This is a genomic window from Micromonospora sp. RTBAU3-60 (assembly GCF_054963695.1).
The window spans coordinates 1-57671 of sequence record NZ_JBUEGB010000032.1 but is presented as its reverse complement, the minus strand read 5'-3'; the positions used below and the strand labels follow the sequence as shown (position 1 = coordinate 57671).

At 72.1% G+C, this 57671-nt stretch carries 47 protein-coding genes (1 of these 47 running past the window's edge); 22 read left to right on the top strand and 25 right to left on the bottom strand.

Annotation, left to right across the window (positions count from 1 at the left end; all coding sequences use genetic code 11):
* The 4 genes from ACY34I_RS26045 to ACY34I_RS26030 form a co-directional block, all read left to right on the top strand.
* On the top strand, positions 1–1046 hold the end of the coding sequence (locus tag ACY34I_RS26045) for a S8 family peptidase (protein ID WP_462757648.1). 2251 nt of this gene lie to the left of the window's left edge; the window shows 1046 of its 3297 coding nt (coding positions 2252–3297); the start codon falls outside the window, past its left edge; it ends in the stop codon at positions 1044–1046.
* A 226-nt stretch (positions 1047–1272) separates the two neighbouring features.
* The gene (locus ACY34I_RS26040) at positions 1273–2307 is read left to right on the top strand and encodes a TrmB family transcriptional regulator (protein WP_462757647.1); all 1035 of its coding nucleotides are present in this window, start codon (positions 1273–1275) and stop codon (positions 2305–2307) included.
* 231 nt (positions 2308–2538) lie between these two features.
* Positions 2539–6258: a S8 family peptidase gene (locus tag ACY34I_RS26035; RefSeq protein ID WP_462757646.1), complete on the top strand. Its 3720-nt coding sequence runs from the start codon at positions 2539–2541 to the stop codon at positions 6256–6258.
* A gap of 90 nt (positions 6259–6348) precedes the next feature.
* Positions 6349–6480 (top strand): hypothetical protein, encoded by a 132-nt coding sequence (locus ACY34I_RS26030; RefSeq protein WP_462757645.1) that lies wholly within the window; start codon positions 6349–6351, stop codon positions 6478–6480.
* Positions 6481–6673: 193 nt separating this feature from the next.
* Here ACY34I_RS26030 and ACY34I_RS26025 read toward each other — a convergent pair whose 3' ends face one another.
* The gene (locus tag ACY34I_RS26025) at positions 6674–7492 is read right to left on the bottom strand and encodes an NAD(P)H-binding protein (protein WP_462757644.1); all 819 of its coding nucleotides are present in this window, start codon (positions 7490–7492) and stop codon (positions 6674–6676) included.
* A 91-nt stretch (positions 7493–7583) separates the two neighbouring features.
* Between ACY34I_RS26025 and ACY34I_RS26020 the strand changes: the two genes are divergently transcribed.
* The 3 genes from ACY34I_RS26020 to ACY34I_RS26010 all read left to right on the top strand — a co-directional run bounded on the left by ACY34I_RS26020 (position 7584) and on the right by ACY34I_RS26010 (position 11481).
* Entirely contained in the window at positions 7584–8168 is a 585-nt protein-coding gene (locus tag ACY34I_RS26020; RefSeq protein WP_462757643.1) for a TetR/AcrR family transcriptional regulator, read from the top strand.
* Positions 8169–8608: 440 nt separating this feature from the next.
* Positions 8609–10804 carry a BTAD domain-containing putative transcriptional regulator gene (locus tag ACY34I_RS26015; RefSeq protein WP_462757642.1) on the top strand — a complete coding sequence of 732 codons (2196 nt, stop codon included), beginning with the start codon at positions 8609–8611 and terminating at the stop codon, positions 10802–10804.
* 350 nt (positions 10805–11154) lie between these two features.
* Positions 11155–11481, top strand: a complete 327-nt coding sequence (locus ACY34I_RS26010) for a hypothetical protein (protein ID WP_462757641.1) — start codon at positions 11155–11157, stop codon at positions 11479–11481.
* A 34-nt stretch (positions 11482–11515) separates the two neighbouring features.
* Here the strand turns inward: ACY34I_RS26010 and ACY34I_RS26005 are convergent, their stop codons facing one another.
* From ACY34I_RS26005 to ACY34I_RS25990, 4 genes are read right to left on the bottom strand one after another with little or no spacing between them, the layout of a single operon-like run.
* Positions 11516–12268 (bottom strand): amino acid ABC transporter ATP-binding protein, encoded by a 753-nt coding sequence (locus tag ACY34I_RS26005; protein WP_462757652.1) that lies wholly within the window; start codon positions 12266–12268, stop codon positions 11516–11518.
* Between the two features lie 29 nt (positions 12269–12297).
* On the bottom strand, positions 12298–13206 hold the full coding sequence (locus ACY34I_RS26000; RefSeq protein ID WP_462757640.1) for an amino acid ABC transporter permease: 909 nt from the start codon (positions 13204–13206) through the stop codon (positions 12298–12300).
* A gap of 2 nt (positions 13207–13208) precedes the next feature.
* Positions 13209–14156, bottom strand: a complete 948-nt coding sequence (locus ACY34I_RS25995) for an ABC transporter substrate-binding protein (RefSeq protein WP_462757639.1) — start codon at positions 14154–14156, stop codon at positions 13209–13211.
* Between the two features lie 12 nt (positions 14157–14168).
* Complete coding sequence (locus ACY34I_RS25990) at positions 14169–15737, bottom strand: amidohydrolase (protein WP_462757638.1); 1569 nt, start codon at positions 15735–15737, stop codon at positions 14169–14171.
* Positions 15738–15847: 110 nt separating this feature from the next.
* On the opposite strand from ACY34I_RS25990, the gene ACY34I_RS25985 reads away from it, so the two are divergent.
* A complete protein-coding gene (locus ACY34I_RS25985; RefSeq protein WP_462757637.1) occupies positions 15848–16726 on the top strand; it encodes a LysR family transcriptional regulator in 879 nt (292 codons plus the stop codon).
* A gap of 160 nt (positions 16727–16886) precedes the next feature.
* Positions 16887–18068 (top strand): amidase, encoded by a 1182-nt coding sequence (locus ACY34I_RS25980; RefSeq protein ID WP_462757636.1) that lies wholly within the window; start codon positions 16887–16889, stop codon positions 18066–18068.
* Between the two features lie 28 nt (positions 18069–18096).
* Here ACY34I_RS25980 and ACY34I_RS25975 read toward each other — a convergent pair whose 3' ends face one another.
* Positions 18097–19137, bottom strand: a complete 1041-nt coding sequence (locus ACY34I_RS25975) for an Lrp/AsnC family transcriptional regulator (protein WP_462757635.1) — start codon at positions 19135–19137, stop codon at positions 18097–18099.
* A 160-nt stretch (positions 19138–19297) separates the two neighbouring features.
* Here ACY34I_RS25975 and ACY34I_RS25970 point away from each other — a divergent pair, with 160 nt between their 5' ends.
* Positions 19298–20791, top strand: coding sequence for an amidohydrolase family protein (locus tag ACY34I_RS25970; RefSeq protein ID WP_462757634.1), 1494 nt, complete (start codon positions 19298–19300; stop codon positions 20789–20791).
* The gene (gene cuyB / locus ACY34I_RS25965) at positions 20788–21477 is read left to right on the top strand and encodes a cysteate racemase (protein ID WP_462757633.1); all 690 of its coding nucleotides are present in this window, start codon (positions 20788–20790) and stop codon (positions 21475–21477) included. The genes ACY34I_RS25970 and cuyB overlap by 4 nt, the downstream gene beginning before the upstream one ends.
* Positions 21478–21493: 16 nt before the next feature.
* On the opposite strand, the gene ACY34I_RS25960 is transcribed toward cuyB, so the two are convergent.
* On the bottom strand, positions 21494–22249 hold the full coding sequence (locus ACY34I_RS25960) for a PIG-L deacetylase family protein (RefSeq protein WP_462757632.1): 756 nt from the start codon (positions 22247–22249) through the stop codon (positions 21494–21496).
* 85 nt (positions 22250–22334) lie between these two features.
* Between ACY34I_RS25960 and ACY34I_RS25955 the strand changes: the two genes are divergently transcribed.
* The gene (locus ACY34I_RS25955) at positions 22335–23234 is read left to right on the top strand and encodes an alpha/beta hydrolase (RefSeq protein WP_462757631.1); all 900 of its coding nucleotides are present in this window, start codon (positions 22335–22337) and stop codon (positions 23232–23234) included.
* A gap of 138 nt (positions 23235–23372) precedes the next feature.
* On the opposite strand, the gene ACY34I_RS25950 is transcribed toward ACY34I_RS25955, so the two are convergent.
* Positions 23373–25271 (bottom strand): exo-alpha-sialidase, encoded by a 1899-nt coding sequence (locus ACY34I_RS25950; RefSeq protein ID WP_462757630.1) that lies wholly within the window; start codon positions 25269–25271, stop codon positions 23373–23375.
* A gap of 384 nt (positions 25272–25655) precedes the next feature.
* Between ACY34I_RS25950 and ACY34I_RS25945 the strand changes: the two genes are divergently transcribed.
* Positions 25656–28013 carry an SGNH/GDSL hydrolase family protein gene (locus ACY34I_RS25945; protein ID WP_462757629.1) on the top strand — a complete coding sequence of 786 codons (2358 nt, stop codon included), beginning with the start codon at positions 25656–25658 and terminating at the stop codon, positions 28011–28013.
* A gap of 101 nt (positions 28014–28114) precedes the next feature.
* Positions 28115–29167 (top strand): FAD-dependent oxidoreductase, encoded by a 1053-nt coding sequence (locus ACY34I_RS25940; protein ID WP_462757628.1) that lies wholly within the window; start codon positions 28115–28117, stop codon positions 29165–29167.
* A 37-nt stretch (positions 29168–29204) separates the two neighbouring features.
* Here the strand turns inward: ACY34I_RS25940 and ACY34I_RS25935 are convergent, their stop codons facing one another.
* Complete coding sequence (locus tag ACY34I_RS25935) at positions 29205–30107, bottom strand: LysR family transcriptional regulator (RefSeq protein WP_462757627.1); 903 nt, start codon at positions 30105–30107, stop codon at positions 29205–29207.
* Positions 30108–30216: 109 nt separating this feature from the next.
* On the opposite strand from ACY34I_RS25935, the gene ACY34I_RS25930 reads away from it, so the two are divergent.
* The gene (locus tag ACY34I_RS25930; RefSeq protein WP_462757626.1) at positions 30217–31179 is read left to right on the top strand and encodes an FAD-dependent oxidoreductase; all 963 of its coding nucleotides are present in this window, start codon (positions 30217–30219) and stop codon (positions 31177–31179) included.
* Between the two features lie 53 nt (positions 31180–31232).
* On the opposite strand, the gene ACY34I_RS25925 is transcribed toward ACY34I_RS25930, so the two are convergent.
* Genes ACY34I_RS25925 through ACY34I_RS25915 form a run of 3 tightly spaced genes read right to left on the bottom strand, consistent with a single transcriptional unit; the run spans position 31233 to position 34420 of the window.
* Positions 31233–32972 carry a multicopper oxidase family protein gene (locus ACY34I_RS25925; protein ID WP_462757625.1) on the bottom strand — a complete coding sequence of 580 codons (1740 nt, stop codon included), beginning with the start codon at positions 32970–32972 and terminating at the stop codon, positions 31233–31235.
* Entirely contained in the window at positions 32969–33421 is a 453-nt protein-coding gene (locus ACY34I_RS25920) for a DUF6220 domain-containing protein (protein WP_462757624.1), read from the bottom strand. Before ACY34I_RS25920 ends, ACY34I_RS25925 begins: the two co-directional genes overlap by 4 nt.
* A gap of 9 nt (positions 33422–33430) precedes the next feature.
* Positions 33431–34420, bottom strand: a complete 990-nt coding sequence (locus ACY34I_RS25915; RefSeq protein WP_462757623.1) for a carboxymuconolactone decarboxylase family protein — start codon at positions 34418–34420, stop codon at positions 33431–33433.
* A gap of 142 nt (positions 34421–34562) precedes the next feature.
* Between ACY34I_RS25915 and ACY34I_RS25910 the strand changes: the two genes are divergently transcribed.
* Both ACY34I_RS25910 and ACY34I_RS25905 read left to right on the top strand, forming a co-directional pair.
* Positions 34563–35693, top strand: a complete 1131-nt coding sequence (locus tag ACY34I_RS25910; RefSeq protein WP_462757622.1) for a sensor histidine kinase — start codon at positions 34563–34565, stop codon at positions 35691–35693.
* The gene (locus tag ACY34I_RS25905) at positions 35690–36394 is read left to right on the top strand and encodes a response regulator (protein WP_462757621.1); all 705 of its coding nucleotides are present in this window, start codon (positions 35690–35692) and stop codon (positions 36392–36394) included. Before ACY34I_RS25910 ends, ACY34I_RS25905 begins: the two co-directional genes overlap by 4 nt.
* Positions 36395–36505: 111 nt before the next feature.
* Here ACY34I_RS25905 and ACY34I_RS25900 read toward each other — a convergent pair whose 3' ends face one another.
* The 13 genes from ACY34I_RS25900 to ACY34I_RS25840 all read right to left on the bottom strand — a co-directional run bounded on the left by ACY34I_RS25900 (position 36506) and on the right by ACY34I_RS25840 (position 52255).
* Positions 36506–37357, bottom strand: a complete 852-nt coding sequence (locus tag ACY34I_RS25900) for an SMP-30/gluconolactonase/LRE family protein (protein ID WP_462757620.1) — start codon at positions 37355–37357, stop codon at positions 36506–36508.
* Between the two features lie 114 nt (positions 37358–37471).
* On the bottom strand, positions 37472–38410 hold the full coding sequence (locus ACY34I_RS25895) for a GNAT family N-acetyltransferase (RefSeq protein ID WP_462757619.1): 939 nt from the start codon (positions 38408–38410) through the stop codon (positions 37472–37474).
* Positions 38407–39246 carry a fumarylacetoacetate hydrolase family protein gene (locus ACY34I_RS25890; RefSeq protein ID WP_462757618.1) on the bottom strand — a complete coding sequence of 280 codons (840 nt, stop codon included), beginning with the start codon at positions 39244–39246 and terminating at the stop codon, positions 38407–38409. The genes ACY34I_RS25895 and ACY34I_RS25890 overlap by 4 nt, the downstream gene beginning before the upstream one ends.
* 71 nt (positions 39247–39317) lie before the next feature.
* Positions 39318–40394 carry a hydroxyacid dehydrogenase gene (locus ACY34I_RS25885; protein WP_462757617.1) on the bottom strand — a complete coding sequence of 359 codons (1077 nt, stop codon included), beginning with the start codon at positions 40392–40394 and terminating at the stop codon, positions 39318–39320.
* A complete protein-coding gene (locus ACY34I_RS25880; RefSeq protein WP_462757616.1) occupies positions 40378–41385 on the bottom strand; it encodes a dihydrodipicolinate synthase family protein in 1008 nt (335 codons plus the stop codon). Before ACY34I_RS25880 ends, ACY34I_RS25885 begins: the two co-directional genes overlap by 17 nt.
* 1 nt (position 41386) lies before the next feature.
* Positions 41387–42409, bottom strand: a complete 1023-nt coding sequence (locus tag ACY34I_RS25875; protein ID WP_462757615.1) for an NAD-dependent epimerase/dehydratase family protein — start codon at positions 42407–42409, stop codon at positions 41387–41389.
* 5 nt (positions 42410–42414) lie between these two features.
* Positions 42415–43305, bottom strand: coding sequence for a carbohydrate ABC transporter permease (locus tag ACY34I_RS25870; RefSeq protein ID WP_462757614.1), 891 nt, complete (start codon positions 43303–43305; stop codon positions 42415–42417).
* Positions 43302–44204, bottom strand: coding sequence for a carbohydrate ABC transporter permease (locus ACY34I_RS25865; protein WP_462757613.1), 903 nt, complete (start codon positions 44202–44204; stop codon positions 43302–43304). The genes ACY34I_RS25870 and ACY34I_RS25865 overlap by 4 nt, the downstream gene beginning before the upstream one ends.
* Before the next feature lie 94 nt (positions 44205–44298).
* The gene (locus ACY34I_RS25860) at positions 44299–45534 is read right to left on the bottom strand and encodes an ABC transporter substrate-binding protein (RefSeq protein WP_462757612.1); all 1236 of its coding nucleotides are present in this window, start codon (positions 45532–45534) and stop codon (positions 44299–44301) included.
* Positions 45535–45558: 24 nt separating this feature from the next.
* Positions 45559–46821 (bottom strand): Gfo/Idh/MocA family protein, encoded by a 1263-nt coding sequence (locus ACY34I_RS25855; protein WP_462757611.1) that lies wholly within the window; start codon positions 46819–46821, stop codon positions 45559–45561.
* Between the two features lie 38 nt (positions 46822–46859).
* Entirely contained in the window at positions 46860–49037 is a 2178-nt protein-coding gene (locus tag ACY34I_RS25850) for a hypothetical protein (protein ID WP_462757610.1), read from the bottom strand.
* 32 nt (positions 49038–49069) lie between these two features.
* Positions 49070–51160 (bottom strand): hypothetical protein, encoded by a 2091-nt coding sequence (locus ACY34I_RS25845; protein ID WP_462757609.1) that lies wholly within the window; start codon positions 51158–51160, stop codon positions 49070–49072.
* A 279-nt stretch (positions 51161–51439) separates the two neighbouring features.
* Positions 51440–52255: an IclR family transcriptional regulator gene (locus ACY34I_RS25840; RefSeq protein ID WP_462757608.1), complete on the bottom strand. Its 816-nt coding sequence runs from the start codon at positions 52253–52255 to the stop codon at positions 51440–51442.
* A gap of 238 nt (positions 52256–52493) precedes the next feature.
* Here ACY34I_RS25840 and ACY34I_RS25835 point away from each other — a divergent pair, with 238 nt between their 5' ends.
* From ACY34I_RS25835 to ACY34I_RS25815, 5 genes are all read left to right on the top strand, one after another.
* Positions 52494–53876, top strand: a complete 1383-nt coding sequence (locus ACY34I_RS25835) for an aspartate aminotransferase family protein (protein WP_462757607.1) — start codon at positions 52494–52496, stop codon at positions 53874–53876.
* Positions 53876–55063, top strand: coding sequence for a mandelate racemase/muconate lactonizing enzyme family protein (locus ACY34I_RS25830; protein WP_462757606.1), 1188 nt, complete (start codon positions 53876–53878; stop codon positions 55061–55063). The genes ACY34I_RS25835 and ACY34I_RS25830 overlap by 1 nt, the downstream gene beginning before the upstream one ends.
* Complete coding sequence (locus ACY34I_RS25825) at positions 55060–55902, top strand: amidohydrolase family protein (protein ID WP_462757605.1); 843 nt, start codon at positions 55060–55062, stop codon at positions 55900–55902. Before ACY34I_RS25830 ends, ACY34I_RS25825 begins: the two co-directional genes overlap by 4 nt.
* Positions 55899–56723, top strand: coding sequence for an SDR family NAD(P)-dependent oxidoreductase (locus tag ACY34I_RS25820; protein WP_462757604.1), 825 nt, complete (start codon positions 55899–55901; stop codon positions 56721–56723). Before ACY34I_RS25825 ends, ACY34I_RS25820 begins: the two co-directional genes overlap by 4 nt.
* A gap of 480 nt (positions 56724–57203) precedes the next feature.
* On the top strand, positions 57204–57671 hold a 468-nt coding region (locus ACY34I_RS25815; RefSeq protein ID WP_462757603.1), incomplete at its 3' end, for a transglycosylase SLT domain-containing protein.

Sequence of the window (57671 nt, the reverse complement as noted above, 5' to 3'; positions counted from 1 at the left end):
GGCGGCTGGCGGACGCGGACAGCGACCACCTGAAGGGCGACAGCGATCTTATCTTCGACCTCACGTTCGCCGACGATGAGGTGCCCGCCGACCCCGCGCACCGGCTCCGCAGGAAGGATGTCGAGGACCTGGCCAAGGTCCGCACGACATACAAGGGCTACAACGAGGAGCATCGCTACCAGGAGGGCAGCACCGTCTACGGTCCCGGCCTGGTCGCGCTCAACGTCACCTCGCCGTCGTATCTGAGCGTGCCGAGGATCCGTACCGAGTACATCGCCGCGCGGGACACGCAGTGGATGAAGCTCACCTACCGCGCCAAGGACCGGGTCGAGCTACGCAACCCTCCGGCGGTGTACACCTACCGACCCGGCACCATCAGCAGTGACACCTGGTTTGCCGGGCCGCTGATGACCCGCGCCCAGGCCACCATGACGGGGGCTCGACTGCAACTCAGCATGAACGACGCCGTTGACACCGAGGGGCGGGTAGTCGACTATGCCGACTTCAGCCTCCCGCAGAAATGGTCGTCCACCACCCGGCTCTACCGCGACGGCGTACTCGTCGTGGACCGGGGCTCCAGGATTGACAAGACCTTCGAAAACGCCGGCCCGGCCTCCTACGTGCTGGAGCGTTCCTTCACCTCGGGTGGCGTCTTCCCGCTCGGCGGCGAGGGCCAGACCAGGTGGACCTTCCGCGCCGATGGCTCGTCGGGCACAGTCACGCCGGTACGGCTGCTCAACGCTGCTGTCACCGCCGACCTGGACCTGCGCAATCGGGCCCGCGCCGGCCGGCCGTTGAACCTCAACATCAGCGTCACCGGCGGCTCGATCGAGCTCCGTGACCTGAAGGCCTGGGTGACCGCCGACGGCGGCGCCACCTGGAGCGAGGTTGACGTGCGGAACGCGGGCAGGGACAGGTACGCCTTCACCGCACCCCGCTCGTCGCTCGTCGCGGGTAGCTTCCTCGGCTTCCGCATCACCGCCGAGGACGCCACCGGCACCTCGATCGACCAGTCACTGCCGCGGGCCATCCCGGTCACGCGCTGACAGCGGTTCGTGTTCCCTTCCGTCCCGACGGAAGGGAACACGCCCGTTTCACGGCGCCCGTGTCTGCCGCGTCCGGGAAACGCGGCGTCGACCATCGCCGCAGCCACGGGGGCCAGCGGCGGCATCGCATGTTCGATGAGGCCGGCCGATGCTTTCGGCGCACCGAACCGGAAATTCGAGGGGTTCTGGCTCTCCGGATGAGCCGCAGGAAAAGGGAAGGACTCGGATGGAGGCGACGTTCAGAGCGCTCGGCCTGACCGAGACAGAGGTCCGGTTGTACCTCCTGCTCATACGGTCCGAGGCCCGCTGGGACGGCTCGGTGCCACAGTTGCTCGACGTTTCTCCGGAAGAAGCCGCGGCGGCGGTGGACGGGCTGGCCGCCAAGGGGCTGCTCACGCGCGCCGAGGGAACTCACCTGATCGTATCTCCGCCCGACATCGCAGGGGAGGTGCTGGTGTCGCGCCGGAAGCAGGAACTACACACCGCCCACGCCGCGCTGCGGCGGCTGGCGGACGAGTACCGCACCGCGTGGCCGGATCAACTGCGGACGCTGGTGGAACCCACCCCGGACGCCGCGGTGCGGCAGCGTATCGACCAGATCCAGCGCATGGCGCGGTGCGAAGTGATGATCTTCGACGTGCCGCCCTATGCGTCGCCCGAGGCGGCGAGCGGAGCCGCCGGAAACGAGACCGAGTTCGAGCGGCTGGCTGCGGGTGTCCGTTACCGGACGGTGTACGACCGTCGGGCGGTCGAGCGGGAGGGGGCCATGTTCCGGGTCGCCCGCTACGTGGAGGCGGGTGAGGAAGCCCGGATGGCCCACCGGGTGCCGCTGAAGCTGATGATCGTCGACCGTGAGCTGGCGATCGTGCCGACGGTGGCGGGTGAGGCCGGGCAGTCGGCCGGGTCGGCCCTGATCCATCCGAGCCCCCTGCTGGACGGATTGATCGAGCTGTTCGAGCAGGTCTGGGCGCATGCCCTGCCGCTCAGCGCCGGTGGCGTGGCGCAGCCAGAGCGGCCACCACTCAGTGCAGCGGACAAGCAACTGCTCACCCTGTTGATCGGTGGCCTCACCGACACGGTGATCGCCCGCCAGTTCGGCGTTGGACAACGAACGGTGCTGCGGCGCGTACGCGGCCTGATGGACCGTGCGGGCGCGGTGACCAGGATGCAGTTGGCGTGGTACGCCGCCCAGCACGGCTGGATCGAGCCGACGACGCCCGAGGGGCCGCAGCCGACCTCCACGCCAGACGATGGCGATTAGCTGACGTTGTCACCAGTGAGCCACCGCCGACCCTTCAAACATCGGCTGATCGCGATCTAGCGTCTCCGGTACGCATCACCGCTGCTCGATGAACTGTCACGAGTTGGCGGACGCAACCCGATGGAGGAGGAGTCCGTGCCACACCCTTGGCAAGGGATGAACCGGAGACGGCTGCTGGCAACCGCCGCGGTCATCGCCGTAACGACCGCACTGCCGGTAACCCCCGGAGCGATGGCCACACCAGCCAAGCCAACCAACCCCGGACTGGTACAACCCGAGTCGTCACCGGCGGCCACGACCGCCACAGTCACACTGGTCACCGGCGACACGGTGACGGTCACCACCACCGCTGACGGCCGCCGCTCGGTTTCGGTCACCCCGGCCCCCGGCAGCGCGAAGGCCTTCCAGACCATGGAGGAACCCGATGGCGACCTGTTCGTCATCCCCGACGACGCGAAGGAGGCCATCGCCTCACAGGCGGTGGACCAGGAACTGTTCAACGTCACTCGCCTGGTGCAGGACGGGTACGTCGACGGCAGTTCCGCCGAGGTGCCGGTGATCGTCGCCTACGGCGGCAAGCCGACCGCCGCCCAGCTCAAGGCACGCGTCAAGGGCCTGCCGGCCGCCGAATCCGGCGTGCTGCTGGACCGGCTGGACATGGCCGGTGTGCGGGTCGAGAAGAAGTCGGCTGCCTCCTTCTGGAAGGCGGTCAGGCCGGTCAGCAAGGCCCCGCGCGCGGGCAGGGCCGTCACCACGCCGGGCAGCGCCGGCGTCACCCGTCTCTGGTACGACGGCAAGGCCCAGGCCACGCTCGCCGAGAGCGTTCCGCAGATCGGCGCTCCCGAGGCGTGGTCGGCCGGATACGACGGCAAGGGCGTGAAGGTGGCCGTACTGGACACCGGAGTCGACACCACCAACGCCGACGTCAAGGACCGTCTCACCGCGACCGAAAGCTTCGTACCCGGTCAGAGTGTCACCGACGGCAACGGGCACGGCACGCACGTCGCCGCCACCATCGCCGGTAGCGGCGCCAACTCCGGCGGCCGGAACAAGGGTGTTGCCCCGGCGGCCGACCTGCTCATCGGCAAGGTCCTCGACAACGGGGGCAGCGGCCAGGTCTCCTGGATCCTCGCGGGCATGGAGTGGGCCGCCGCGCAGGGTTCCGACGTCATCAGCATGAGCCTGGGCGGTCCGGCGTCCGCCGGCGGCGACGTGATGACCCAGGCCGTGGACCGGCTCTCGGCCGAGACGGGAACCCTGTTCGTCATCGCGGCAGGCAACTCAGGTCCGGGTGCGACCACCATCGGCAGTCCCGGCGTCGCCGACTCGGCGCTGACCGTCGGCGCGGTCGACAAGACCGACGTGCTGGCGGCCTTCTCCAGCCGAGGTCCACGCATCGGCGACAGTGCCATCAAGCCGGACATCACCGCGCCCGGCGTCGGAATTGTCGCTGCCCGAGCCGCCGGTACCTCGCTCGGCACCCCGGTGAACGCCTACTACACGTCCCTGAACGGCACCTCCATGGCGACCCCGCACGTCTCGGGGGCCGCTGCCATCCTCGCCCAGCGGCACCCCGACTGGTCCGGACAGCGGATCAAGGCGACGCTCACCGCACACGCCCGGCCGTCGTCCGCGTACACCGTCTACGAGCAGGGCAGCGGCCGGGTGGACATCCCTGCCGCGCTCGCCGCCAAGCTGGAGCTGTCCGGGACCGCCGACTTCGGCCTGGTCCGGTGGCGGGACGGGCCGTACGCGAAGGTCACGCGTACCGTCACCCTCACCAACTCGACCGGCAGCGACACCACGGTCACGCTGAACGCCGTGGTCAGCGGTGATCTGCCGGCGGGCGCGGTCACCACGTCCGGTCCGATCACCATCCCGGCCGGCGGCACGGCCGAGGCCACCGTCACGCTCGACCCGAACGGTGTCGCCGCGGGCCAGTTCGGCGGCACGCTCACCGCCACCGCCTCCGACGGCTCCACCGCGCGCACGGTGATCGGCTTCGTAAAGGAGCCCCAGCGGCGTGGGTTGACGCTGGACATCACCGACCGTAGGGGAGGTGTCCCGGGCAACGTCGAGTACAGCGTGCTCGGCCTCGACAACGGCTACTTCACCCGCGGTTCCCTGAGCGGCGGTCACCTGGAGCTTCGACTGCCCCTCGACCGCTACACCGTGATCGGTGCAGTTGCCACCCGGGGCTCCGGCAACGCGACGGGTGATTACGCCAGGGATCTCTTCGCCATCGGCGAGATCGACCTGACCGGGCAGGACCAGTCGGTCACCGTCGACGGGACCACGGCGACCGACTTCCAGATCGTGTCTCAGGAGAGCCGGGCGTTGGAGGACTCCGCCTTCTCCCACCAGCTCAGCCGGTTCAGCGAGGGACGCAAGCTGCGCATCAACCGCGGCATCGCCGGCCTGGCAAACTGGGATGACACCCACTACGGCGCGATCCCGTCCGGGCCGGCCGAGGTCGGCGAACTGTTCGCCAGCTTCTACCAGTCCCGCCGGGAACCGATCGTTCAGGCCCGGATGACCCGCCCGGACAGCCTCCCCCTCACCGCGAAGACGTCTAGCTATCTCAAGCGCTTCGACGGTACGCGCCAATACGACGTCGTCGACGCGGGCAGCGGCTCCGCCGAGGATCTGGCTGGGCTGAACCTGGCGGGCAAGGCGGCGCTGATCCACGTCAACCGGATCATGTCGGCGAGCCCGATGGCCAGGGCGGCGGAGGCGGCCGGCGCGGCGGCCATCGTCTTGGCACCGAACGACGACTCCCCGCAGGGCATCGTGATCACTGGGGTCAACGTTCCGTACTTCGCGACCAGCCACGCCGACGGCCGCAAGCTGGCGGCGACGGTCGCCAAGGGACGTACGACGATCGCGGTGACCGGCGTCATGGAGTCCCGGTACGCCTACTCCGGCCAGTACGACTTCGGCAACGGCATCCCTGCCGACCTGCGCACCACGGCCAGCGCGAGCGAGTTCGCCAAGGTGAAGAACACCTTCCACAGCGACCGCGAGCAGCGGATGGGTTACCACACTGTCCACGCCTGGGGGCCGTACCCGATGACCTCCGTCCGCTCCAGCCAGTTCCTACAGCAGGGTACGAACCGTGACGAATACCTGCTGGCCAAGAGCGGTGTGACGTACGCGCAGACCGTCAACGCCCGTACGGACTACCCCGCAGCCATGACCCAAGCAGCCCGAGGTTTCCGGCCCGGAGAGACGGTGGTGGAGGACTGGTACGGCCCTGCCATGCATCCGTCCAACTACACCACCTACGCCTGCAACTTCTGCCGTACCGACCTCGGCGTGGTCTTCGCGCCGCAGCTCGGCGGCGACTCCGAGCCCGGTCACTACCTGATGCAGGGCCGGGCCCGCTCCTACGAGTACTTCCGCAACGGCGAGCAGATCACCGACCCTACCCAACTGTTGGTGAAGGAGCAGGCCACCTACACCGTCGTCGACACCACCACCCGGACCAGGGACTACCCGGGTGTCGTCCTGGGTCCCACGACCCGGACCGAGTACACCTTCCAGTCGACCGAGCCGACCGCGATGCAGGTCGAGGACTGCAAGACCACAGTGCCCAAGGCAACCGCCTGCGAGGCACTGCCGGTCGTCCTGCTCGACTACGACCTGCCGGTCGACACGCTCAACCAGGTACGGGTCAACGGTTCCTACGCCTTCACCGTGAATGCCTCCCGCTCGAGGGGCTTCGTGGGCTCGACGCGGATGGCCGGTGCCAAGGTGTCGGTCAGCTACGACGACGGCGTTACCTGGACGGCGGTGGACGTCCAGCGCAAGGACGGCGACTCCTTCACCGCCCGGTTCCGGCACCCTGCCCTCTCTGCCACCAACGGGTACGTCACCGTCAAGGCCGAGGTCTGGGACAACGACGGGAACAGCACTGTGCAGACGATCAACCGGGCCTACGCCCTGAGATGATCTGCTAAGTACGGATCCGCCGGCCGCCCGTCGAACGCGGGCGGCCGGCTCCGGCTGGTGCCGTGGGTCGTGGGAAACATGCTCCCAGGCTTGGCTGCGACGATGTACTCCTGGCCCGCGATGTGGCAGTCTTCGTTCGAATCGCGGGCCGGCGCTGGCGACCAGACCGGGCTCGGCCGCCGCGAGCAGCTCCGCCCGCACCTGCTCGGGCGCGGCGGGTAACGGGCCGGAGCGCCTTGGCCAACGCCGCCTGGTCGAGCGACGCTCCGACCGGACGCTGCGGCAACGACGCCGGTGGTCGCCCGCGTGGTCAGCGGCCAAGCGGAAAGGCGAGGCGTGGAACGGCCTCTACGTTGCCCGCATGATCACCATACTGCTCGACGCCGAGGCGGTATCGCGTCGCGATGCGTTCGCCCTAGGACGGCGCGAGGAGGAACTCGTCGAAGGTACGCGGTGGCTGGCCGGTCATGTCGCGTACCGTCGACGTCACGGCGGCGAGGGATCCTCGGGCGACTTCGCTCCACAGGTCGACGACGTCGGCGGCGAACTGGCCGGGCAGCCCGAGGCTGGTCAGCCGGGTGGCCATCTCGGCGGGGGTCAGTTCGAGAAGCCCGGCGGACAGTTTCGCGGCGATCTCTGCGTGGGTGAGCGCCTCGGGTCCGGTGAGGATGTAGGTGTCATTGGCCCGGGCCGGTCCGGTTAGTAGTGCGGCGGCGCATGCGGCGATGTCGTGGCAGTCGATGTAGGAGACTCGCCAGTCGCCGGCCAGGCCGATCAGTTCGCCGTTGTCGGTGAACGCTCCGGCGCCGGTGCGGAAGTTCTGCATGAAGCCGCTGGGTTGCAGCAGGGACCAGCCGATCGGGGCTGATGTGAGGTGCTGCTCGATCTCCCAGTGCGCGCCTTCGGCGAGCTTGCCCCCGGGTTTGGCGCCCCAGACGGAGACCTTCACGATCGATTGCACTCCGGCCTCGACGGCAGCGTCGATCGCGGCGATCTGCTGGCGCACCATCGGCTGCGGGCCGTCGACCGGGATCGCGCCGCCGCCATTGAGGAAGAGCCGGTCGACGCCGTGCAGGGCGGCGGCGACCGAGTCAGGGTCGTCGTAGTCGGCCACCACGATGTCGCATTCGAGTTCGGCGGGGGCGGCGTCACGGACCATTGCGCGGAAAGGCGCTTGCTGCTGCTGCAGAAGGCGCACGAGGTGGCGGCCGATCGAGCCGGTCGCGCCGGTCACCAGGATCATGGACGCTCCCATCGGAGGAGAGTAAACTGAGGGCCCCTCGAAATATAACCCGAGGCACCCTCGACATAGCAAGGCGGATGTCATGACCAACACGCCCGAGCGCAAGCGGCGGCCCCGCGCCGACTCGCTGCGCAACTACGAACGGCTGTTGGTAGCGGCGGAGACCGCGTTCCGGGTGCGGGGCGTCCACGCATCGCTGGAGGGTGTCGCCCGGGACGCCGGAGTCGCCATCGGCACGCTCTACGGGCACTTCCCGAACCGGCGGGCGCTGCTCGGGGCGCTACTGCGGGAACGCAACGAGGCGTTGTTCGCGCTGGGCGAGGAGCTCATCGCCCAGGCTGCCCGCGACGCCGACGGCGCCCTGGAACGCTGGATCCGCGCCGTCGTCGAGCACGCCGCGGCCTACCAGGGGCTGGCCGCCGAGCTCGTCGGCGGCGCGGACGACGAGGCGTCAGAGTTGCACGCCAGCTGCGTACGCATGGTGGAGATCGGGGAGCGGCTGGTCGGGCAGGCGCGGGCGGCGGGCGGGATCAGGCCCGAGGTGCGCGGGCAGGACGTCTTCGCGCTGATGAATGCCGTCGCCTGGTTGCGGGAGAATGGCTCGGCGCAACAGGCTGACCGGCTTGTGGACTTTGCGATAGCGGGCATGCGCGGAAGAACCCTGTGACGACGGTGAACGCTGCTCGTGGCACTGATCCGGCGCTGTACGACGTCGTCCGGTTCGGCGCGCGCCGCCGTTGTTGACGCCCCATCAAGATCGTTGTTGTCCGGTGTCCGTACGGCGGGTAGCGGTTGTAGCACACCTCCCGCACGCTGGCGGGCGGTGGGGCGACACTCCAGATTCGAGGTAGCACCGATCCGCGAATAGGGCGGAGCGGCCTAGGCTGCGGAAAACCGCCATATCTCCCGGGTCCAAGGAGAAACGATGCGCTCTCGCACTGTCGTCGGGCTGGTCCTGGCCGGACTGTTCGGCCCCGCCGGCCTCGGTGTGCTTGTCGTGACGTGTCACCAGGCAGCGAGGACGCTTGACGGTGAGGAGCACGTTCGGGAGTTGAGGGTGCCCTCGCCCGGGGATCGGATGACGAGGACCAGTGGCAGGTGGCCCCGATGACAGGCGTTGGCGCCAAGACCAGCGACACCGGGCGTCCTGAGCTTGGGGTTCTCGGTCTGGTCGAGGCGGCCGTACACGACGGGCGTTACGACGAGGCCCTGCGCCATCTCGCGGCCGTGCCGGCGGACGTGCCGTTGCCGGCGGCGTTGGCCTGGCGCCTCGGCGTACTGCTGCACCAACGAGGTCGGTTCGACGCGGCCGAAGCCTGCTTCCAACGCGCGGCACTGGACGCCGCGGACCACCATCGGCCGTCCGCGCTGACGGACCGCGCCCAGGTGCTCGCCGGCTTGGCCGCGACCCGCTGGGCGAGGGGCGACCAGGCGCAGACCCGGCAACTCGCCGAGGAGGCCGTCCGCGTCGCGGAGCAGAGCGGGGACGACTCCGCGGTGGCGGCGGCGTACGTGGCGCAGGCGCTGGTCGCGTTCAGCGAAGGCGACCGGGCCGACAACGAGTACGCGTACGCCCGGGCGCTCGCGGCGGCCGAGCGGGCCGGTGACTTCGGCCAGCAACTCCGGATCCGGTGCAACGTCGGCTCACGGCTGGTGGAGGAGGGACGCTATCGGTCGGCCGTCGCGGAACTCCGGGAGGCGGTCCGGCTCGGCGAGTTGCTCGGGCACCAGACGCTGCTCGCGTTGGCGTTGCACAACCGGGCGGAGGCCTGGTTGGGGCTGGGCGAGTTGCGCCGAGCGCGAAGCGACGCGGACGAGGCCCTGGCCCTGTGGCAGCGGGCCGGGTTGCCGCTGGCGGCCTTCGGGTTGACGCTGACCGCCCGGGTGCACCGGGTCCGCGGCGCTGCCCGCCAGGCGATGGTCGCCTACCAGGCGGCGCTGGCGATGGGCGAGCCGGACGGCAACGCACAGGTGTTGGTCGAGGCCTGTGCGGGGCTCGCGCGGATCAGCTACGCGGACAATCCGGTGGCGGCCGAGCAGTACGCCGAGCGCGCCCTGTCCATGCCCAGCGCCGCCGGGCCCACCGTCGCCGAACTGGCCGCGGGCTGGGTCGCTCTCTGCTCCGGTGATCCGCAGACCGCACTCCGTCACGGGGAACAGGTCCGTGCCGAGGCCGGTCGCCGTCGTGACGCCGCCGGCCTGGCCGAGGCCATGGAGCTCGCCGCGCTCGCCGCCCACCGGGCCACCCCCGAGGTGGCGTCCGCCCGGGGGGTCCGCCGTCTTCTCGCCAGCTTGGTCGAAGCAGCGACCATCTGGGCCGAACTCGGCAACGAGTTCGCCCTGGCCACCAACGCCCTGCTGCAGGCACGCCTCGCCGGCGACCAGCTGGCGGAGGAGACGGCATACGAACGGCTGAAGCAGATCGGCGTGCAGGAAGGCGCCTGGCAGGTCGCGGGCCCGTTGGCGTCGATCGGCCCGGCGCCCGTCCCCGAGGTCGAGGTGCAAACCCTGGGCCAGTTCACCGTACGGCTGGCCGGGGTGCCCGTGCCGGTGGGTAGCTGGCAGTCCCGCAAGGCGCGGGACCTGCTCAAGATGGTGGTCGGGCAGCTCGGGAGGCCGGTCGCCCGCGAGGCCCTGGCCACCGCGCTGTGGCCGGAGGCCCGGGCGGACGTCGCGTTGCGCCGCCTGTCCGTGCTGATCTCGACCGTCCGGGGCGTCCTCGATCCGGACCGGCAACATTCGGCTGACCGCTACCTCGCCACCGACCCTGCCACCGTACGGATCAACCCGGCGCACGTCGCGGTGGACGCGCTGCGCTTCTATGAAGCGGCCCGCGCGGCCATCGCGGCGGACGGCGCCAGCACGACGAAGGCCCGGCCGAGCGGCAGCCCAGATCCGGCTGAGGCCGCGGACGCCGACGGCGATGCCCGACTGCTGAGCCGTCTCGAGGCGGTGGTGGCCAGGTACACCGGCGATCTCTGCGACGACGGCGAGGTCGTCGGAGACTGGGTGCACCGACCCCGTGCGGTGCTGGCCGACCTGCATCGCGAAGTGATCCACCGGCTGGCGAGGCGGTGCCGGCAACTGGGCCGCACCGAGGCGGCGACCGGCTGGTACCTGCGGCTCACCGTCGAGGACGGCTACGACGAGTCGGCCCACCTGGGGCTGGTCGGCGCGTTGTCGGCCGCTGGGCGGCACGGCGAGGCGAGCCGCCGCTACCAGGAGTACGTCGCGCGGATGCGTGAGATGGACGTCGAGCCGGCCGGATTTCCCCTTCCCGAGCGGGTGCGCCCGTCCGCCTGAACAATTCCTGAACGACTCCCGAAGCCGGCCGATCAGACTGATCAAGAGGGACAGGCCGGCGGGTGCCGCGGGCCGTCCAGCAGGTTGGACGTATGCGAGGCGGTCAGCTCGCTCTCGTCAGAGGGGGATCGATGACACGAATTCGGGGAAGTGTCGCCGCGCTAGCGGTCGGGCTTCTGTTGGCGGGCTGCGGGCCCGACGACGCGGCACCGGCGGGAGGCGGTGCCGGCCCGGCTGACGCCGCTGGTGCGACCGCTCAGGCCGACGGCGGGAAGACGACAGCCCAGGCCGATGGCGGAGACGCGACAGGCCAGGACAAGCCGGGTGGCGGCGGCCGCTGGTGCCAGGCGGTGAAGGCGTTCACCACCTCCATCGATCCGCTGTTCGCGCCGGGCGCGGCCGACCGGCAGGCCGATGTGGACCGGGCACACGCGCGGGTGAAGGATCTGAGGGCAGCGGCGCCGGCCGAGATCAGGACCCAGGTCGCGTCGCTCAGCGAGTTCTACGACGCGGTCATCGACACCACGGGCAAGAGCATGGCCGAGGACCCTGCGGCCTACGCACGCCTCAACCCGACCATGGCGAAGGTCAGAACAGCGCTGCCGCCGGTGTCGGAGTACACCACGAAGCACTGCCCGGGGCTCGGCAAGTCGCTGGAACAGGTGGGCATGTCGTGACCGGGCGGGCGGGTGTCGGCCGCTGGCGTCGAGTCTAGAGTTCCTGGCGTTGCTGCTGGCTGAGCACGCTGGAGAGGAACGCCCTGGTCCGTTCGTGAGCCGGGGCGGCCAGGAGTTCGCCGGGCCGGCCCCGCTCGACGACCACGCCGTCGGCGAAGAAGGTCAGCCAGTCGCCGACCTCCCTGGCGAAGGCGATCTCGTGAGTGACCACGACCATCGTCATCCCCTCGGCGGCGAGGCCCTTCATGACCTCCAGCACCTCGTCGACCAACTCCGGGTCCAGCGCGGAGGTCGGCTCGTCGAACAGCATCAGTGCCGGGTTCATCGCCAGCGCCCTGGCGATGGCCACCCGCTGCTGCTGGCCGCCGGAGAGCTGGTGGGGACGCTTGTGCGCGTGGTCGGCCAGGCCCACGCGATCCAGGTGCTCCATCGCCCTCGTCCGCGCCCGGTCCGGCGGGGTGCCCAGCACGTGGACGGGGCCGCAGGCGACGTTCTCCAGCGCGCTCTGGTGGGCGAACAGGTTGAAGCGCTGGAACACCATGCCGATGTTCCGGCGGAACGCGGCGAACTCCTTGGGCGTCCAGGGGTGGTACCTGCCGTCGCGCAGGGTGTGGCCGACCTCCTCGTCGAGCACCCGCAGGCTGCCCCCGAGCACCGGTTCGAGGCCGTTGACACAGCGCAGGAACGTGGACTTGCCGGAGCCCGAGGGGCCGATGATGCAGCTCACCTCGCCGGAGGCCACGGTGAAGTCCACACCGTTGAGCACCTGCACGTCGCCGTAGCTCATCCGGACGCCCGAGGCCCGCACGACGGGGTTCACGCGGCCACCTTCGGCAGGATCCTCGCCGCGACGCCGCCGCTGCGCACCAGCCGTACGGCCTCGGAGCCGAAGCGGCGTTCCAGCCTGCCCTGCAGGAAGGTCGCCACGGCGGTCATGAGCATGTACCACAGGCTCGCCACGATCAGCAGCTCCATGATCAGGTTGTTTGCCTTGTAGATCTGGCTGGCGTTGGTCATCAGGTCGTGCCCGGCGACCACGTAGACCAGTGAGGTGGTTTTCAGCATGGAGATGAACTCGTTGCCGGTCGGCGGGATGATGATTCGCAGCGCCTGCGGCAGCACGATGACCCGCATCCGCTTGGCCGGAGTCATGCCCAGCGCGTATGCCGCCTCGGTCTGGCCGTGGTCGACGGCCTGGATCCCGGCGCGCACCGTCTCGGCGAAGTAGGCCGCCAGGTTCAGCCCCAGCCCGAGCATGGCCGAGGTGAAGCCGGTCATCACCTGGTTGGTGTCCCACTTGAGGCCGATCATGGTGTACGGGATCTTGAGCACCAGTTCGGGGAACAGGAAGGCGAGGTTGTACCAGAAGATGAGCTGTACCAGCACCGGCGTGCCGCGGAAGAACCAGATGTAGAAGGTGGCCAGCCCGCCCAGCACCGGGTTGTGCGACAGCCGCATGATCGCGACCAGCACGCCGAGCACCAGGCCGAGGACCGTCGCCAGCACCGAGATCTCGATGGTGACCCAGACGCCGTCCAGGATCCGGTCGTTGAACAGGTACTCGGCGACCTTGCCCCAGTCGAGGCGTGGGTTGACCACGACCAGATACGCCAGCCGGCCGGCGACCGCCAACGCGACGGCCGCGGCCAGCCAGCGGCCCCAGTGCCAGGCACGTGCGACGGGGACCGGCGTGCCCGACGCGTCGGCGATCGGTTCGGTCCGCACGGTCACTTACCGCCGTTGACCACAGCGGACTGGACGGCCAGCTTGTCCAGGTTCCACGCCGCCAGCAGCTTGCCGTACTCGCCGCTCTGGATGAGTGAGTCCAGCGCGCCCTTGACGGAGTCGATCAGCTCCTTGTTGTCCGGCTTCATCCCGATGCCCCACGGGCTCTCGGTGCCCTCGAGCGCGATCGCCTCCATCGCGAGCTTCGGGTCGGCGGATTTGTAGGCGGCCACCACGTAGTCGGTGATGGTGGCCTGCGCGCGACCGTTGCTGACCTGGAGCATGGCCTCCGAGTCGCCCGGGAACTTCAGGATGTTCACCGCGGCCTTGCCGCCCTTCTTGCAGTCGGCGTCGTAGCTCTCGGCCAGTTCCATCGATGAGCCGTTGTCGACGACGGACACCGTCTTGCCGCACAGATCCCCTGGTCCGGCGATGCCGGCCGAGTTGCCCTTCTTGACCAGCATCCCGGCGCCCGCCTGCACGTAGTCGACGAAGGTGACCTGGCCCTGCCGCTCGCGGTTGTCGGTCATCGAGGAGATGACGAAGTCGTAGCGGCCGGTGAGCACGCCGGGGATCTGCGAGTTGAACTCCTCGTCGGTGATGGTCACCTTGACGCCGAGCTTCCTGGCGATCGCCCTGGCCAGCGCGGGGTCGAAGCCGATCGGTGTCTTGCCGTCGCTCGCGAACAGCTCCATCGGCGGGTAACCGATGGAGGAGACGACCTTCAGGCCGTCGGACTTCAGGCTCGCCGGCACCTTGGCCGCGAGGTCCTTGTCGGGGGTGATGGCGTTGATGACGTCGGCCGCCTTCTCCTCGGCGGGAGCCTTGTCGAGGGTGACGGCGGACCCCGCGGCGGCCGCGTCGCCTCCGTCGAGGGACTGGGCACCGCAGGCCGCGGTGGCGGCGACCAACGCGCCGGCAGCGAGCATGGTGAGGATTCGGGTGTTCAACGGGGTGCTCCTTCAGGATTGCTGCCAGCGGATTTCGCCGCCGACGACGGTCGTCATGACCTTGGTACGCAGCACCGCGTCCGGCGACTCCCGGTAGGGGTCGGTGTCCACCGCGATGAAGTCGGCGAGCTTGCCGGGCGCGAGGACGCCCTTGCGGTCCTCCTCGCCGGCGGCGTGGGCCGCGCCCAGGGTGTGGGCGGTGACGGCCTCGGCCATGCTCAGCCGCTGCTCAGGCTGCCAGCCACCGACCGGGGCGCCGTCGGGGCGGGTACGGGTCACCGCGGCGTACAGCGCGGCGAACGGGTTGGGGTGCTCGACCGGGGCGTCGGAGCCGAAGGCCAGCGCGACGCCGGCGTCCAGCATCCCGCGCCAGGCGTAGGAGGCCAGATCGTGGCCGGTCAGCAGGGAGTCGACCAGATCGATGTCGCTGGTGCAGTGCACCGGCTGCATCGAGGCGACGATGCCCAGCCTGGCCATCCTGGCCAGGTCGGCGGGCTGCAAATGCTGCGCGTGCTCGATGCGGTGCCGCAGCCCCGGCGTACGACCGACCGCCTCGTAGGCGTCGATGACCAGGTGGTTGGCCTGGTCGCCGATGGCGTGGGTGGCCACCGCGATGCCAGCTTCCGCGGCCTTGGCGAACAGCTTGACCAGGTCCTCGTACGGGGTGACCGCGATGCCCACGTTGCCCTGCTCACCGGCAAAGGACTTGCTCATGTGGCAGCTGTGGGAGCCGAGCGCGCCGTCGCTGAAGATCTTCACGGGCCCGGTGCGGAACCAGTCGTCGCCCTGCCCGGTGCGGCGGCCCTCGGCGATGGCCGCCTCGAGGTGGACCATCGGGATCGCCTTGTGGACGCGCAGCTTCAGCTCGCCGGCGTCGCGCAGAGCCAGGTAGGCGGCCCGGCAGTCCTCGCCGTCGATGTCGTGCACGCTGGTCAGGCCGAGCGCGAGCAGCTCCTCCTGTCCGGCGCGCAGCAGGTCGCGCAGGTCGGGGGAGACCATGAGGTCGCGCAGCGGGTACGAGGCCGCCTCGCGCAGGATGCCGGTCGGTTCTCCGCTCGCGTCCCTGACGATCTCCCCGCCCACCGGGTCGGGAGTGCTCGCGTCGATGCCGGCCAGCCGCAGGGCCGCGGAGTTGGCCCACACCGTGTGGCCGTCCACGCTGGGCAACGCGACCGGCAGCTCGGGACAGACCGAGTCCAGCGCGTACCGGTCCGGCTGCGCCGGCGGATCCCAGGTGTTGCTGTTCCACCGGCCGCCGAACAGCCAGGCGCCCGGCCGCAGCCGCGCCGCGTGCGCGGCGACCATGGCGAGGGCCTCGTCCAGGGAGCGCACCTCGCGCAGGTCCACGGCGCCCAGGCTCTGCGCGTACTGCGCGGTGTGGATGTGGGCGTCGTAGAGCCCGGGGAGCACCGCGGCGCCCTCCAGGTCGATCAGCTCTGCCGCTCGGCCCGCGGCCTCGCGCACCTCTGCCTCCCCGCCGACGGCCAGCAGGCGATCGCCGGCCACGGCCATGGCCTCGGCCAACGGGTTGCCGCTGTCTCCCGTGCGGATGGCGGCGTTGCGGTACACGCGGATGCTCATGTGACTCTCACGGTCTCGAGGGGCGGTGGTCCATCACTGTAGGAATGGAGGAAAGAAGAGGGAAGCGCTATAAACACGGTATTTAGCAGCCCTGAGAGCAAGGAAATCTGATGCTCAAGCCGGAACACTTGCGCACCCTCCGCGAGGTGATCCAGCTGGGATCCTTCGCCGCCGCCGCCAACCGGCTCGGCTACACGTCGTCGGCCGTCTCGCAGCAGATCGCGGCGTTGGAGCGGCAACTGGGCGTGAAGCTGTTCGACCGCTCGGCACACAGCGTGCTGCCCACCAGCGCCGCCGAGGTGCTGGCCAGGCACGCGGAGACCGTGCTCACCGACATGGCGCGCATGGTCGCCACCGTCCAGGCCGTTCACCGCAACAGCGAGCGACAGTTCCACCTGGGCATCTTTCCCAGCTTTGCCGACGTGCTGACCGGCGTGCTGGGGCGGATGGAGCCCCGGGAACGGGCCGGCATCAGGGTCACCGTCGCCGAGTCCTCCCAGCTCATCCCGCGGCTAGGTGCCGGCGGCGAGATGGACGCGGCGATCGTCTACCAGGTGGGGAACTCCGGCCTGTCGTGGCCGTCCGCGTTGGGCCGGCGCTGGATCGCCGTGGACCGCTACAAGCTCGTCCTCCCGCGTGACTGGGCCGACGAACTGGCGCCCTACCGGGCCGAGCAGCTCGTCGACCTGCCGTGGATCATGCATCACCCGGGCAGCAGCGACGCTTCCTTCTTCGACGGAGTGTTCTCCCGCTGGAGCCTGCACCCCCGGGTGGCCGGACACTCCGACGACTTCAAGATCACGATGGCGATGGTCGAGGCGGGGGCCGGCGCGGCGCTCGTCCCCGACCTCGCGCTGCGCGGGCATGGCCCCGGCGTCGTGGTCGCCGACGTGCCGTGGCTGAACACCAGTCGCAACATCTTCACCCTCGTCCGGCCCGACCGCGAAACCACCCGCCTGCTCACCTTGCTGGATGCGCTGGCGGTCTGACCTCGGGCCGGTGCGCCCTCCGCCTCGACGTCCTTCCGTCGCACTCGACGGCGGACAGCGGATCTGCCAGCATGTGCCGGATCGCGGCGCGGTCGGCGACCCGTCGGGTCACCATGGCCGGCTCGACCACCGCCCCGGCAGGCGTCAGGAGGTCCCGATCATGGAACGCGAGGCGGCGATCGCCAGGTCCGCCGAGGCGATACGCCTCCACAGCGGGCACAACATCCTCATCGAGTCCGGCGCCGAGCCGGTCATCGACCGGCTCGCCGGCCGCGACCTGCCGCCGCCCGCCGCACCTGCCGAGCTGTCGGCCTGGACGTTCGTGGTCAAGGACATGATCGATGTCGCCGGGCTCCGCACGACCCGCGGCTCCGTCCTGTACGGAAGCGAGCAGGCGCTGACCACGGCGCCGTGCGTCGAGCGGCTGGAGCGCGCCGGAGCGCTCCTGGTCGGCAAGGCGAACCAGCACGAGTTCGCCTGGGGCGTCACGAGCGAGAACCCCCACTGGGGCGACGTGCGCAACCCGCGCCATGAGCAGCTGACTCCCGGCGGGTCGAGCGGCGGCACGGCCGCGGCGCTCGCCGCCGGGATCGCTCGGTTCGGCCTCGGCACGGACACCGGCGGCTCGGTGCGGATCCCGGCGGCCTGCTGCGGCGTGATCGGACTGCGCCCGAGGGTCGGTGTCCTGCCGGTCGAGGGGGTCGCGCCCGTCGCCCCGATGTTCGATGTGGTCGGGCCGATGGCCACGTCGGTCGCCGACTGCGCGCGGGTGTGGCGGGCGCTCTCCGGGGCGGCCGTCCCGCCGCTGGACTCGCTGTCGGGGCTGGTGGTCGGCGTGGCCGAGGGGTGCGCGCAGGCCGGGGAGTTCGCCCACCTGGGCGCCGAGCTCCGTGAGATCGCCCTGCCGTACGACATCCTCCCGCCGTACTGGACGATCGTGGGCGCGCAGGCCCGGCGCACCCACGAGGCCACGTACCCGAGGAACGCCGCGAGCTACAGCGCGGGCGTGCGGCGGAAGCTGGACGACGCCGCCGGGATCGGCCATCGGGAGTACCGCCGGGCCGTCGAAGAGCTCGCCGCCGCCCGGGCCAGGTTCTCGGCGGAGATGTCCGGCATCGACATCCTGATCACGCCGACGCTCGGCGGCCCCGCGCCTCGGGTCGGGTGCGACGAGGCCGCCGTGCGCGGCGAGGTCGGCCGGATCACCGCCGTCGTTTCCGCGCTCGGCCTGCCCGCGCTGGCCATCGGCGACCTGCAGGTGGTGGGCCGCAGCGAGGCCGACGTACTGCGGGTCGGCCGGTGCTGGGAGGCCGCCGGCGGCGGGATCCCCGCGCCGCGCTGAACAGCCGGACGCCGTCGGACACATGCCGTCAGGCGCGCGACGACAAGCTCCACGGGTCCACCGGGACGACGCCCGTGCAGCGGCCGAAGGGGTCGAGGATCCGCCCGTAGAGCTTCGCCTGCCGCAGCACGATCTGCCGGTCGGCGACGCTCACGTAGGGGAACCGCTCCTCGAGGCGCACCACCAGCGGGTGCAGGTCGGAGACCCCGTGCAGGCCGACGGTGAGGAGCATGTTGCGGGCCCCCGCGAGCGCCGCGCACGTGCGCGTCTCCGGCCAGTCGAGCAGCGCCCGGCCTGTCTCCTCCAGGAGTCCGTCCGGCATCCGCAGCCACAGCACCGCAGAGGAGTGCCAGCCCGCGCGCGACCGTGCCAGGTCGCAGCGGAAGTCGATGTCGCCGGTCGCGACCAGGCGTGACAGCCTGCGCTGCACCGTGCGCTCGGACATGCCGATGACGCCCGCGAGCTCGGCGTAGCCGGCGCGGCCATCCGCGAGCAGGGCCTTGAACAGCAGCCGGTCGATCTCGTCCATGCCGCTGGTGGACGCCGGCGGCGTGGGCCGCCTGGCCAGTCCGCCCGCGGATCGAGGCGACAGGACGCGCAGCCGCCAGCGGCGGGAGGCCTCAAAGACGCGCGTGGCGACCTGGGTGCGCACCTTCGCCACGCCGGGCACCCGTGGCAGGTCCGTGAGCAGGTAGTCCGCCAGCGCCGGCATCGACGCGGCGACGGCGATCACGAACAGGTCGTGATCGGCGGCGACGTGCTGGACGGTGATGAGATGTCCCGCCGTCGCGAGCGCGCCCGCGACCTCGACCGCCGTCCCGGCCTCGCAGTCGATCTCCAGGAACGCCATGCTCATCGCGTGCATCTGGCGCTGGCCCAGGGCGACGGTGGTCCACGCCTCCCCGGTGCTGGTCAGCCGCTGCCAGCGCCGCGCCGCCGTCACCGGGTCCGCGCCGATCGCCGCCCCGACGTCCACCCAGCTCGCTCGCGGATTGACCTGAAGGGCGTCGATGAGTTCGAGGTCGGTCTCCGGCAGCAGCCGCGGCGGCGCGATGTCGGAATCCTGCAAGCTCAGCCCTCTCGGTGACGTATTGCTGCGTCTGAAGACGCGGATGACCTTATACCTCGATCCTTTTCCGGGCGGCCGCCCGCGGCTCGCCGCGGCCAGCCGCCCTTGGCTCGCCGATTGCCCGTCTCCGGCTCGCCGCAGGGGGAGAGGACGCTTCTCGATGACTCGGTTCCGCGACTGCGACCTGGTGCTGGCCGGGGGACGGGTCGTCGACCCCGAATCCGGCCTGGACAGGGTCACGGACGTCGCGGTCAGCGACGGCACGGTCGTGGCGGTCGGCGACTCGTCGGACCTCCGCCCGGCACAGACGCTCGACGTGTCCGGTCACGTCGTCACCGCCGGATTCATCGACCTGCACAGCCACGCGCAGACCATCCCCTCCCTGCGGCTCCAGGCCCTGGACGGGGTCACCACCGCCTTGGAGTTGGAGTCCGGCGCGGGCGATGTGACCCGCGCGCTCGCGAGCGCGGCGGCGGAGGGCCGCCCCGTCAACTACGGCTACTCGACCTCATGGGCACAGGCGAGGATGAGTGTCCTGGACGGCATGACCCCGGGCCACGGAGCCCTCGGCTTCGCGGCGGGCATCGGGGAGAGCACCGGCTGGCAGCGGCCCGCGAATCCCGCCGAGCTCGCGCGGATCATCGGCCGCCTGGAGGAGGAGATCGGCGCGGGCGCGCTCGGCGTCGGCGTACTGCTCGGATACGCCCCACGGACCGGACGGCGCGAATACCTGGGGGTGGCGAGCATCGCCGCACGCCTTGGCGTGCCGACCTTCACGCACGCCCGCTTCAAGAACCGAGACGACCCGGAGTCCACGCTGGAAGGCGTGGCTGAGATCGTCGCGGCGGCGGCCGGGACCGGCGCGCACATGCACCTGTGCCACCTGAACTCCACGGCACTGCGGGCCATCGACGAGGTGGCTGACCTGATCAGCGGCGCACGCGCGCGCGGACTCGCCATCACGACCGAGGCCTATCCGTACGGCGCGGGGATGACCGCCGTCGGGGCCCCTTTCCTGAGCCCGGACCACCTTCCCCGCCTCGGCCTCCACCCTTCGGACCTGGTCGTCGTGGCCACCGGCGAACGTCCCGCCGGCGAGGACCGGCTCCGGCGGATCCGGCGCGACACCCCCGGCGCGCTGGTCGTCGTCCACTATCTCGATGAGGGGTCGGCACCGGACCTGGCCCTGATCCGGCGGGCGTTGCTGCTCGACGACACCGCGGTCGCCTCAGACGCCGTCCCCTTCACCGACGTGGACGGCACGCCCATCGAGGGCGACCGTCCCATGCCGCCCGGCGCCCTCTCACATCCCCGCAGCTCCGGCACCTTCTCGCGGTTCCTGCGCACGATGGTGCGGGAGACCGCGACGTTGTCGCTGAGCGAGGCGTTGCGCCGCTGCTCACTGCTGCCCGCCACGTTCCTCCAGGCCGCCAGCCCGGCCATGGCGCGCAAGGGCCGCGTACGAGCGGGCCACGACGCCGACCTCGTGGTCTTCGACCTCGCCGAGGTCGCCGACCGGTCGACGTACCGGGTCCCGGCGGCGGCGTCGATCGGGTTCAAGCACGTGTTCGTCGGTGGGGACGCCGTGGTGCGCGACGGCGCCCTGGTGCCCTCCGCGCTGCCCGGCCGCGCCATCGTCGGCGGTGCCCGGTGAGCGCGCCCCGGATGGTCGGCGTCCTCGGCGGCATGGGCCCGGCAGCCACCGTCGACTTCTACGGCAAGCTCGTGGAGGAGACGGCCGCCACCTGCGACCAGGAGCACGTGCCCGTGGTCATCTGGGGCAACCCGCGCGTCCCGGACCGTTCCCTCAGCCTGCTCGGCGGCGAGGACCCGACCCCGTACCTGCGGCGCGGCATCGAGGCGCTGAAGCAGGCGGGGTGCGACCTGCTTGCCGTGCCCTGCAACACCGCCCACGCCTTCGTCCCGCGCCTGGCAGACGAGGCCGGGCTGGAGCTGGTGAGCATCATCGAGGTCACGGCCGACGCCCTCGCCGCTGACGGCGTACGCGCGGCCGGTGTGCTTGCCACCACCGGCACCCTGCGGGCGGGCCTGTACACGGACGCCCTGCTGAAGCGGGACGTGACGGTGATCGAGCCGGACGAGCCCGGTCAGCGGCAGGTCATGGCGGCCATTCGCGCCGTCAAGAGTGGTGTCGTCCGACCAGCGCACCGGCGTGCGCTGGCGGAGGTCGCCCGTTCCCTGGCCGAGCGCGGCGCGGAGCGGGTCGTCACCGCGTGTACCGAGATCGTCCTCGCCCTGGACGGCTCCCGCGTCCCCGTCCCGCTGCTCGACCCCGCCCGCCTGCTGGCCCGCCGGGTCGCCGCCGTGGCGCTTGGCTGAGGGGGACGACGAGGGCTCAGAGCCAGGGTGGTGGGCCCTCGAAGGTGAGGGCGTGCACGTCGAACAGGACCGCCGCGTCCACGCCGAGCGCCGGCCCGCCCTGGCGGGCCGCCCAGGTGAGGAACGGTCCGGGTTCGGGTCCGGCCACGCCCAGGCCCTGGGTGTACTCGGCGTGCGCGGCCAGCGAGGCGATGCCGCGCTGCAACGGCTCACCGGTGACATCCACGCCGTGCGTGGGGCGCTCGGCGCCGGCGAAGCAGACGTAGCGCACGCCGCCCCAGGCCGGTAGTCCCTCGCCCACCAGTTCGGGGAAGATCCACCGGTTGCCCGCGTCGCGAGCGGCGTCCAGCGTGGCCAGCCCCACCGCCCGGTGGTCGGCCTGGTTGGTGATACCGCCCGTCATGCGGACGGTGAACGCGCCCGAGACGATGACGTCGGGCCGGTGCCGGCGGATCGCCCGCACGATGTCGCGGCGCAGGTCCGGACCGTACTCGACGACTCCGTCGCGGTGGTCGAGGAACTCCACGACGTCCACGCCGACCTCCCGGGCGGCGGCGCGCTGTTCCCGCTCGCGCAACGGCCCGGCCTGCTCCGGGTGCATGGCGTCGATTCCTGCCTCGCCCCGGGTGGCCAGCAGGTAGGTGACGTGCTTGCCCTGGGCGGTCCAGCGGGCGATCGCCGAGGCCGCGCCGTACTCGATGTCGTCAGGGTGCGCGGCCACCGCAAGGCAGCGCTCCCAGTCCTCCGGCAGTGCCGGCAGCAGCCCATCCACGCTCCACACGGTAACCGCCTCGCCGCTGATCCGTCACCGCCGTGTCGGCAACTTTGGCCTCCGTTGACCAGGCGATAATGAGCGGGTGGACCTCAGCCGGCTACACCCGCAGGCGCGGGCGGCGATGCAGGTCCAGCAGCGTGTCCCGCTCACCCGGGCGAACCTGCCGGCGGCACGGCTCAGCATGGTCCAGGCGACTCCGGAAGAGGTGGGCAGCGGGCCGGTGATCCGGTCTGTGGTGACCGTCGACGCCGGCGGCGTGCCTGCCCGCCTCTACCGGGACGACGATCACGACGCGATGCCGGTGGTCCTCTACGCGCACGGCGGGGGCTGGGTGATGGGCAGCGTGGACACCCACGACGGGCTGTGCCGGCACCTCGCGGCCACGTCCGGCTGGGCCGTGCTCTCCGTGGACTACCGGCTCGCCCCCGAGCATCCGTACCCGGCGGCGGTGGACGACCTGACGTGGGCGCTCACCTGGCTGCGCGGGCCTGGGGCGGCCCGGCACGGCCTCGACCCGGGCCGGATGGCGGTGGCCGGTGACTCGGTGGGAGGGCACCTTGCGGCGGTGACCGCTCGGCGCGCCCGGGACGCGGGGATCCGGCTTGCGGGACAGATCCTCATTTGCCCGGTCATCGACCCCGCGGCCGACTATCCGGCCCTGGACGACTACGGCCTGGACCGGGAGGAGATGCGGTTCTTCTGGGACGCGTTCGCCCCACCCGGCGTGGACCGTACCCAGCCGGATCTGGACCCACTGCGGGCCGACCTCACCGGCCTGCCCCCCGCCGTGGTCATCACCGCCGAGCTCGACCTGTTATCGGCCGAGGCTGAACGGTACGCGGCCCGGCTGCTGGCGGCCGGCGTTCCGGTCACCGCAACCCGGTACCAGGGGCTCATCCACAACTTCCCGCGAAAACTGGCCCTGTTCGACGCGGCCCACGTCGCCCTGGCCCAGGTGGCCGCCGCGCTGAACCGCTGGTGAAAGGGCGTCGTCCCGCCCGGGTGCCGGTCGGACCGCAGCTTCCTCGCGCCGACATGGCCCGGTCGGATCCGGAGGCCGGCTCTGACGACAGCTCCGGTGCCCCGCCGGGCGACCGCCGGCGGGGCACCGAAGCTGCGGCTACTGCTGGGGGTTGATGGTGGTGAACGGGAGGCGGAGCCGGAGCTGGCCGGCGATCGGGACGTTGTGCTCCCGGACGTCCCGCAACTCCTCGGCGGTGAGGGCGCGGCCGTAGATGCGGAACTCGTCGAGGGCACCGCGGAACCGGTTGACGCCGTCGATCCGTTGGCCGAGGTAGATGCTGCGGATGCCGAACTCCTTGCCGTTGGTCACCGAGCCGCGGGGAGCGGCCAGGTCGGCGACGGTGGCGCCGTCGATGAGGACCGTGACCCGGGTCGCCGTGCGTTGCATGGCGACGTGGTGCCAGAGGCCGTCGTTGTACGCGCCCGCGATGGTGATGTTCGCGTCGCCCTGACCGGTGCCGACGACACCCCGGATGCGGTTGCTCGCCGGTTCGGCCCGCAGCCAGATCTGCGCGGCTCCCGTACCCCACTGGTAGAACCACCAGAGCACGTGGCTGCCGCTGGTTTCGCTGTACCGGAACCAGGTCATGATCGTGAAATCGTCGTTCCCGAGGTCGACGTCCGGGTTGTACGGCACCTCCACGTGGTCGTCGACGCCGTCGAGCGCGATCGCGTCGCCGTACCGCCCGGCGGTCAGCGTCGCGCCGCCGCGCACGTAGGCGGTGTTGTCGTAGCGCGGTGACGCGTCCTCGGTCGTCGGTCCCGGCTGCGGTGGCGGCGGCAGGTTCGGCGGGGAACCGTTCGGGGTGTCGAGGTACGCCTCGTTGAACCTGACGAACTGGATCACCTCGTACAGGGCGGCCACGCCGCCCTCGTACAGCAGTCCGGCGACGGGGCCCGCGACCGGGTCGGTCTCGATCTTGACCAGGTCGGAGTACCCGCCCGGACCCCAACTGATGACCTTGCCCTCCTGCCAGGGCTGCCAGGTCCTGGCCTCGTCGTACGAGGACCGGATCGTCAGGGCCTCGCGCTTGCCGGGGTTCGCGGGTCCGGAGAACAGGATGCGGTCCCGCGCGTCGCCTTCGTCGGTGGCGGTGAGGCGCAGCAACGCTCCCTGTACGACGGGCATCGTCAGCTCGGGCACCATCTGGAACGGCGCGTCGAAGCGTTCGCCGCCGTCGCTGGAGATCGCGTACGCCCGGGTGCCCTCAGCCGTGCCGGCTTCCCGCACGTTGACGTAGATCCGGCCGTCGGTCAGCTCCACCAGCGTCGACTCGTTGACGAAGATGTCGTCGGCGGCGCCACCGGCGCTGGCGCCGAGGTGCCACGTGTCGCCGCCGTCGTCGCTGTACGCCAGGTGGATGCCGGCGATGGGCCGTCCGTCGGGGCCGACGGACTCATGGTTGGCGCTCATCACCAGCCGCCCGGCGTGCGGGCCGCGGTGGAGTTGGATGGCGTGCACCGGGCCGGTGGCGTACCAGTGGGTCCACTCCGGCAGGATCAGCTCGGTCATTTCCCGGGGAGCGCTCCAGGTCGCTCCGTGGTCGTCGCTGACCTGCAGGTACGGCATGCGGCCACCGCTTCCGGTGCCCGGGTTGTGGGTCGTGAACAACACGACCCGGCCGGTCTGTTCGTCCACGACCGGCATGGGGTTGCCGTGCGTGTCGCCGTTGCCGCGCGACACGACCTGCAGCGGCCCCCACGTACGGCCGCCGTCGTGGGACCGCTTCAACACCAGGTCGATGTCGCCCCGGTCGTCGCAGTTGTTTATCCGGCCTTCGGCGAACGCCAGCAGGTCCCCGTTGGTGGCCTTCACGATCGCCGGGATCCGGAAGCAGAAATACCCGTCCGTGTTCGCCGTGTAGACCGCCCGCTCCTCGTGGTACGGCTCGGCGGCCTGCGCGGGAGCACTGGTGAGCAGGGTGGCGGCCAGCGCCGCGATCACCGCGGCGGACAGCAGTCGACGGTGTCTCCGGCCGGGTCTCTGTCTCGTCATGAAATGCGATACCTCCACTGGCCCGCCCACCTCTCGTCACAGGTACGAAACATTGCCGGACATCCTACGTCCGACGTCGTACATCGCAAGCCCTCCGGGCGGCTTGCCGCCCAGCTTGGTCGATACGTCCCTCCCGAGGCGCGCCCACCAGCGCGGCAGCAGACGGTTTGCGCAGGACGATGCCGAAGGGTAGGAACCTCGTCGTTTCCTGCACGGCGTCCGGCAAGGCATCCACCCGCATCGACCCGTCTCCGCGCCCGTGGCGCACCGAGGAGCAAGCTGAGTCGCGATCGGAACGAAAGCCGGACAATGGTTGACCGCGACGGGAGGGGGGAGCAAACTCGTTCGCGACCGTGAGGAGATCCCATGTCTTCCATCCGGAAAATGACGCAAACCGCCGGCACCGTGCTCGCGCTGATGCTCGGCCTGACCTCCCCGGCCGCCGCGGCCGGTTCGGACGCCCAGCCGGCGGCAGCGCCGGATGACTGGGTCGGCACCTGGTCGGCCTCGGCTTCCGGCACCGTGCCCAACCTCCCCACCGGATACGCGGACCGGACCGTCCGCAACGTCGTGCACACCAGCGTCGGTGGTTCCGGCGTACGGGTCTCGCTGGCCAACGTCCTCGGCACGGTGGCGGTGCGGATGGACGCGGTGACGGTCGCGGTCGCCGATGCGCCCGACGCGCCGGACGCGGTCGCGGGCACGATGCGAGCGCTCACCTTCGGCGGCGCGCCATCGGTGACCATCCCGGCCGGCGGCGAGGTGCTGAGCGACCCGATCTCCCTCGCCGTGCCGGAAGACGGCGACCTCCTGGTCAGCGTGTACACCCCGGTGCCGTCCGGGCCGGTGACCTATCACCAGGTGGCCAACCAGACCTCGTACCTGTCGCAGAACGGTGATCACGCGGCCGACGAGTCCGGCGCGGCCTTCACCCAGACGACCACCTTCTGGCCGTACGTGAGCGGCGTGGACGTCCTGGGACAGGCCGAGGGCGCGGTGGTCACCCTCGGCGACTCGATCACCGATGGGAACAACTCGACCCGCAACGCGAATCACCGCTGGCCGGACTACCTGGCCGACCGGCTGATCGCCGAGCCCGGGCCGACGCGGCTCGGTGTGCTCAACGCCGGCATCAGCTCGAACCGGTTGCTCAACAACACCTGGAACCCCAACGCCTTGTCCAGGTTGGACCGCGACGTGCTGACCGCGACCGGCGCGCGCTCCGTGATCGTCCTGCTGGGCATCAACGACATCGGCGGCCAGCCGCAACACCACGAGCCGTCGCAGATCATCGCGGCGCTGGGCCAGATAGCGGCCCAGGTCAAGGCGAAGGGGCTGCGGGTCACCGGGGGCACGCTCACGCCGTTCGGCGGGTCGAGCAACTACACCGAGGAACTGGAAGGCGTACGGCAGGCGGTCAACGACTTCATCCGCCACGGCGACGCGTTCGACGCGGTGGCCGACTTCGACGTCGCGCTGCGGGACCCCGCGATGCCGAACCGGCTGCGCGCGGAGTACGACTCCGGCGACCACCTGCACCCGAAGGACGCCGGTTACCAGGCGATGGCGGCGGTCGTCGACCTGGCCAAGCTCGACACCCGCCCGCCCGGCCACTGGGTCGGCACCTGGCAGACGGCCATGGCGCGGACGACGCCCGGCGCCGACCAGGGCATGCCGAACCACTCCATCCGCAACGTGGTGCACACCAGCGTGGGTGGCGACGCCGCCCGGGTGCGGCTGTCCAACGCGCTCGGCACGGCGCCGGTCCTGATGGGACGAGTGACGCTGGCGGTGGCGGCCAGGCCCGACGCACCGGACGCGGTCGCCGGCACGATGCGCGAGCTGACCTTCGGCGGCGCGCCGTCGGTGACCATCCCGGCCGGCGGCGAAGTACTCAGCGACCCGATCTCCCTTGCCGTGCCGGCAGACGGGGACCTGCTGGTGACCGTCTACACCCCGGCGCCGTCCGGCCCGGTGACCGAGCACCCGCGCTCGTACCAGACGTCGTTCATCACCGCGGACGGCGACCACGCGGCGGACGAGCAGGGCACCGCGTTCACCCAGCCGACCACGGCGTGGTACTACGCGACGGCCGTGGATGTCCGATCCACCACCACGCGCGGCGCGGTGGTGACCTTCGGCGACTCGATCACCGACGGGGACAGGTCGACCATCAGTGCGAACCTGCGGTGGCCCGACGTCCTCGCCGACCGGCTCGCCGCCGAGCCGGGACCGACCAAGCTCGGCGTGGTCAACAGCGGCATCAGCGGCAACCGGATCCTGGACAGCAGCACCGGGACCGGGATCGGTGGCCCGAACGCGTTCGCCCGCCTGTCCCGGGACATGCTGACCACCTCCGGGGCGCGCACGGTCATCGTGCTCGAGGGCGTCAATGACATCCTCAACCTCGAACACCTCGACCCGGAGACCCTGAAACTCGCCCTGCGGCAGATCGCCGCCCAGGCACACGCACAGGGCCTGCGGGTCGTCGTCGGCACCATCACGCCGATCAAGGGATGGCGCTCCTACACCGAGGAACGGGAGAACGTGCGGCAGGCCGTGAACGCGTTCATCCGCACGAGTGACGACTTCGACGCTGTCGTCGACTTCGACGCGGTGGTGCGTGACCCGGCCGACCCGCAGCGGATCAACCCGGCGTACGACTCGGGGGACCACCTGCACCCGTCGGACGCGGGCTACCGCGCGATGGCCGAGGCCATCGACCTCGGCACACTCCGCTGAGGGCCGGCTGCGTGCCGCCCACCCCGGTCGGCACGCAGCCGGGCGGTGTGAGATCCATCGCCCGTGGGAAGGCCCGGTGATCCTGAGGTGTTGTCCGGCACGTGCCGGAGACGGATGTGGTGATTGTCGGGGCCGGACAGGCGGGGCTGTCCAGCGCGTTTCACCTGCGCTCTTCCGGGCTTGACTTCGCCGTCCTGGACGCGAACCCGGCGCCCGGCGGGGCCTGGCAGCACCGGTGGCCGACGCTGCGCATGGCGACCGTGCACGGGATCTTCGACCTGCCTGGCATGCATTTCACGCCGCCGTCGCCGGACGAACCAGCCGCCGACGCGGTGGCGGCCTATTTCGCCGCCTATGAGAGGGAATTCGGCATCGACGTGCGGCGTCCGGTTGCCGTCACGGCCGTCCGGAACGACCGCGACGGACGACTCCTCGTCGAATCCGACAACGGCACCTGGACCACCCGGGCGCTGATCAACGCCACTGGAACGTGGACCCGGCCGTTCGTGCCGTACTACCCCGGGCAGGAGACGTTCCGCGGGCGGCAGCTGCACACCGCCCACTACCGGGGGCCGGCGGAATTCGCCGGGAAGCGGGTGGTTGTCGTCGGGGGCGGAACGTCCGCCGTGCAGCTCCTGGTCGAGATCGCCGACGTCGCGGCGACAACGACCTGGGTCACCCGCCGGCCGCCGGTGTTCCGGGACGGGCCGTTCACGCCGGAGCACGGACGCGAGGTGGTCGCCATGGTGGCGGCCCGGGTACGGGCCGGCCTGCCGCCGGGAAGCATCGCCAGCGCGACCGAGCTGTCGTGGACGCCGCAGCTGCTCGCAGCCCGGGAACGCGGTCTCCTGCTGCGCCGGCCGATGTTCGACCGGATCGTCCCCGACGGTGTCCGGTGGCGCGACGGCGCGACACAGGACGTGGACGTCATCCTCTGGTGCACCGGCTTCCGGCCGGCGCTCGACCACCTCGCGCCGCTGCGGCTGCGGGGGCCCCGCGGCGGCATCGTCGTGGACGGCACCCGGGTGGTCGCCGACCCCCGGATCCACCTGGTTGGCTACGGGCCGTCCGCGAGCACCGTCGGCGCGAACCGCGCCGGGCGGGCAGCGGTCCGCGAGCTGCGCGCGCTCCTGGCGGCGCCCGCCCCGGCATGACGCACGCCCGCCACGTCGCCGGCACGGCTGCCCAACCTCACTGGAGTAGGGCGAGGAAGCGGCGCAGGGCCGGGTTCGTGCTGTCGCGCGGCCAGGCCAGGGCGACGTCCACGGTGGGCATCGGGGCGGTGAACCGGCGCAGCCGTACCTCGCGCAGCCGCAGCGCGCGGGCACGGCCGGCCGGGACGGCCGCGACCACGTCTCCCTGCGCCACCGCCCGCAGCAGCTGCTCGTCGTCCGGCTCCTGCCGGACCAGGTTGAAGCCGCCGTGCGGCCAGACCTGGGCGATCGTGCGATCGAACATGCCGGGGCCGTTCTCGCGCGGCCACATCACGGCCGGCAGGTCGACCACCTCGGCCCGGCTGATCCGACGGCGGCCGGCGGCGAGGGGGTGGCCCGCCGGCAGGGCCAGCAGCAGCTCTTCGGTGTCGACGATCCGGCAGGCCAGCGCCGGCTCGTCGACCGGCGGGCGGACGAACGCCGCGTCGAGCCGGCCGGCGAGCAGGCCAGCCACGTTCGGCGCCGTCCAGGCCGTCTCCGGCACCACCTCGACGTCCGGGTGGGCGGCCCGGAACCGGGCGACCAGCGCGTCGACCCGGCCGCCGCGCGCCGACCGGGTGTACGCCAGCCGGAGCCGGTAGCCCCGCCCGCGTACCAGGTCCCGGATGCGGGCGGTCCCCGCGTCCACCTCGGCGAGCAGCCGGGCGGCCTCGCCGGCGACCCGCGCCCCCACGTCGGTCAGCGTGCAGCCCCGGCTGGTGCGGTGCACGAGCGGCACGCCGAGTTGGCGCTCCAGGGCGCGGATCTGCTGGCTGAGCGCGGGCTGTGCGATGTGCAGCCGGGCGGCGGCCCGGGTGAAGTGCAGTTCCTCGGCGAGCACCGCGAAGTAACGCAGCCGCCGCAGGTCCGACCAGGCGTCCAGGGTCGGCGGGGCGGACATGGGCCAATCATAAGCGCCGCTTATCGCCGGCTGCCCGATTCGTCTTGGACGGCGGTCCGCCGGGGCGGTGACGATCCAAGGCCAACGGCACGAGCGAGGGGAGCGGACGATGACGGCAGCGACGGACGTGGTGGTGGTCGGGGGCGGGGTCATCGGGATGACGGCGGCGGTCACCCTCCAGCAGCGGGGGGCGCGAGTGACCGTGCTGGCCGCCGACGAGCCGGCGGACACGGTGTCCACGGTGGCCGCCGCGGTGTGGTACCCGAGCCACACCGACCAGGACCCGCGGGTGCTGCGCTGGGCGCGGGAGACGTACGCGGAGCTGGGCCGCCAGGCGGCGGACGGCGTGCCGGGGGTGGTCGACCGGCCGACCCGGATGCTGCTGCGCCACCCGTACGCCGGCCCGCCGTGGTGGGCGGAGGTGTGCGGGGATCTGGCGGCCGACGCGGCGGGGCCGCCGTACACGGCGCTGCTGCGGTTCACCGCGCCGACGGTGGAGATGACTCCGTACCTGACCTGGCTGCGGCAGCGGCTGGAGGCCGGCGGCGGGCGGGTGCTGCGCCGCCGGGTGCGACGGCTCGCCGACGCGTTCGAGATCGCGCCGACGGTCGTCAACGCGACGGGGCTGGCCGCCGGCCAGCTCGCCGCCGACGCGGCCGTGCACCCGGTGCGCGGGCATCTGGTGCTGGTGGCGAACCCGGGCCTGACCGCCTCGGTGCGCGACGAGGACGATCCGGCCGGGCTCACGTACGTGCACCCGCGCCGGCACGACGTGGTGCTCGGCGGCACGTACCAGCCGGGGGTGGGGCACACCGCGCCTGATCCGGCCACCGCGGCCGCGATCCGGCGCCGCTGCGTCGCGTTGGTGCCGGCGCTGGCCGACGCGCCGGTGCTCGGCGAGCGGATCGGGCTGCGCCCGGGCCGGCACGGCGGCCCCCGGGTCGAGGTGGACCCGGACCCGGCTGGCCCATCCGGGAGCCGGCTCGTGCACGCGTACGGCCACGGCGGGGCGGGAGTCACCCTGTCCTGGGGGTGCGCGGCCGAGGTGGCGGACCTCGCCCTGGGTGGCTGACCGGGCCTGCCCGGCCACGGCGGGGTCGGCGGCCGGCTCACCGCAGCGGAGGGTCACAAGTACATGAGGTGCAGCGTCATCCCGGCGTCGGCGTGCGCCAGGTTGTGGCAGTGGTTGGCCCACATTCCGGGGTTGTCGGCCCGGAACGCCACCTCCCAGACGTCGCCGGGGCGCACGTCGAAGGAGTCGAGCCACAGGGGGCTCCCGGTCGCCGGCTTTCCGTTGCGGGACAGCACCAGGACGTGATGGCCGTGCAGATGCCACGGGTGCACCACCAGTGCTCGGTTCACGATCGTGAACCTGACGATGTCGCCGGGGCGTACGACCTGGGGCGGGATGTCCGGGTCGGCCGCGCCGTTGACGGTGTGGGCGTATCGCGGAAGCAGTCCGTGCAGGTCGAGGCCGCGGTCGAGGACGAGGGTGAACTCCCGGTCGAATCGGGACCACGGCGCCGGGGAAGCGGCGCCGTAGGTGAGCGGATCCAGCACCGGCCACGCGCCGGTCGCCGTCGACACCGGTCCGGTCGAGTAGACCGCCCGTCCGTCGACGAACAGCGCCACCGGTGTGGCGGGCGCGGTGAACACCAGGTCGTAGCGTCCCCCGGCCGGGATCAGCACGGCGGTGTCCACGAGCGAGGTCGGGTCCTGCAGGTCGGATCCGTCGATCGCGGCGACCTGGAACGGGGCTCCGGCCAGGGCGTACCGGTGCGTCGTGCTGTCGGTGTTGATCAGCCGCAGCCGCACGGGCGTCCCCGCCTCGACCGGCTCCGTTCTCGGTGCGGGCAGTGGAAGGCCGGACAGGGTGTGCACCGGCACCGTGACGTCGACGCCGGTCACCGGCGCCGGGCGCACCACCAGGACACCGTAGAGCCCCTTCCGCACGCCGACGTCGGACACCGCATGCGTGTGGTACCAGTACGTCCCGGCCTGTTCGGCGCGGAACCGGTAGACGAACTCCTGTCCGGGCAGCACCGCCGCCTGCGTTACGCCGGGCACCCCGTCCTGGCTGTTCGGCACGTCGTACCCGTGCCAGTGCAGCGTGACGCCGCGCGCGATGTCCCGGTTGCGCAGCGTCACCTCCAGGACGTCGCCGACGGTGGCGGTCAGTTCCGGCCCGGGAACCTGCCCGTTGAACGCCCACGCCGTGACGTCACGGCCGCTCACGCTCACCGTGGCGGTCCCGGCCGTCAGGGTGAACCGCCTGGTCGGTTCGCCGACGGTCCGCGCCTCCCGATATTCATGATCATGTGGTACGGCGGGAGCAGCGGCCGGGGTGGCGGCCAGCCCGGTGCCGGTCACCAGCGCCGCGACCGCCACCACGAGGGCCGCCCGGGACACCGTCCGGGACGGGCGGGCGTTCAGGGCCCGCCACGAGACCGCGGTCGCCGTGACGACCCCGGCGACCGCGAGCAGGCCCGCGCCTGCCGACGCGGGATAGCCGTGCAGGACCGTCACGAGCAGGGCGGCGCTGTTGGCGTACCCGGCGAAGAGAAGCGGGACCGCGACGGACCGGGGGTCGCCCGGGGTCCGCAGCAGCCGCGGCCCGGCGACGACCACCGCGGCGAGCGACAGTGGGGCGGCGATGAGGACCTTCTCCGCCGCGAACCACCAGCCGGCGCGGGCGAGCGCGGTGATCGTGATCGCGCGGGCGAGCGTGGCGAGCAACGCGACGGCGGCCAGTCCCCGCGCGAGCGGACGGCGCCGGGCGGCCGAGGCGGCGCCGCCGCCCAGCCACCCGGCGGCCGCGAGGACCGCGATCACCAGGTCGGCCGCGAGCAGCGAGCCGACGGTCATGCCGGCTCGCCTTCCCGGACGGTCACCGGGATGGTGTCGGCCGGCGCCGGGCGGGCCAGCTTTCGCGCCGCCTGGTGGACGCTGACCACGACGTGCACCGCGATGATTCCGTTGAGCGCGTGCAGCCCGGCGATGGTCAGGCCGAACGGCGTGCTGGCGCCCGCGGCGTCGGTGGACGCGTTCGCGAGCATCGCGATGAGCCCCTGCACGACGACGAGGCCGAGCGGCAGGATCGCCAGTCCGATGAGCCGGCCCGGTGCCTTGGCCAGTACGGCGAACAGGGTGGTGAGCAGGGTGAGGGCGGGGATGACCGCCATCCCGGTGACGCTGTGCAGGGCGTACGCGCCGTCGCCTGCGGGTTTGGTGAACGCGCCGACGGCGGCGAAGACGAACTGCAGGACGAACGCGACCAGCAGCACAGTGGTGACGATGACGAGGGCCTTGCGCATGGTGACCTCCTAGAGATGAGCCGGGGACAGGGCCTGGGCGACGTGATCGGTGGCCGTGATCGCGCCGTACGCGAGCAGCCGCACGAGGTCGGCGTCGGCCGGATGGGACAGCCGCCACAGGGCGACGTCGCCGGCGCGGATCGCGCTGGGCGCGAACGCCGCCAGCAGCGCGATCCGCGTCCCGACCCGGTCCGCGCCGGGCAGGTCCCGGATCAGATCGGCGGCCCACTGCGCGGGCTGGGCCGGATGCCGCCCGTCCTCCCAGCACACGGTGGCCGTGACCGTCCGGCGTGCCACGTCGCCCAGGAGGTCTCCGCCCTGCATGGCGGCCGTCCTCAACGACGCGTACGCGACGCCGACCGGGCTGTCCCCGGCCCACGCCGGCGGGGCCGTCGGGCCGTCGTCGAGGAGCGGCAGGCTGCGGCCGGGCTCCTTCGGCTCCCGGGCCGTCCTGGCGTAGAGCCGGCCCCCGACGGACCGCACCACCGGGGAGCGCTGCAGGCCGCCGGGCAGCAGATCCGGATCGAGCAGCGCCGAGACGATCCGGTTGATGAAGTGGAAGGCGAGCAGGGTGCCGGTGACCTCAGGCCGGTACGGGCTGGTCCACTCAGCGGCTCCGGGGCTGCGGCTGGCCTCGGCCCAGCGGACGAGCTCGGCGTGCCTCGGCTCCGGTGGCGTCCCGCCCCGGGCGATGACCTCGGCCAGCTCGTGCTCGCCCAGCGCGTGCAGCAGCATCACGTGGGCGTCGACGCAGAACCGGCAGCGGTTGGCCCGGGACACCGCCGCCGCGACGAGCTCGCGGTCGACCCGGGACGTGTCCCCGGCGAGCAGGGCCTCGCGCATCAGCGCCCAGGTCGCGGCCAGCACCTCCGGCACGGCCGAGAGCGCCTGGAAGGTGGGCGCCGGCCCGAGGAACTCGTCCCGCAGCTGCCGGTAGACCTCCGCGGTGAGACCGGTCGCCGCCGACGCCTTCGCGGGAGTGAAGAAGCGGTATGTCATGGCTCGATGCTCGCCGCGGCGGGCCGGGAAAACGTCGTGCCGCCGCAGGCACTCGCCCGGCCGCCGATACCGCGTCCGCAGTACGCCTCAACTACCGCAGGCGCGGGATGCTCCCCGATGACGGCCGTTCTACAGTTCGCTCATGCGCCGCGATCTGCCGTACGCCCTCAGCGGCCTCGCCCTCGGTGTCCTCCTGCTCGGCGACGCCGCGCTCGCGCCGGACGCCGGAGCGGTACGGGCGCTCGACGTCGCCCTGGTCCTGGCCATGGCGGCGGCCGTGGCGGCGTGCCGGCGGTACCCGGTGGTGGCGTTGGGCGTGGTGACCGCCGCCATGCTGGCCGTCCACGTCCGGGTACACGCCGGGGTGTCCGCCGCGTTCGCCGTCCTCGGCGCGGTCTACGTCGCCGCCTGGCGGGGGCACCGATGGGCATCTGCCCTGGCCAGCGTCGTCTTCCTCGGCGGCTTCCTGACCCACGACATCTCAGTCGCGCCCGCCGGCCGGCCCGGTCAGCAGATCGCCGAGCGGACCGCCCTGCTGCTGGGCTGGTTTCTGGCGGCCAACGTCGCCGGGCTCGTCACGCGGCAGCACCGGGCGTACCTGGCCCAGGTCGAGCAGCGGGCCATCGACGCCGAACGCACCCGCGAGGAGATGGCGCTGCGCCGCGCCGGGGAGGAGCGCCTGCGCATCGCCCGGGATCTGCACGACTCGCTGACCCACAGCATCTCGGTGATCAAGGTGCAGGCGGGGATCGCCGTGCACCTGGCCCGCAAGCACGGCGAGGAACCGTCGGCCGCGCTGCTGGCGATCCAGGAGGCCAGCGGCACCGCGATGCGGGAACTGCGGGCCACGCTGGACGTCCTGCGCTCACCCTCCGACGGGGACCGGGTCGGGCTGGCCCGGGTGGGCGAGCTCGCCGAGCGGACCCGGGCGGCCGGCGTACCGGTGCAGGTGACCGTCACCGGTCAGCCCCGGGACCTGCCCGCCGAGGTCGACCAGGCCGGGTATCGGGTTGTCCAGGAGGCCCTGACCAACGTCGCCCGCCACGCCGGCCCCGCCACCGCCCAGATCCACGTCGCGTACGCCCCGGCACAGCTGACCGTCTCGGTGACCGACGACGGCCAGGCGTCGCCGGTCCGGCCGGTCACACCAGGCGTGGGCCTGCGCGGCATGCGGGAACGGGTCACCGGACAGGGCGGCACGCTGCACGCCGCCGCCCGCGACGGCGGCGGGTTCGCGGTACGGGCCACGTTCCCGCTGGACGGTCCGGCATGAGCGAGCGCTTGGGCGAGGTCCAACCAGCTCAGTCCGCCACGATCCGGGTCCTGCTCGCCGACGACCAGGCCCTGATGCGGGCCGGCTTCCGGGCGTTGCTCAACGCCGAGGACGACCTGGCGGTCGTCGGCGAAGCCGCCGACGGCGCCGCGGCCGTGCAGCTGTCGCGACGCCTGCGACCGGACGTCGTGCTGATGGACGTGCAGATGCCGGGACTCGACGGCATCGAAGCCACCCGTCGCATCGCCGCCGATCCCGACCTCGCCGCGGTCCGCGTCCTCATCCTCACCAACTACGGGCTCGACTCGCACGTCTTCGCCGCACTCCGCGCGGGCGCCAGCGGGTTCCTCCTCAAGGACGCCGACCCCGCCGACCTGCTGCAGGCCGTCGCCGTCGTGGCTCGCGGCGACGCGCTGCTCGCCCCGGCGGTCACCCGTACGCTCATCAGCGAGTTCGTCGCCGGCCCCCCGCCGGCCGACCCGGCGGCCGGCCGCGGCGTGCTGACCGCCCGCGAACAGGAGGTCGTCGAGCTCGTCGCCCGGGGGCTGACCAACGACGAGATCGCCGAGCGCATGGTGATCAGCCCGTTGACCGCCAAGACACACGTCAACCGTGCGATGACCAAGCTGCACTGCCGCGACCGTGCCCAGCTGGTCGTGTGGGCGTACGAGTCGGGGCTGATCACGCCGCGTCGCCGGTGACGCCACCTCGCCGTGCGCGGCCGACAACGCCGCCACCACCGTTGCGAACTCGCCGCGGGCAGGACACCGACGGAGGCCATGCGCTGCCGTGAATGCCCACTGCAGGGGAGGTCAGCCCGCGAAGGTGTGATCGGGGAACCCGGGCACCTCCGGTCGGATCCGGAACAGTGCCCCCGCCGGGGAGCGGTCCTCGGCCGGCAGTCCCTGGCGGGAAGTCGTGATGTAGAGGTCGGCGTGGTCCGGGCCGCCGAATGCGCATGCGGTGGGGCGCCGGACCGGCAGCTCCACGACGGCGGTGAGACGGCCGTCCGGCGCGTATCGGTGGACGGCGCCCCCGTCCCACAGCGCGACCCAGACACCGCCCTCGACGTCGACGCACAGTCCGTCCGGCGTGCCCGCGTCGGGCGGCACCGCTACCCCCGGCCGTCGGTCCTGCAACTCGCCGGTGCTCAGGTCAAAGGCGAAGGTGTCGATCCGGTGGGTGGCCGAGTCGACGTACCAGGCGGTCCTGCCGTCCCGGGTCCAGGCCAACCCGTTGGAGACGGTGAGCCCGGTGAGCACCGTCTCGACCGCGCCGCCGGGGCTGAGCCGGTGCAGCGCGGCCCGGCCCGGCGCGGCGTCGTAGGCCATGGAACCGCAGTAGAAGCGCCCGAGCGGGTCGCACCCGCCGTCATTCATCCGGACCGACGGATCCGACCAGATCTCGGGCAGCAGCTCCACCGAGTCGCCCCTGAGCAGCGCGAAGCCCCGCTCGACGGCCGCGACCAGTCCACCGCCGGAGCGCGGGCGCACGGCCGCGACCACCGGAGCGACGTGTCGGCGGGTGATCGCCCCGGTGACCGGGTCCAGAGCCAGGATGTCGCCGACCAGCATGTCGACCCAACGCACCTGCTGGTCTTCGGGGCACCACACCGGCCCTTCCCCGTGTCCGGCGATCGGCGGGGTGACCTGCTCCGCGAACATCGAACCTCCTTCGTGGGTCGAGCGTGTGGTGGCCTGCTCGCCCCACCACATCGCACACCATCCGCGCCGCGACCGGTCAGCCGGTGGTCGCCCTGGTCGACACCCGGACGCGCCTCACAAGTAGTCGGCCGGCCAGTGGAAGGCCCCGGGCGCCTCGGTGATCGCGGCCAGGTGGTCGGGCGCCGCGTGGATCGGCCGGACCATGCCGGTGGCGTCGGTCTCCGCCACCGGGTCGATCAGGAGGCTCGGCAGCGCCGCCTCGATCGCCGGGTCGGCGGGCAGCCGGGCCGCACAGTGCCGTACACCGCGGTCGGCGGCGGCGCGGGCCACGGCGCTGAACAGGGCGCGTAGGGCGTCCGGCCGGTCCGGCCAGGCGGCGACCTCGAGCACCCGGACGTGCCCGGGATCCCACTGCGCGACCAGGTAGCCCGCTGTCCGGCCGTCGTGCCGTGCAACCAGCAGCTGGGCGGGCGGGGCGTACCACACCGGCACCCGCAGCCCCCAGTCGGCGGCGTCCCGCATCGTGCTGAGCGGCCGGTGGGCGTTGAACGCCGCGTGCACCGGGCCGAACTCCGCCCAGTCCACCTCGGACTCAGGCTGGACGGTCCAGCCCGGCGGCGGCGGGGCGGCTGCCGCCGGTCGACCGCTCGGGTAGTGGAGGGTGAACGGGCGGTAGCCGCTGGACAGGTAGACGCCGGGGGTGCCGGTGAACAGCAACGACCAGGCGCAGCCGTCCGCGGCCATCGCCGTGCCGGCCAGGTCGAGCAGGCGGCGGACGTGACCCCGGCCGCGCGCCCGGACCCGGGTGGCCACGTTGGCGACGCCGCCGACCAGATCGACGCCGCCGGCGGCGTTACGTACCCGGCGGGGCAGGTAGTAGACGGCGGCGACGACCGCCCCGGCCTCCACCGCCACGAAGGTGCGCGGGAAGCGGCCGGGGTCGCGGGCGTAGAGCTCGGTCACGTGCGCGTCGGGGAACGCCTCATGCCACGTGGCGTAGAGCGACGGTACGTCCGCCGGCGTGGCCGGCCGGTACTCGACCGGGGCGGTCACGCCGGCGCGAGCAGGTTGCGCTGTCGGCCGAGCCCGTCGATCTCCACCTCCATCACGTCGCCCGCCGCCAGGTAGGGGAACCGGCCGGACAGCGCCACGCCCTGCGGGGTGCCGGTGTTGAGGACGTCACCCGGTTCCAGCACGGTGAACTGGGACAGGTGCCAGATCAGGTACGCCACGTCGAAGATCATGTCGGCGGTGCGGGAGTTCTGCCGCGGCTCGCCGTTGACCCACGAGCGCAGCCGGAGCGCCTGCGGGTCGCCCGCCTCGTCCGGCGTGACCAGCCAGGGGCCGAGGGGGTTGAAGGTCTCGCACGACTTGCCCTTGGACCACTGGCCGCCGGGGTCGGCGAACTGGTAGTCCCGTTCGGACACGTCGTTGGTGACCGCGTACCCCGCCACGTGGGCGAGGGCCTCAGCGGGGGAGTCGAGGTAGCGGGCTCGCTTCCCGATCACCACGGCCAGCTCGACCTCCCAGTCGGTCTTCGTCGAACCACGCGGGATCAGCACCTGGTCGTACGGGCCGACCACGGTGTTCGGCGACTTGTGGAACAGGATCGGCCGCTCGGGCGGGGCGACCCCGGACTCGGCGGCGTGCGCGCTGTAGTTCTGCCCGATGCAGAGCACCGCGCCGGGCCGGGCGATCGGGGCGCCGATCCGCTCTCCGATCACGTCGAGTTCGGGCAGCGGCCAGGCCGCCCGGACCCGCTCGACGGGATCCGCGGCGAGGAACGCCGCGTCGATGTCGGCGGTGACTCCGCTCAGGTCGAAGTAGCTGGTGCCGTCGAACAGCACCGGCCGCTCGGCACCGACCGGGCCGATCCGCATGAACTTCATGGTGTCCTCTCCAGGGGTGGGTGGGGCCCGTCGGTGGGCCCCGAGTCGATCACGGACGAGGGTTGGCGGCGTCAGCCCGTCCGGGCGAGCAGCTCCGGGGTCACCGCGTGCGCGAGGGGCCGACCGGCCACGTACCGGGCGATCTCGTCGACGACGATCTCGCCCTGCCGCCGGCGGCCCTGCACGGTGCCGGCGGCCTGGTGTGGGGTGAGCAGCACGTTGGGCAGCGCCCGCAGCGGGTGGCCGGTGGGTAGCGGCTCCTCGTCGTAGACGTCCAGCGCGGCGTCGATCCGGCCGCCGGACAGCTCCGCGACCAGCGCCGCCTCGTCGACCAGCCAGGACCGGGCGGTGTTGACCAGCCCGGCGCCGTCGGGCAGCAGCGCCAGCTCGCGGGCGCCGAGCAGGTGCCGGGTTTCCGGCAGGGTCGGCGCGTGCAGCGCGACGATGCGGCTGCCGGCGAGCAGCTCGTCCAGGCTGACCAGCCGGGCACCGAGCGCGGCGGCGTCCGCCGCGGCGAGGGTCGGGTCGTACACGCTGACCTCTGCGCCCAGGGCGCGGACCAGCTCCAGGTACGCCCGCCCGGTGCGGGACGCGCCGACGACGCCGACCGGGCAGCCGAGGATCTCGTGTCGAGGTGGCGCCTGTTCCGCCTGGCGCCAGCTCGCGCCGTCGTGGAGCGCGTGGTCGAAGCGGGGCGTCTGGTGCAGCAGGGCCAGGGTGAACGCGAGGGCGACCTCGGCCACCGACCGGGCCATGCCCTGCCCCGCCTGGGTGACCGTGATGCCGCGGGCGAACAGCTCGGGGGTCACGAACGGTTTGACCGAGGCGCCGGTGTGCGCGACCAGCCGGAGCGCCGGGGCGCGGTCCAGCAGGGCCGCGTCGAGGCGGGGGACACCCCAGGAGGTCACCAGCACCTCGGCCCGGGCCAGCAGCGGCGCCAGGCCGTCACGGGTGAGTGCCGCGTGATCGTCGATCAGTGTGGCGTCGGTGAGCGTGGTCAGCCGGTCGCCGATTCGGTCCGGAAAGAACTGGGCGCGCAGCGCGGCGGGTACGGACACCACAGTGACCGGACGGTACCCGCCGGGGAGCGCGGTCACCGGCGGCCCCTTCTCGCCGGCCCCGGCTGACGGCTCACCGGAGCCAGTCATCGCGATGCTCCGCGACGAAGTCGTCGTCCGTCAGCCACGGGTAGGCGGTGGTCACCCGGGTCAGCTCCTCGGCCTGGCCGGGCGACAGCCCTTCGGCCGGGTCGAGGCACCACACCCCGTCGAGCAGCCCCTGCCGGCGCAGCACCTCGTGCACCCCGGCGATGCAGCCGTGAAACCCGTTCGCGGCGTCGAACACCGCCGCGTTCGCGTCCGTGACCGCCGCCGCCCGGTCGGTCAGCTCCGCCAGCGCCGCCGGATCGCCGGCCCGGGCCGCCCGGGCCCGGTCGAACAGCGCCACCGCCGCGCGGGTCCACACCGCCCACTGGCCGAGCAGCCCGCCGACGAACCGGCGGCCGGCGAATTCGCCGAGCAGGTCGCCGAGGATGTGGTCGTCGTTGCCGGTGTACAGCGCCACCTCGGCGGCCCGGTCGGCGGCGGCGATGCCGCGCACCGCCTCCAGGGTGCGGTACCGGTCGAACGGGGCGAGCTTCACCGCGACCACCGATGGCAGGTCGGCGAACGCCCGCCAGAACGCGGTCGACAGGCGTGGGCCGCCGATGGCCGGCTGGAGGTAGAAGCCGATCACCGGCAGCACCTCGCCGACCGCCCGCGCCCGGTCCAGCAGGTACGCCTCGTCGGCGCCGGGCACGACGGGGGACAGCAGCACGGCGTGGTAGCCCAGCGAGGCGGCCAGTTCGGCCTCGGTGACGGCCTGGGCGGTGTCGCCGCAGGCCCCGGCGACCTTCACCATCGGTCGGTGGGCCTCGGCGTCGACGGTCTCCGCGGCCAGGGCGAGCACCGGCCGCAGCAGGCCCGCCTCGCGGATGGCGAACTGGGTGGTGTGCACGCCGACGGCGAGCCCGCCGGCTCCGGCGGCCAGGTAGTAGCGGGTCAGCGCCCGCTGCCGCCGCTCGTCGAGGCGCCGGTCGGCGGACAGCGCGAGCGGGTGCGCGGGGATGACGGTCCCGTCGCGTAGCAGGTCCAGGGACATGTCAGAACCTCCCGTCGCGGACGGCGAACCTGGTGGGCTTGCCGGTGGTGGGCAGGCCGGCGGCCAGCCAGTCGGCCTGCCAGTCGATCAGCGTGCCCAGTGGCACGTCCGGGTAGCCGAACAGCGCGTGGCAGCGGGTCGCGTCGTTGAGCAGCGCGGTCGGCGCCTCGGTGCCGGCGTACGTGACGGGCTTGCCGAGGCGTTCGCCGATCCGGGCGGCGATCCGGCGCACCGGGGCGGTCTCCGGGCCGGTCAGGTTCAGGGTGAACACGCCGGTGGAGGCGTGCCCCAGCGAGCGCAGCGCCACCTCGTTGGCGTATCCCTGCCAGACCACGTTGACGTGGCCGGTGGTGACGTCGACCGGCTCGCCGGCCAGCACCGCCTGACCGATGTCGGCGAGCACCCCGTAGCGCAGGTCGACCGCGTAGTTGAGCCGGATCACCGCGACCGGGGTGCCTTGGGTGGCGGCGGCGTGCGCGAAGACCTGTTCCCGGCCGAGGCAGCTCATCGCGTAGTCGCCGACCGGGCCGGGCGGGTCGGTCTCCACGCAGCCGCCGGAGGCCACCGGCACCATCGGGTACACGTTGCCGGTGGAGAACACGGCGGTCCGAGCGGCCGGGTAGCGGCGGGCCACCGCGGCGGGCAGCACCGCGTTGACCATCCAGGCCAGGTACGGGGCGCTGGAGGTGCCGAACTTCGCGCCCACCATGAACGCCACGTCGGCGGCGTCGGGCAGCCCGGCCAGGTCGCCGTCGCCGAGCAGGTCGAACGGCACCGGTTCCACCCCGTCGGCGGCCAGCGCGTCGGCCGCCGACCGGTCCGACCAGCGCGACACGGCGTACACCCGGTCGCCGGAGCGGCCGGCGGCGTCGAGCCCCCGGCGGGCCAGCCGGCACAGCGACGGGCCCATCTTGCCTCCGGCGCCGAGCACCACCAGGTCGCCGGAGCCGCCGGCCAGGTCGCCGACGAGCGCCGCGGACGGCCGGGCGAGGCGATCCTCCAGCTCGGACTCACTGTTGAACACTGAACTCATCCTTTGATTCCGGACATGGTGACGCCCTCGGTGAAGTACCGCTGGCCCACGAGATAGGCGGCGAAGATCGGCACGAACGCGACGACCGAGCCGGCGAGCATGACGTTGAGCGGCACCTGCTCCTTCTGCAGGGAGGCGATGCCGACGGTGAGGGTGCGCATGTCCCCGCTCTGCCCGATGATCAGCGGCCAGAGCAGGTCGTTCCAGTGCCACAGGAAGACGAACACGCCGAGGGTGGCCAGGATCGGCTTGCACAGCGGCAGCACGATCCGCACGAACATCCGCCACTCCGACGCGCCGTCGATCTTCGCCGCCTCGAACAGTTCGTCGGGCAGGCCCTGGATGAACTGCCGCATCAGGAACACGGCCTGCGCGTTGGCGAGCGTCGGCAGGATCAGCCCCCAGTACGTGTCGACCCCGCCGACCTTCGCGATGAGGATGAAGGTCGGGATGAGGGTGACGTGGTACGGCACCATCACCATGGCCAGGAACGACCAGAACATCGCCTCCCGGCCGGGGAAGCGCTTCTTCGCGAACGCGTACCCGGCCATCGCGGCGAGCACCAGCACCGCGACGACGCTGACCACCGAGTAGATGGTGGTGTTCAGCAGCCAGCGCAGGATGTCCCGCGAGTCGAGCACCGTCGCGTACGCGTCGAACTTGATCGGCCAGGGCAGCAGGCTGCCGGGGAACTCGACGGCGGCGGTGGGCTTCAGGCTCAGCACCACCATCGCGTAGAACGGGAACAGCGTGACCACGCTGGCCACGGCGAGCAGCACGTACCGCAGCACGGTGCCGGCCGGCCCGGGCTGCAACGCCCGGTACGAGCGCCGCCGGCGGGCCGGGGGTGCCGTGGTGGGTGCGGGGGCGGTGGTCGTGGCGGTCACTTGTCCCTCCCGAGGGCCAGCCGCTGGATCAGCGCGACGACCAGGGTCATCGCGAACAGGGCCACCCCGATCGCGCTGGCGTAGCCGAGATCGAAGTACTTGAAGCCCTGGTCGTACAGGGCCATGACGAGGGTGTAGCTGGCGCGGGCCGGACCGCCGCCGGTCATCGCGTACACCAGGTCGAAGACCTGGAACGAGGCGGTCGTCTCGATCACCAGCAGGAAGAACAGCACCGGCTTGAGCTGGGGCAGCACGATCCAGCGGAACCGCGGCCACGGGCCGGCGCCGTCGGTGAGCGCGGCCTCCTCCTGCTCGCGCGGCAGGTCCTGCAGGCGGGCCAGCACGATCAGCATGCCGTACCCGAAGTGCGACCACACGCCGACCAGGGCGAGCGCCGGCAGCACCAGAGTGCTGGAGGCCAGCCAGGAGTCGGCGGGCAGGCCGACCCAGCTGAGGATCCGCGACCACGGGCCGCCGGAGGAGAACACCCAGGAGAAGATCGTGGCGACCAGCACCAGGCTGGTGACCACCGGCAGGAAGAACACCGACCGGAAGAAGCCGACGCCGCGGAAGGCGCGCCGGACCAGCAGCGCCAGCCCGACCGAGGCGGCCACGGTCAGCGGCACGTACAGCAGGGTGTAGACGACGGTGATCCGCAGCGACTGCCAGAACACCGGGTCGTCGGCCAGCCGCCGGGCGTTCTCCAGCCCGGTCCAGTCGGCGTCGCCGCCGATCGTGTAGTCCATGAACCCGAGCAACAGCCCGGCGATCGCCGGGCCGAAGCGGAACGCCAGGAAGAGCAGGAACGCGGGGAGGACGAAGAGCAGACCCCATCGTGCCTCGCGCCGGGCGATCACCCGCCGGACCCCCGGGGCCGGCAGCTGAGCAGGTTCGGCCATCTCGCCATCCTCTTTGCAGATTCGACATCGGCCGATGCGGCCGGTGTGGTGGTGCCCGGCCCGCCGCCGCGGTGCGGCGGCGGGCCGGTAGGGGTCAGAGCAGCGCCTGGGCGGCCTTGGCCGCGTCGGCGAGCGCCTGCTCGGGGGTCTTCTTGCCGATCAGCGCGGCCTGGATCTCGGGGGCGAGCACGCCCATCACCTCGCGGCTCTTCTCGTTGAGGGCGCCGACGGTGGTGCTGCTGAGCGTCTTCTCCATCTCGGTGTTCACCGGGTCCTGGGGGTACAGGGACCCGGCGGACGTCTTGGCCGAGAAGTAGCCGCCCGCGGTGTCGTACGCGGAGGCGACCGCCGGGGCGGTGACGAAGGAGACCCACTCGCCGGCGGCCTTCTTGGCCTTGCTGCCCTTGAGGATGGAGAGGCTGCCCACGGTGCCGTAGCCGACGCTCCTGGCGTCGCTCAGCGGCGGGAAGATCTTGATGTTCTCCTTGCCCCAGAACTTCTCGACGTCGGCCGGGACGTGCTGCCAGGTGCAGGCGACCTTGTTCTTGGCGACGTTGGTCTGCTCGAACGCGGGGATGCTGGTGATCAGGTCCTTCTCGACGTAACCGCCGTCGACGAGCTGTTTGAGGAAGGTCAGCGCCTTGACGCCCGCGGGGCCGTTGAACGTCACGGACTTGCCGTCGGCGCTGAACACGTCCCCGCCGGCCTGCCACAGCAGCGGGTAGAACGACTGGTTCAGGGTGGCGTTCGGGTCGGCGTAGTAGTTGGTGACGTCGAAGCCCTTGGCCTTGAACCTCGGTGCGAGGGCCAGCAGGTCCGCCCACGTCTTCGGGTATTCGGTGATCCCGGCGGCGGTGAACACCTTCGCGTTGCACATCAGCGGGTTGCTGCTGGTGAGGATCGGCGCGCCGAGCATCTTGCCGTCGAGGGTGACGGCGGCCCGGACGTTCTCCCGGTAGTCGGCCTTCGCGTCGGCGGGCAGGTAGTCGTCCACCGGTTCGATCATCTTGTTGAACTTGCCGAGCTGGTCGGGGATCAGGTAGACGACGTCGGGGCCCTTGCCGCCGGCGATCGCGGTGGTCAGTGACTCCTCCCGCTTGGCCCACGGGAAGATCTCGACCTTGACGTCGATGTCGGGGTGGTCGGCCTTGAACGCGGCGACCTGCTTGTCCCAGAAGCCCCGGTGGGTGGCCTCGTCGGGGATCACCGGGTAGATCCACATGGTGATGCTCTGTTTGCCGCCGCCGGCGTCGGAGCCGCCGCCGCAGGCGGTGAGCAGCCCGGCCACCAGCGCGGCGACCGCGACCGGTGCGAACCTGCGAAGTCGCATCTTTCCGTTCCTCTCTGGGTGGGTTCAGTGCGCGGGCACGGTCACGACCGTGCCGGTGTGCCGGGCCGTCTCGGCGGCGAAGACCGCGAGGTGGCTGGCGAGGGTCTCGTCCAGCCCGGACCGGATGTGGTGGCCGTCGCCGGTGGCGACGGCGCGGACGAAGGCGTCCATCAGCCCGGTGTCGCCGCCGCCGTGGTCGTCGGCGGCGGTGGACCCGCCGACCGCGCCGGCGTCGAGGACCTCGATCCGGTCGGTGCGAAAGTCGTGCACCCGGACCCGCTCGCCGTCGCCGGAGAGGAAGCCGTGGGTGCCGAACAGCTGGGTCTGCCGGTGGGTCTGTTCGGTGAAGGCGGCCATGGTGAAGGTGGCGGTGACCCCGCCGGTCAGCTCCATCGCCACGACCTGGTGGTCGACGACGTCGTTGTCGCCGGAGTACACGCACCGCCCGTACGGGCCGGTGCGCAGCGCCTCGACCAGCGCGTCCTCGTCGGTGCCGTCGGTGACCACGCTGACCGGCCAGATCGGCCCGCGCTCGCGCAGCACCGGCAGGTACAGCTTCGGCGCCGAGTACGGGCAGTCCGGCTCGACCGCGCAGTCCAGGCAGCGCGCGGCAGCGCCGGCCGGAGCCTGGTCGGGCCGGAAGTGGCGTAGCCCGCCGAAGCTGGCGACCCGCTCGATGCGCCGGCCGGTGACGTAGCTGAGCCAGTCCAGGTCGTGGCTAGATTTGGCCAGCAGCATCGGGGTGGCCAGGTCCTCCCGCCGCCACGGGCCCCGCACGTAGGAGTGGGCGTAGTGCCACCAGCCGACGGGTTCGAGGTGCTGGGCGCTGACGATCTCGCCCAGCACCCCGCTGTCCACCACCCGCTTCACCACGTCGGTGTACGGGGTGTAGCGCAGCACGTGGCAGACGGCGAACAGTACGCCGGTGGCGCGGACCGCCTCGACGATCTCGCGGCACTGGTCCGCGGTCGGCGCGAGCGGCTTCTCCACCAGCAGGTGCCGGCCGGCCTTGGCGAACGCGACGGCCGGCTCCACGTGCATCCGGTCCTGGGTGGCCACGACGACCGCGTCCGCCGGCGGGTCCGCCGCGAGCAGGTCCCGCCAGTCGACGAACTCCGCCGCGCCCGGGTGGGCGGCGGTGATCAACCCTCGTTGGTGGGGCCGCGGGTCGGCGACCGCGACCAGCCGCGCCCGCCCCGGGTTGGCGGCCACCCACCGGGCGTACGTCTGACCCCGGTTGCCCGCGCCCACCAGCGCCACCCGCACCGGCCGGTCCTGCTGTTCCACCTGCTCCTCGCTTCCTCTTGTTGTTCGCCGTCGGGCGGTCAGACCGTCAGGTTCCCGGCGTCGCGGACCCGGGACGAGGCGGCGGGCAGCTCCCGGGTCACGCCCTCCTCGACGCACCCGGTGTGGTGCAGGTAGGAGCCCTCGCCGAAGCCGGCGTCGGCCAGCCGCAGCTTCCCGCCGGTGAACTGCGCCCCCACGGCCGAGTACCGGTTGGTGCCGGCGTCGACGCTGACGTGCGCGGTGCCCGCGTCGCCGGTGGTGCTGAGGTAGCCGCCCAGCTCCCACCGCACGACGCCGGTGGCCGCGGCGCGGGACAGCAGGGCCTTCGCCGCGTTCGTTCCGCTGATCACCGCCCCACCGCCGACGCTGATCCGCTGGTCGGTGGCGCCGGCGAGGCGGATGCCGGTGTCGGTGAAGGTCCCGCCGGACACGCGCACGTCGGCGGACTTCACGGTGACCGGGGCGGCGTCCGGGGCGCCGACGAACGTGACGTCGGTCAGGTGCAGCCGTCCGGTGCCGCTGAAGGTGTGCCCGTTGACCCCGCGGATCGTGGTGCGGACCAGGTGCACCGGGGTCGTGACGCTGGCCTGCACCACGTCGGTGCCGGCGGCGGCCAGGGTGAACGCGCAGTCCTCGATGACGTTGGGTCGCTGCGACCGGGTGGACTGCTGGGAAATGATCAGCGTGTCGTCGGCGGAGCAGCCACGCAGCTGCACGCCGTCGGCGTTGACCCAGATCATTCCGGAGCCGGCCAGCCCGTCCTTGCGGATGACCTGGACGTCCTCCAGGGTCAGGTCGGTCACCTTCACCCGGGCCACGAACCAGGAGCAGACGTGCTTGCGCACGGTGATCCGCTTCGCCGCCGAGCCCCAGGCCGCCCCGGAGTTGGCGAACGTCATCAGCCCGGAGTTGCCGGTGTAGACCAGGTCGTGCTCGTACTGGCCGTGCGTGACGAACGGGCCCTGGTCGTCGCCGTCGCCGTGGCAGTTCGTGACGTAGCCGTACGCCGAGGCGGTCCAGTCGTTGAGGTGCCGGGCGTTGGAGGTGCGGCAGTCCTCGACGTGCCCGTACAGGCAGTAGATCTGCTGAGTGAGGTAGCCGGCGCCGCCCCAGGTGACCGAGGTCGGGTTCTTCAGGGTGCACCGGGCGGTGTGGAAGTACGTGCACCAGCGCCGCATGATCACCGGCCAGAAGGTGCCGGTGGCGTCGACGTCGGCGACGTCGCAGTGCACCGCGTACTCGTAGGCGATCGGGTGCGAGCCGGTGTACTGGTCGGCGCCATTGCCGGTGAAGACGAGGTTGCGCACGTGCACCCGGCTGACCGGCTCGACCCGGGTCCAGGTGAGGGTGCGGCCGGCGGCCAGCTCCCAGCCGTTCTTGTAGTTGACCCGGATGTGGGTGCCGTCGATGACCTGGGTGACCTGGACGAGCTTCTGCAGCTCCCGCTCCCAGGTGCCGGAGAGCTGGTTGACCTCGACGGCGTACCACTGGCCGACAGCGAAGGCGGAGGAGTCGGCGACCTGGAAGGAGTCCCAGCCCTCCCGGACGGCCTCGGTCAGCCTGTGGGTGCGTACCTCGTCGGTGACCTTTCCGCGGAAGAACAGCACGGCGGCGAACGGGTCGTCGCGGCCGGCGTCCTCGATGCCGGTCGTGGACATGGTGTGCCCGCCGAAGTCGAGCACCAGGTCGCTGCGGGTGAACCGGTGCCGCTTGACGAAGTGCAGGTCGGAGTGGGCCTCGATGCGGTGCACGGCGGGGTCGTTGACCATGGCGTCGAGGGCGGCGTCGGCGGGGGTCTTCGCGTCGAAGATGCCGAAGTGCCGGAACTCGACGACACCGTCGTGCAGCTGGCGCCAGCGGCCCGGCGTGTCGCCGTTCGGTGCCAGGATGGTGCCGCCGTTGCCGGCGGCGGTGCTGGCCGCGTCCCAGCGGACCAGCCGGGCGCCGCCGTCGCCGGCGGCGAAGTGTCCGTCGACGTGCACGACCTGCCCGTCGCGCAGGGTGTCGGGCTTCAGGGCGAGCAGGGCGGCGACGGTGCCGACATGCAGGACCGCGTCGCGGCCCGGGACCAGCGGGGTCGCCGCGCTGTCCGGCTCAGGGGCGGCGGACGCGGCGGTGGCGGGGGAGAGGGCGAGGGCGGTGCCGGCGAGGGCGAGCCCGCCGAGCCCGGAGGCGCGCAGCAGGGTGCGGCGGGAGGTCGGTTCGGAGCGGTCCATGGGGGTGTCTCCTCTTCCAGGGGCCGGGGTGATCAGAGAGTGAGGTTGTCGCCGGTGGCGACGCGGGCGGAGTCGGCGGGCAGCTCGCGGGCGACCCCCTCCTCGACGCAGCCGGTGTGCAGCAGCGTGGAGGCGGCGCCGAAGGCAGCGTCGGCGAGCACCAGTCGGCCGCCGGTGAACCGCGCGCCGACGGCCCGGTAGCGGTTGACGCCGGTGCCCAGGCGTACGTGGGCGGTGCCCGCGTCGGCGGCGGTGCTGGTGCAGTCGCCCAGCTCGACGCGGACCGCCCCGGACCCGGTGGCCCGGGTCAGCAGCGCCCGGCGGGCGTTGGTGCCGGCGAGCACCGCGCCGCCGTCGACGACGAGGCGCTGGTCGCGGACGGCCGACAGCTCGATGCCGGTGTCGGTGAGGGTGCCGCCGTCGATCACCACCTCCGCCGCGCCGACCAGCAGCGGGGCGGCCCCCGGCGACCCGGTGAGCGTGCAGTCGGTGAAGTGCACCGGACCGGAGCCGCGCAGGATCGCCCCGTCCAGGCCCCGGAAGGTGGTGCGCACGAAGTGCACCGGGTTGCTGACCGGGGTCTGCACGACGACGGTGCCGGCGGGCTGATCGAAGTCGCAGTCGGTGATGACAGTGGGCCGGCGAGAGCGCGCCGAGCGCTGGGCGATGCTCAGTGTCTTCGCCGAACAGCCGCGCAGTTGCGCACCGTCGGCGTTGATCTGAAGCGTGCCGGCCGGGTCGAAGGTCGAGCGGGCGATGACCCGCACGTCCTCCAGGGTCAGGTCGGTGATCTTGGTGCCGGCGACGAACCAGGAGCAGACGTGGCGGCGGACAGTGATCCGCTTGGCGCTGATGCCCCACTGGCCACCGCTGTTGGCGATGTCCATCAGGCCGGAGTTGCCGGTGAAGACGAGGTCGTGTTCGTACTGGCCGTGGGTGGTGAACGGGTTGCCGCCGGCGTCGTCGCCGTCGCCGTGGCAGTTCTCCACCGTGCAGTACGCCGAGGCGGTCAGGTCGTTGAGGTGCCGGGCGTTGGCGCTACGGCAGTCCACGACGTGCCCGTACAGGCAGTAGATCTGCTGGGTGAGGTAGCCCGCACCGCCGTACATGACGGTGGGCGGGTTCTTCAGGCTGCAGTTGGCGGTGGTGAAGTGGGTGCACCAGCGGCGCATGATCACCGGCCACCAGGTGCCGGTGGCGTCGATGCCGGAGACGTCGCAGCGCACCGCGTACTCGTAGGCGACCGGGTGGGAGCCGCTGTACTCGCGGTCGTCCGGGCCGGAGCCGGGGTATTCGCCGGTGAAGGCGACGTGGCCCAGGAAGACCATGTTGCGTACGTGGGCGCGCTGGACCGGTTCGACCCGCCGCCAGGTGATCGTGCGGCCGGGCTCCAGGGTCCAGCCGTTGAGGTAGCCCACCCGGATGTGGGTGCCGTCGACGAGCTGGGTGACCTGGATCATCTTCTGCAGTTCGCGCTCGTCGGCGCCGGTGAGGGAGTTGCTGGTGGCCGTCCACCACTGCCCGACGGCGAACCGCCCGGAGTCGGGCACCTGGAACACGTCGGTCAGTTCGGGGACGGTCTCGGTGAGCGTGTGGGTGATCACCGTGTCGGTCACCGCGCCGCGGAAGTAGAGCACGGCGCCGAACGGATTGTCGTGGGTGTTGCGCTCGATGCCGTCGGTGTGCACGGTGTGCCCGCCGAAGTCCAGCTCGATGTCGCTGCGGCCGAACGTGTGCCGTTTGACGAAGCGCAGGTCGGTGTGGGCCTCGATCCGATGGATCGCCGGGTCGGCGACCATCGCGTCCAGCGCGGCGTCGGCGGGGGTGTCCCGGCCGAAGATCCCGAACCGCCGGAAGTCGCCGACCCCGTCGGGCACGGTCAGCCATCGGCCGCGCCCGGTCTGGTACGGGTCGTGCACGGTGCCGCCGTTGGCGGGGGCGGTGCTGGTGGGGTCCCAGCGCAGCAGTCCGCCGCCGCCGTCGCCGGCGGTGCGGTAGCCGGCGACCCGCACCAGGGCGCGGACCGCCAGCGCGGCGGGGGCGAGGGTGGCCAGGTCGGCGACGGTGTCGACGCGTAGGACCTGGTCCTGGGGGGTGAGTGTGGACGTGCCAAGTAGACCCATGGCGAGCCTCAACCTTCGCGGTCCAGCCGGCCGGCGCGACGCCGGACGGCGGGGCTGGGGGTCTGCGGGCGCCACGGTGGGCGCCGCAGGACGGGGGAAGGTCGGGCAAACGCGCGAGGCGCGCAGGCGGCGGAGCTGCTGACCGAAACGCCCGGCGCCGGGGCTGCGGCGCGACGGGAGTCAGCTGTTCGCCCGAGACGGCCGCGACCAGGGGCCGCGGCCCGTCGCGACCTGGGCCGCGACGTTGGCGGGAACGTTAAACAGCAGGTGAACCGGCTGTCAAGAGGTCACGTCCGCCGGGACGTGACCGAGCCGGACGGAGATGGCCTCGGCGGCCTGGCGCACCTGGCGCCCCAGCTCCTGGTACCGCCAGCTGGGCAGACCCAGCTTCAGCCCGGTCACGCTGATCGCGCCGCAGCACTGCCCGGTGTGGTCGCGCAGGGCGCTGCCGATGCAGAACACCCCCTCGGCGTCCTCCTCGTCGTCGAGGGCGTACCCGGCCTTGCGGACGTCGTCGAGGTGGGCCAGGAGTGAGTCCAGGTCGGTGATGGTGTGGTCGGTGCGTCGGGGCAGCCCGACGCGGCCGATCAGTTCGGCGACCTGCGGCGGGGTCATCTCGGCCAGCAGGGCCTTGCCCAGCCCGGTGCAGTGCGGCAGCTCGCGGGTGCCCATCCGCAGCTCGATCTGGATGCGCTCGCCGTTGCTGACCTGGTCGATGACGACCGCGTGGGCCCCCTCGGGGACGGCCAGCCGGGAGCTGAGCCCGGTCTCACGGGTCAGCCCAGCCAGCACCGGGCGGGCGATGTCACGCAGCGACAGCTGCTCCTGGGCGCGGACGCCGAGGCGGGCCAGCGCCATCCCGAGGCGGTAGCGGCGGTTCATCCCCTCGCCGTCGTCGGCGGCCAGGCCGTGGCGGCACAGGGTGTGCAGGGTGGCGAACGCGGCGCTTTTGGACAGTCCGCAGGCGCGGGCGATGTCGGTGACGCTCAGCCCCTCGCCGGGGGCGGCGGCGGACAGCGCCTCCAGCACCTCAGCCGCGCGGCTGACGCTGCGCACCAGGTAGCGGGAGCTGTCCCCGTCTTCGGTGGTGGTCATGGTCCTTCTTTCGGTCAGGGAAGCCGACGCTGTTCGCCAAGGCCGAACAGCGTAACAAAGCCGTTCGGAAAATGGTGCCCCGGCGTGTTGACCGCCGCGATCAAGCGTGCCTAGTATGCCGAACATCGTTTGGTAATACCGAACAGCGTTCTGAAAATCGAATGGTTCCTCCTGCGGCGGACAAACCGCGGCGCCGCGACCGGGCTGGGTCGCCGCGCCGCACCGATGAGGAGAAGGTGTGATTTCACGATCGGCCCCGTCCGGTGCCACCATCGCCGAGCGGGCACGCCGGGTCATCCCCGGCGGCGTCAACAGCGGGCAGCGCAGCATCCCGGGCCTCACCGAGATGGTGATCGCCCGCGCCTCCGGCGCGCGCTTCTGGGACGCCGACGGACGCCAGTACACCGACTACCATGCGGCCTTCGGGCCACCCCTGCTCGGCCACAACGACCCAGACGTCAACGCCGCCGTCACCGAGGCCGGCAAGCGGCTGGACCTGTGCGGCGTGGCCGTCACCGACGGCGAGGTCCAACTCGCCGAGGCCCTCGCCGAGTTGGTCCCGAGCATCGAGAAGGTGCTGCTGACCAGCACCGGCAGCGAGGCCACCTTCCACGCCCTGCGGGTCGCCCGCGCCGCCACCGGCCGGCGCCTGGTGGTCAAGTTCCAGGGCTGCTACCACGGCTGGCACGACTCGGTCAGCCTCAACGTCATCTCCGCCCCCGACCGGGTGGGCGTGCCCGACCCGATCTCCACCGGCATCCTGCCCGAGGTCCTCGACGCCACCCTCGTGCTGCGCTTCAACGACGTGGCCGCCGTCCGGGCCGCCTTCGCCGCCCACGGCGACGACATCGCCGCGGTCATCGTCGAGCCGGTGCCGCACAACGTCGGCTGCCTTCTGCCCGACCAGGAGTTCCTCCGGGCCCTGCGCGACGAGTGCACCCGCGCCGGCAGCGTCCTGGTCTTCGACGAGGTGATCACCGGCTTCCGGCACGACCTCGGCGGCTGGCAGAAGATCAGCGGGATCACCCCCGACCTGACCACCCTCGGCAAGGCCATCGCCAACGGCTACCCGATCGGCGCCCTCGGCGGCCGGGCGGACCTGATGGACCTGTTCAGCACCCACCCCGGCGCGCCCGCCTTCTTCGCCGGCACCTACAACGGACACCCCGCCGTGGTCGCCGCCGCCATCGCCACCCTCGGCAAGCTGCGCACCGAGCCGGTGCACGAGCACGTCTACCGGCTCGGCGACCGGGCCCGCGCCGGCATCACCGAGGTCCTCGCCGACCTCGGCGTCCCCGCCGTGGTCACCGGCCACGGCTCCGTCTTCGTGACCTACTTCATGCCCGGGCCGGTGCCGCGCAGCTACGACGACCTGCTCGGCAACGATGCCGGCATGTTCATCGGCTACCGTCGGCGGATGCCCGAGCACGGCATCTTCGAGCTGCCGCTGAACCTCAAGCGCAACCACGTCTCGTACGCCCACACCGACGCCGACATCGACCACCTCGTCGAGGCCACCCGGGCAGCCGTCCGCGACACCCTCGCCGCCGGCGGCGTCACCGAACTGGCCGGCACCGCCACGATGGGCGGCGCGACCGCCGGCGGGGGAGGACGGTCCTGATGCTGACCGTCGACAAGACGCATCCCGTCGGCCCCGCCGGGCGGATCAGCCGGGTGGGGACCCTCACCCTCGGCACCGCCTGGCGCGACTTCTCCTACGTGCGGGTGCACACCGACGCCGGGCTGACCGGCGTCGGCGAGATCACCCACCCGTACCGGGCGCGGGAGACCTGCCAGCTCGTCGAGGCGATGGCCGGGCGGCACCTGATCGGCGCCGACCCGTTCGACGTCGAGGAGATCTGGCTGCGCATGTACCAGGGCGACTTCCTGCGCGGCGGCGACATCGGCGGGATCGTCGTCTCCGGCATCGACCAGGCCCTCTACGACCTCATGGGCAAGGCCCTCGGCGTGCCCGCGTACCGCCTCACCGGCGGGGCCTGCCGCGACCGCGTCCGGGTGTACGCCAACGGCTGGTACACCGGCGACCGTGAGCCCGCCGCGTTCGCCGAGCGGGCTGTCGCCACCGTCGCCAAGGGGTACACGGCACTGAAGTTCGACCCGTTCGGCGCGGGCCTCGGCGAGCTGTCCCGTGCCGAGCTGCGCCGCTCGATCGACATCGTCGCCGCCGTCCGCGACGCCGTGGGGCCCGAGATCGAGCTGTTCGTCGAGGGGCACGCCCGCTTCGCCATGCACACCGCCGCCCGGCTGGTACGCGAGCTGGAGCCGTTCGACCTTGGCTGGTTCGAGGAGCCGCTGCCGTGGACGCACATCGAGCGGTATGCCGAGCTGCGTGCCCGCGCCACCATGCCGATCTCCGGCGGCGAGCACTTCCACAACCGCTACGAATACGCCCGGCTGTTCGCCACCGACGCCGTCGACATCATCCAGCCCGACCTGTCCATGGCCGGCGGGTTCACCGAGGTGCGCAAGCTCGCCGCCATCGCCGACCAGCACGCCATGGTCGTCGCCCCGCACAACTCCAACTCGCCGCTGTGCACCACCGCCTCGGTGCACGCCGTCCTCGGGATGCCCAACTTCAAGATCCTGGAGACGTTCGACGGCCTGCTGGAGGACTACGTCTTCGACGCCGTGCGCGGTGCCCTGCCGGTGGTCGACGGGCACATCGACCTGCCCACCGCCCCCGGACTCGGCGTCGAACTGGTTGACGAGGTGTTCGCCGAGCACCCGCCGAGCCACGGCTTCTGGAACATGTTCGCCGAGGGGTGGGAGAAGCGGGACCGCCGATGATCGTCGACGTGCACTCGCACCTGTTCGATTGCCCGGGGCACGTCGGCGACCCGTTCGCCGCCGAGGCATCCCGGGCGCACGGCGGCGAGGTCGACCTGACGGTGCGGTGGTCGCAGTACGCGGCCACCGCACCGCCGGACACCCGCACCATCGTCGTCGGCGGCAAGGCCCGCCGCTCCGGCCTCTGGGTCGACGACGCCGCCGTGGCGGCGTACGTCGCGGCCCACCCGGACCGGCTGGTCGGCTACCTCGCCCTGGATCCCACCCAGCCTGGTTGGCGTGACGAGCTGGAGCACGGGCACCGCGATCTCGGCCTGCGCGGCATCAAGCTGATGCCGATGTACGCCGGGTTCGACCCCGCCGACCCCGCCTACGACGACCTTTACGCCTACGCCGAACGGCACGGCCTGCCGCTGCTGGTGCACACCGGCACCACCTTCGTCTCCGCCGCGCCGCTGCGCTACGCCCTGCCGGTGCATCTCGACGAGGTGGCCATCCGGCATCCCGAGCTGCGCATGGTGCTCGCCCACCTCGGCCACCCGTACGAGGGGGAGTGCATCGCGGTCATCCGCAAGCACCAGCACGTCTACGCCGATGTCTCCGCGCTGCACTACCGCCCCTTCCAGCTCTGGCACAGCCTCCGGCTGGTGCAGGACTACGGGGTGTGGGGCAAGTTGCTTTTCGGCAGCGACTATCCCTTCACCACCGTCGACGCCTCGATCGAGGGGCTGCGCAGGGTGGGCCTGGTCCCCGGCATCCCCGGCCTCGACCCGCTCGACACCGAGCAGATCGAGCAGCTGATCCACCGTCCGTCGCTTGACCTGCTGGGGTTGGCATGACCGTCGTCCCGCCCTCCTTCGACCTGTCCGGCCGGCTTGCCGTGGTGACCGGTGCCGCGCGGGGGCTCGGCGCCGCGTTCGCGGTCGGCCTCGCCTCGGCCGGCGCGGACCTGGTGCTGGTGGACCGGCCCGGTACCGACCTCAGCCCGGTCGTGGCCGCGGTGACGCGGCATGGCCGAACCTGCCACCCGTACTCGTTCGACCTGTCCGACACGGCGGCGATCGCCCCGTGGGTCGACGAGGTACGCCGTGACCGTGGTGCGCTGCACATCCTGGTGAACAACGCCGGCGTGGCTCGGCTGGAGCACTTCAACGAGATCACGGTTGCCGCCTGGCGGGAGGTGATGCGGGTGAACGTGGACGCCGTCTTCTTCCTCGCGCAACGCGTCGCCGAGCACATGATCGCCGACGGGGTGCCCGGCCGTATCGTCAACATTTCCTCGAAGAACGGGCTGATGGCCGAGGCCGGGCTGGCCCACTACAACGCCTCCAAGGGGGCCGTCGAGCTGCTCACCCGGTCGCTCGCCGCCGAGTTGGGGCCGCACGGCATCACCGCCAACACGATCGCCCCCGGCATGATCGCCACCCCGATCGACGGCGAGTTCTCCCTGGACCGGCAGGCGTTCGAGGCCGCCTGGGAGGAGCGGATCCCGTTGCGCGGTGGCTACGGCACGCCGGACGACTGCGTCGGCGCCCTCCTGTTGCTGGCCTCCGACGCCGGCCGCTACATCAACGGCACCCACCTGGTCGTCGACGGGGGAGTGCTCGCCGACCAGATGCCCCGACTCCGGTTCATGCCCCCGTACCGCAGCACCCTCTGACGCGCCGGCACCGCCCTGGTCGACGACCCCCTGACCAGGGCCGTCGGGCCAGCGCGCCGAGCGAGATCGCGAGGTCGGCCGTGGCGTCGCAGTCGTCGACGGCGAAGTAGGCGCTCCACGCTGATGGCATGGGGCCCATTCGGGCCGGATCTGCATCGCCCCGGCAACCGGTCGCCCACCCGAAGTTCGACATAGCTAGACGTAAATATTTACGTTTAACATGGTGGCGACAGTCGTTCGCGTCAGGAGTGCACAGCGGACAGCGTGAGTCCCCGGTGGCTAAGCGCTCGACCTTGGGAGGCATGTGTGCGATCCGATTCCGAAAGCAGAACGTGGCGGCGGGGCGCAGGCCGGATTCGGCCGACGCGACTGTTCGCCGTGGCGCTGGCCGCCGTATTGATGGTTCCGTCAGGTGCGACCCCGGCTTCGGCCGCCGGTACCGCCGGACCGGTGCCGGCATCGCTGAACGCGGGGGCTGGTGTGCCTACGGACACGATGGCCGCGGCGGCCTCCGCCGCCGCCACGGTCTGCGCCAAGGTGGCCGCCAAGGCCGGCTTCTCGTACACCGCGAACGTCAGCACCTCCGCGGGCAACGTCCGGCAGATCGTGGTCGCCGTGGCGGTCGCCATGGCCGAGTCAAGCTGCAACCCGTCGGCGACCGGCCAGAACCCCGGCTCGATCGACCGGGGCCTGTGGCAGATCAACAACTACTACCACCCCGAGGTCAGTGACGCCTGCGCCTACCAGGTCCAGTGCAACGCCAACGCGGCGTGGAACATCTCCAATCACGGCAGTAGCTGGACCCCGTGGTCGACCTACAACAACGGGGCGTGGCGGAACTACCTGGACACGGCGCGCAGCGCCATCACCGGGTTTTCGTTCCAGCTGAAGAGCCGGGGCGCCGGTACCTGCCTGGACGCCATCTCGTCCGACGTCCGCAACGGCGGG

Bases quoted from the DNA above. Each gene is read 5' to 3' on its own strand.
- ACY34I_RS26040 (WP_462757647.1), top strand. From the start codon at position 1,273: ATGGAGGCGACGTTCAGAGCGCTCGGCCTGACCGAGACAGAGGTCCGG.
- ACY34I_RS26035 (WP_462757646.1), top strand. From the start codon at position 2,539: ATGGCCACACCAGCCAAGCCAACCAACCCCGGACTGGTACAACCCGAG.
- ACY34I_RS26020 (WP_462757643.1), top strand. From the start codon at position 7,584: ATGACCAACACGCCCGAGCGCAAGCGGCGGCCCCGCGCCGACTCGCTG.
- ACY34I_RS26015 (WP_462757642.1), top strand. From the start codon at position 8,609: ATGACAGGCGTTGGCGCCAAGACCAGCGACACCGGGCGTCCTGAGCTT.
- ACY34I_RS26005 (WP_462757652.1), bottom strand. From the start codon at position 12,268: ATGAGCTACGGCGACGTGCAGGTGCTCAACGGTGTGGACTTCACCGTG.
- ACY34I_RS25990 (WP_462757638.1), bottom strand. From the start codon at position 15,737: ATGAGCATCCGCGTGTACCGCAACGCCGCCATCCGCACGGGAGACAGC.
- ACY34I_RS25985 (WP_462757637.1), top strand. From the start codon at position 15,848: ATGCTCAAGCCGGAACACTTGCGCACCCTCCGCGAGGTGATCCAGCTG.
- ACY34I_RS25980 (WP_462757636.1), top strand. From the start codon at position 16,887: ATGGAACGCGAGGCGGCGATCGCCAGGTCCGCCGAGGCGATACGCCTC.
- ACY34I_RS25970 (WP_462757634.1), top strand. From the start codon at position 19,298: ATGACTCGGTTCCGCGACTGCGACCTGGTGCTGGCCGGGGGACGGGTC.
- ACY34I_RS25950 (WP_462757630.1), bottom strand. From the start codon at position 25,271: ATGACGAGACAGAGACCCGGCCGGAGACACCGTCGACTGCTGTCCGCC.
- ACY34I_RS25945 (WP_462757629.1), top strand. From the start codon at position 25,656: ATGACGCAAACCGCCGGCACCGTGCTCGCGCTGATGCTCGGCCTGACC.
- ACY34I_RS25935 (WP_462757627.1), bottom strand. From the start codon at position 30,107: ATGTCCGCCCCGCCGACCCTGGACGCCTGGTCGGACCTGCGGCGGCTG.
- ACY34I_RS25930 (WP_462757626.1), top strand. From the start codon at position 30,217: ATGACGGCAGCGACGGACGTGGTGGTGGTCGGGGGCGGGGTCATCGGG.
- ACY34I_RS25925 (WP_462757625.1), bottom strand. From the start codon at position 32,972: ATGACCGTCGGCTCGCTGCTCGCGGCCGACCTGGTGATCGCGGTCCTC.
- ACY34I_RS25920 (WP_462757624.1), bottom strand. From the start codon at position 33,421: ATGCGCAAGGCCCTCGTCATCGTCACCACTGTGCTGCTGGTCGCGTTC.
- ACY34I_RS25915 (WP_462757623.1), bottom strand. From the start codon at position 34,420: ATGACATACCGCTTCTTCACTCCCGCGAAGGCGTCGGCGGCGACCGGT.
- ACY34I_RS25910 (WP_462757622.1), top strand. From the start codon at position 34,563: ATGCGCCGCGATCTGCCGTACGCCCTCAGCGGCCTCGCCCTCGGTGTC.
- ACY34I_RS25905 (WP_462757621.1), top strand. From the start codon at position 35,690: ATGAGCGAGCGCTTGGGCGAGGTCCAACCAGCTCAGTCCGCCACGATC.
- ACY34I_RS25900 (WP_462757620.1), bottom strand. From the start codon at position 37,357: ATGTTCGCGGAGCAGGTCACCCCGCCGATCGCCGGACACGGGGAAGGG.
- ACY34I_RS25890 (WP_462757618.1), bottom strand. From the start codon at position 39,246: ATGAAGTTCATGCGGATCGGCCCGGTCGGTGCCGAGCGGCCGGTGCTG.
- ACY34I_RS25885 (WP_462757617.1), bottom strand. From the start codon at position 40,394: ATGACTGGCTCCGGTGAGCCGTCAGCCGGGGCCGGCGAGAAGGGGCCG.
- ACY34I_RS25880 (WP_462757616.1), bottom strand. From the start codon at position 41,385: ATGTCCCTGGACCTGCTACGCGACGGGACCGTCATCCCCGCGCACCCG.
- ACY34I_RS25865 (WP_462757613.1), bottom strand. From the start codon at position 44,204: ATGGCCGAACCTGCTCAGCTGCCGGCCCCGGGGGTCCGGCGGGTGATC.
- ACY34I_RS25860 (WP_462757612.1), bottom strand. From the start codon at position 45,534: ATGCGACTTCGCAGGTTCGCACCGGTCGCGGTCGCCGCGCTGGTGGCC.
- ACY34I_RS25850 (WP_462757610.1), bottom strand. From the start codon at position 49,037: ATGGACCGCTCCGAACCGACCTCCCGCCGCACCCTGCTGCGCGCCTCC.
- ACY34I_RS25845 (WP_462757609.1), bottom strand. From the start codon at position 51,160: ATGGGTCTACTTGGCACGTCCACACTCACCCCCCAGGACCAGGTCCTA.
- ACY34I_RS25840 (WP_462757608.1), bottom strand. From the start codon at position 52,255: ATGACCACCACCGAAGACGGGGACAGCTCCCGCTACCTGGTGCGCAGC.
- ACY34I_RS25830 (WP_462757606.1), top strand. From the start codon at position 53,876: ATGCTGACCGTCGACAAGACGCATCCCGTCGGCCCCGCCGGGCGGATC.
- ACY34I_RS25825 (WP_462757605.1), top strand. From the start codon at position 55,060: ATGATCGTCGACGTGCACTCGCACCTGTTCGATTGCCCGGGGCACGTC.
- ACY34I_RS25820 (WP_462757604.1), top strand. From the start codon at position 55,899: ATGACCGTCGTCCCGCCCTCCTTCGACCTGTCCGGCCGGCTTGCCGTG.